Raw genomic sequence first — 44939 nt, 5'->3', positions numbered from 1 at the left:
AGTGATGGGAGAGAATGTTCAAGAGTGGATTCTAAATGTTCAGATAAAGACATAAAAAAATGAGCGTATTTACATACACTCATTTTTACTACATTTTACTAAAATTTGCTTAACTGACTGGCATTACCGTTATAACGGGGATTTTAGAATGCTATATTCTCAATTGATATTATGTATGTGATTTCTTCATCGTCATTTGGCGAATTAAAACGTACATAAATGGAATAAAAATTAGCACCAGTATCGTTCCAAAGATCACTCCACCAAAAACACTGATTCCAATCTCACGACGACTGGCTGCACCAGCACCAAAAGCAAAGACCAGTGGCAGAATCCCAGCACCAAAGGCCAGAGATGTCATCAGGATTGGGCGCAAGCGCAGTGAAGCACCTTCAAGTGCAGCTTCAACTACCGATTTACCTTTTTCCTGAGCCAATGCCGCAAACTCTACGATTAAAATTGCATTCTTACAGGACAGACCAATCGTGGTCAGCAAAGCAATCTGGAAGTAAATATCATTCGGAAAATCTGCCAGAAAACTAAAAATGATATTCCCACCAATCCCTAGAGGAATAGCGGACATGACCGCAGTCGGAATCGTCCAGCTTTCATATAAAGCGGCCAGGCACAGGAAAATGAAACCAATCGACACCAGATATAACCAGATTGCCTGATTACTGGATTGTTTTTCCTCAAAGGATAAACCGCTCCAGACCACGTCAATGCCATCCTGTTCTGCCACCAGATTTTCAACATCTTGCATCGCTTCACCAGAACTGGAACCTTTGACCATATCCGCTTGCATTTGCAGCGAGGTATAGCCCATAAAACGGTTGACCACCTCAGGACCACCACTCCAGTCCACCTGAGCGAAATTACTGAAAGGCACCATCTCGTTCAGGTCATTACGTACATGCCATTGCGCCAGATCTTCAGGTTTGGAACGGAATTCTGCATCGCCCTGCATAATCACCCGTTTAATCCGGCCACGATCAATAAAGTCATTAATATAATTACCCCCCCAGGCCGCTGAAAGCGTACTGTTGATTGCGGATTGACTCAGACCATTGGCCATAGCCTGTTTCTGGTCAATATTGACTTTCAGTTCGGCTTTTTCCGGATTGGAACGCTTATCCAGATTTTCAAAGCTACTATATTGAGCTGCTCCAGCCTGCATATTCTGGAACTGCTCTTCCAGATACTGACGGCCATTACCGTTAATATCACGAATCCAGAAATCCAGGCCGTCGGTTTGACCTAAACCATTCACTGAAGCCGGCATGCTGATATTGACTTGAGCATCGCGGTTACTGCGAAAATGCTTCATAGCACGTTCACGAATCGCCTGCGCGGTATTTTCTTCTCCAGCACGGTCATCCCAATGCTTCAAGGCAACAAAACCGGTCGCCAGGTTCTGACCGGTACCTGAGAAGTTACGGCCATAACGTAGCATGACCAAGTCGATATTGTCCTTTTCTTCTTCCAGAAAATACTGACGAATCTGCTCACCGACCTGAATGGTGTTTTTCATTGGCGCGCCTTCCTGCAGCCGGATTTGCAGATTCAGAATACCCTGGTCTTCACTCGGCAAAAAGCTGGTGGGTAAGGCGCGATAAAATAAAGCAAATACGCAGAGCAATCCGGCAAACAGCACCAGACTAATGGCCTTATGTTGTAGAGTGACATTAGAAACTTTCAGATAACGATGCTTCAAACCATCCAGTTTCTGGTTAAACCAACTCGCCCACTTGGCAGGTTTTGGATTTGGTTTTAGAATCAGCGCACAAAGTGCAGGTGTCAGAATCAGTGCGACCATCAGCGACAGAGACATCGCTGCCACGAGCGTAATCGAGAACTGACGATAGATCACCCCGGTTGAGCCACCAAAGAATGCCATGGGAATAAAGACCGCGGTTAAAACCAGGGTAATCCCGATCAATGCTCCGCTAATTTCCTGCATGGATTCCAGTGCTGCTTCTTTGGCTGTAAGCTGCTGCTCATGCATCAGACGTTCAACGTTCTCTACCACCACAATGGCATCATCGACCAGCAAGCCAATGGCCAGTACTAAGGCAAACAAAGTCAGCGTATTAATACTCAGTCCCAAAACATAAAGTACTGCCATGGTTCCGAGTAAAACTACAGGCACAGTTACAGTCGGAATTAAGGTGGCACGCCAGTTTTGCAGGAAGATAAACATCACGATGACGACCAGAATGACCGCCTCGAATAAAGTTTTAACGACTTCTTTAATCGATTCTTTAACAAACGGTGTATTGTCACGCGGATAGGCAATTTTATAGCCTTCCGGCAACTGCTGGGAGAGTCGCTCGATTTCAGCCTTGATCAGACTCGACGTCGCAATTGCATTGGCACCGGAGGCCAGTGAAATGCCCAGACCGGCAGAAGGATAGCCGTTGGTGGTGCTATATGACTGATAATTTTCCGCACCCAATTCAACCCGTGCAACATCTTTTAAGTAGATAAAGCTACCATCCCGGGCAGACTTCACAATAATATTTTCAAATTCTTCGACTGTTTTTAAACGGCTGCCTGATGTGACTTTGGCATTCAGATACTGATCATCGGCTGTTGGCAAGTCCCCAATTGCGCCGGCTGCCACTTGAGTATTTTGTGATTCAATCGCTGCCCGCACATCACTTGGCATCAGGTTATATTGTTTCAATTTTGCTGGATTCAGCCAGATGCGCATTGCGAACTGTGAACCAAAAACATCCACTTCCCCAATGCCATCAATTCGGGAAATATCCTGTTCCAGATGCGTGGTCAAATAATCAGACAGTTCAATATTGCTGCTACGCCGTGACTCATCATACAAACCGATGACCATATGGGTATCGCCAAGAGATTTGAAGACATTCACGCCCTGTCGCTGGACATCATCTGGCAAACGATTGAGAACCCCGTTAATCGCATTTTGAACCTGTACTTGTGCTGTATCTGGATCGGTACCATTTTCAAAACTGATGCTGATCCGGCTTCGACCTGAGGAATCACTGCTTGAGCTGAAATACAGCAAGCGGTCGATACCTTTAATTTGCTGTTCCAGCACCTGGGTCACGCTTTCTTCTACTGTTTCTGCAGATGCACCGGTATAGGTTGTTGCCACAGTAATACGAGGCGGTGCAATATCCGGATAACGTTCAACAGGTAAATTCATCACCGCAAAAAGTCCAATGGCCATGACTACAATGGCCAGCACACCTGCAAAAATAGGACGATGAATGAAAAACTTAGACAGCATAAGTCTGAATCACTTTGAATTTAATGAATTATGGAAAGCGTTGCATTATTGAGTCAGCTTAAGGATATTCAGGCAGTGGCCTAGAGAATGCAAGGCTTGATCACAGAAAAATATGTATAAAATTGAATCATGAAGAAAATATGAAGATTTTGCCTTTCATCTAGCTATTTCAACAATTTATAAGGTTATTATTTTTATTTTAGGCATAAAAAAACCCTGCTTGCGCAGGGTTTTTTTAGAATCGATTCAGAGCTGATTAAGCAGAGAATTGGTTCATTGTGTTTTTCGCATCGTCACCCGCTTTAAGCGCGTTGTCACCAGCGAAGATTTCTTTGTGGTCGTCACCGATGTCAGAACCAGCCATTGCTTGGTGTTTCACACAAGCGATACCACCGCGGATTTCTTTACGTTGTACGCCAGCAACATAAGCCAACATACCTTCAGAACCGAAGTAACCTTGAGCAAGCTCGTGAGTAGAAAGAGCAGCTGTGTGGTAAGTAGGCAGAGTGATCAAGTGGTGGAACACGCCTGCTTCACGAGAAGCGTCTGCTTGGAATGTACGTACTTTTTCGTCAGCTTCAGCAGCCAATTCAGAATCGTCGTACTCAGCGCTCATCAATTTAGCGCGGTCGTATGCAGATACGTCTTTACCTTCAGCAACCCAACGGTCGTACGCTTGTTGACGGAAGTTCAGTGTCCAGTTGAATGATGGAGAGTTGTTGTAAACAAGTTTCGCATTTGGCACAACTTCACGTACACGGTTAACCATGTGAGCGATTTCAGCTACGTTTGGAGTCGCAGTTTCGATCCAAAGAAGGTCAGCACCGTTTTGTAAGCTAGTGATACAGTCAAGTACAACGCGGTCGATCTGAGTGCCTTCACGGAACTGGTACAAGCCAGAAGCAAGACGTTTAGGACGGTGAAGTTTGCCATCACGTTTGATCAGGATTTCGTCTTCTTGTGCTTCAGAGATGTCAATTTCTTGAGTGTCTAAGTAGCTGATGTATTGAGAAGCGATGTCGCCTGGCTCTTTAACCACTGGGATTTTTTGAGTCAAGTCAGCGCCTTCAGAGTCAGTACGTGCAACGATGATACCGTCGTCAAGACCCATTTCAAGGAATGCATAGCGAAGAGCGTGGATTTTCGCGATGAAGTCTTCGTGTGGAACTGTAACTTTACCAGCTTGGTGACCACATTGTTTCGCGTCAGAAACCTGGTTTTCGATTTGAAGTGCACAAGCACCCGCTTCGATCATTTTCTTAGCTAGTAAGTAAGTCGCTTCTTCGTTACCGAAACCAGCGTCGATGTCCGCAATGATTGGCACAACGTGAGTTTGGAAGTTGTCGATTTGTGAAGTGATTTCAGCAGCTTTAGCTGTATCACCAGCGTCTTGAGCTTTTTTAAGTGCGCGGAACAGGTCGTTCAGTTCTTTCGCATCAGCTTGACGTAAAAATGTGTAGATTTCTTCGATCAATGCAGGAACAGAAGTTTTTTCGTGCATAGATTGGTCAGGAAGAGGACCGAATTCTGAACGAAGTGCAGCAACCATCCAGCCAGAAAGGTAGATATAGCGACGTTCAGTTGTACCGAAGTATTTTTTGTTCGCAATCATTTTTTGCTGAGCGATGAAACCGTGCCAGCAGCCTAGTGATTGAGTGTATTTGCTAGAGTCTGCATCATAAGCAGCCATATCACGACGCATAATCGCCGCTGTATATTTAGCAATGTCTAAACCAGTTTTGAAACGGTTTTGAAGTTGCATACGCGCAGCATCTTCAGGACTGATGTCTGCCCAAGTGTTACCGAATTTCGCTTTTAATTCGCGGATTGCATCAATCGCTGTTTGGTATGTAGTCATGATATATTCCTGTATTAATATTAGGATTTTTCTGCAACGAACCGCTCAAATCACACCCTCAATGACTTGTTCAGATTTTCGACGATCCGTTGGGATAGCTAAAGATTAGTGGGCTTCGAAAAATTAATCCAATATTCTGCAAGAATTATCATTATTTATTTAAAAAATATGTAGATGAAAGTCTAATTATATATTGATCAATTTTTTATAAGTTATTGTATTTTATATTTTATTTTTGAATTTTTGAAATTGGATTTTGTCTAAAACATCAGCAATAAGAGCAAAAAATATTCATTAGACTTAAGTCTTGCAAGACTTTAGCAGCGCCTAATTTCAGCAATTTTTGTTTATTTTATGAGCCTTAAAACCTAGAATACTTATTTCAAAAGAATTATTTTTCATTTATTTGTTGAAATATTTTTTATCAAACCTGGCACATTATTTGCTAATTCCCTCTGTTTCTTAGAAATACTTTTCTTTCGTTTCGAAGGCAGCCAGATTTCCTTTCTGCTCTTAAAAATAGAGAAGGATTCAGACTGGCAAAATCTGCGGTGAAAGAGACTCTAAAAAGGTATTTCAGTACAATCAGCTGGGCTTTTTTTCATCAGTTGCGTACACAAGCTATAGTAGTTATGGCATAATCCATATAATTTCATAATTTTATTTTCGGTATTTTTTTTATGAATCTGGAGCGGGTCGATCTTAATCTCCTCATTTATCTTGACGTACTTTTACGTGAAAAAAATGTCACGCGTGCAGCAGAACAACTTGGGGTAACCCAGCCTGCGATGAGTAACATTTTACGTCGCTTACGAAATTTATTTAATGATCCTCTCCTGATTCGCTCTTCTGAAGGTATGACCCCAACAGAACGTGCGCTAGAACTCCAACCTCGTATCCGTGACGCCTTAGCGGATCTTTCCATGATTCTGGAACCGCGTACCGAGTTCCGCCCTTATACTTCAAACCGTGTTTTCCGCATCATGACTTCAGATTATGCTGAAGCTACACTGGTACCACGCCTGGTGAAAGCATTACGTTCAGAAGCACCGAATGTGGTTCTCGACTTCTTAACCCCAAGTGATGTGTCCTATCGTGACATGGAACAAGGTAAAGTTGATCTGGCGATTAACCGTTTTAATGAAATTCCGCAAAGCTTCCATCAGGTACTGGTTTGGCGTGACAGCTTTTCTTGCCTGTTAAATAACAAGCATCCGGCTGCGGGCAACCTGAATCTGAAAAGCTATCTGGATGCACAGCATATCTGGGTATCGAAAACCGGTATGGGCGTTGGCTTTGGGGTAAACCCTGAGAAACAGGCGGGTCTCGGCTGGATTGATCAGGCTCTTGAACGTATTGGCCAAAAACGTAAGATTTCGGTATTTACCCGTCATTATCAGATGCCTGGTCTTCTGGCTGCCAATGTCGATCTTGTAGCAACATTACCGACCCGTATTGCACGTCTGCAAGCCAAAAACCAGAACTTACTCATTAAAGACCCACCATTCTATATTCCTGAGTTTGAATTGAAGATGGCGTGGTGTCCTTTATTGCATCATCATCCCGCCCATCGCTGGTTACGTCAGCTGATTCTATATGTAGCCCGTCAGATGATCGAAGAAGAAAATCGTGAATTTTTAATGAATAATTCGCAATTTTCGCATTATTGAATTGAATATTAGCTAAATTGCTCATTTTTAAGCTTATACTCTAGAGACTTGAGTTGCTTTATTTGTACCTCAAGTCTTTTTTTGTGTTAAAAATATTTTTAGCTAGATCATATTAATCCACAGGTGGATTCGTGAGCCTCTTTCAAAACATCGTGATTATCTTATTACTCATCGCGGGGGCCGGTTTTTTATCATTAACAGAAATCGCGCTTGCAGGTGCCCGTAAGGTCAAATTAAAAATTTTGGCTGAATCGGGAGATATTCGCGCTCAAAAAGTTTTAGATTTACAAGAAAACTCTGCTGACTTTTTTGCAGCTTCCCAAATCGGCTTAAACGCCGTTGCCATTTTAGGCGGTATTTTAGGTGAAGGCGCCTTCCGCCCTTATATCATCAATTTACTTTCCAGATTTTATCAAGGTCCCTGGACTGAAACGATTGCGTTCAGCCTGTCCTTCACTGCAGTTACTTCATTATTTATTCTGTTTGCGGACTTGATGCCGAAACGTCTGGCCATGATCGCTCCAGAAAAAATTTCTGTCTCGGTGATTAATCCAATTCAGGTATTTATCAAAATCTGTAAACCACTGGCCTGGTTCATCAATGCCATTGCGAACCTGTTGTTCCGCTTATTTAAAGTGAATACCATCCGAGATGATAATATTACCTTTGCGGATATTTCTGCGGTAATGGATGCGGGTGCTCAGGCAGGTGTGTTACAGAAACAGGAACATCACTTTATTGAGAACGTGTTTGAGCTTGAAGAACGTAATGTTCCTTCCAGTATGACGACTCGCGAAAATGTGGTGTTCTTTACCTTGAAAGAATCAGAAGCCAGTATTCGTCAAAAACTGGCTGAATTTCCTTATTCCAAGTTTTTGGTCTGTAATGAAAATATCGACGATGTGATTGGATATGTCGACTCCAAAGATATTCTGGTTCGTATTCTGAATAATCAGTCTTTACTTCAGTTAAATGAAAATACCATCCGTACGGTTCTAACCATTCCAGATACACTGACTCTATCTGAATTACTGGATCGCTTCCGTTCAACCAAGGAAAAGTTCGCCGTCGTTATTAATGAATATGCCTTGGTCGTAGGTGTGATTACCCTTTCCGACATTATGATTACCGTGATGGGCGACTGGGTTACTCCCCTGGAAGAAGACCAGCAGATCATTAAGCGTGACAGCAATTCATGGTTGATTGATGGCAGTACGCCCATTGAAGACATCAAACATGCGCTGGAAATTGATGAAATGCCAGATGAAGAGAACTATGAAACCCTAGCTGGTTTTATGATGTTCAAGCTGCGCAAGATTCCACGTCCTGCAGATATTGTGCTACATGCGGGTTACAAGTTTGAAGTTGTCGATGTTGATCATTTCAAGATTGACCAGTTACTGGTTACACGTATGCTGGAAGTGAAAAAGCCACCGACAGAAGAATCAGAATAATCTGGTTCTTCTTCAATTTTTTTAAAACTCCAAAAACAATAATAATGAGACTTTTATGAATATTGCTGCGTTACTCGCCTGTCTGAGTTTTTATTCGGCCTTATATTTATTCTATTTCTTCTTTATGCAAGATCAACAGCCTATATTTCTGATCCTAGCAATTGTGCTCATTTTACTTTCAATCTGGCTGACTCCCTATCCTTATGAGCGGCGTCGGCAAGGATTTGATTCGACTTTAAGAATAGGCGAATATTTTTATTATCCACTCATCACCTGGTGGCGGCTGTTTATCTTTCCTGTGCGTTGGCTGCTTTCCCTATTTTATTCTCATTAAAAAAGCACCCGAAGGTGCTTCTTTACATTCAATTCAATTTAGATTTTTGATAAAAGTGCTTCAAGGACTGCCTGATAATGGATCTGGATATCTTCCTGCAAAATTTTGTAGGTATTATCAAATTGCACCATTGGCCAGCCTTCTTTCCAGAATGGGAAAATATTATGTAAGTCATGAGTGACGACCGCATCTTCACGTAGAATCGCCTGTGCAATCTGTGCCAGTACAAAGGCAGTTTCCGCACCATCAATTGCAAGGTAATCAATACCACGTGCTTTTAAAATACGGATACGGTCTTTCTTATAGCGGATTTTTTTGATTTGGGCTTCATTCAGATTCAGGGCCAGAGAAACTGCTTCAACAAATTTTTCTTCAAATGACTGATTCAATACAACCAGCGCCTGTTTATGCGCTTCCTGACGACCCGCTTTACCACCCTGACGAATAACTTCTTTTGCTTCCGTATCTAGCTCATCATTCTTCATGGTTTGAAGGATGTCTAAAATTTCGATGTCGCTTAGCGTCGCAGGAGATTGATCAGTCATAAACTGTCCCTAAAAAATAAATATGCAATGGACTATTTTCGCATAAATCCTCACTAAAAAATTAAAATCTTTAGCTTCAACTCTAATAATTGCAAAATCCGGATCATCTCTATCATTCTGGCGTAAATTGGCTATAGTAGGCGGCAAGTTTCTTATTTACTTTTTATCATGCAAACCAAACAGATTGATCTTTTATTGCAGCAACTTAAACTGCTTTATCCCGCTGCCTTCAAAAGAAATTATCTGTTTTATGGCCAGATCAAGACCAAGGGTATTTTAAGTGATCTCAAGGAACTGATTCCCTGGGTGCTGGCTGCCATGATCTTTGTACCGATTAGCCTGGTTCTCAAAGATGTTTATTCCTCTAAGCTATCAACTGCCCCAGACTTTCAGGCGCAAGCTTATGCAATTCTGACTATTCTGTTATTTCTGATGCTGGTGGTTCCACTAGTGATCAAGCAGATCCGGCACTCTTCTCATTCCCTCTATCAGTTTTTAAGACATACACCGATTAAACTCACTGTAGTCATTGTGCTGGAAGCGCTGAATCTGGTTTTTCTACAAAGCAGTATGACCATGTGGATTCTATTCTTTTTCGGGATCAGTTTTGGTTTTGTACGGTTCTATAAAGAAAATATGTTCCGCCCTGCTACCAATAGCACTGAACAATATCAACTGCAGCAGTTACGTCGCATCTGTTTCTGGGCTTATCAACAAACCTGGAAACTACGTCTGAAATTATTTTTTCATTCCAAGCCGACCTCCCCAAATGAAGAATTGAAAAATCAGCTTCAGCACTATGCGGATTTACATACCCGCTTGTTTAAACTGGAACATGAGCAGTGCAAGAAGATTAAATACATCGATATCGATACTTATCTGGACGAGCACCTGTAAATGTTTTATGAATCACGGCCTGAAATAGAAAATTACATGACTTCTCACGCTTATCATCTAGCATTATGGATTTAATTTTTTAATTTAAACTACTGAATTGCTTGAAAATAAAGCAAACGTATTGAAATTTACTTGCCAAGCTTTATTTCGTCCTCTATTATTGCGCACATGCCCGAGTGGTGAAATCGGTAGACACAGGGGATTTAAAATCCCCCGCCCACAAAGCGTGCCAGTTCGAGTCTGGCCTCGGGCACCATTTTAATTCTGATTAGAATGGTGCAATGAAAATCTCCAGCATTCAGCTGGTTTTTTTTATGCGTGATTATCACCAATAGAATGTGCCCTTCCCATGTCTGCATCCCGTTCTTTTGATCTAGCCAGATTGCAATTACGCCATCCTGATGCATTCTTTTGCAGCCTCAGCTATGGCCGTTATAAATATTTGAACCAGACCACTGATCTCTATCTGTATTTACGTATTGGTATTCTGATCATGATCACAGGATTTTGTTGCCTGTGCTTTTCGCTGCCGTTTTACCCTGACTTTGTGACTTCAAAATATCAGGCGCTTAGTGCAGGTACTATTGTAATGATCGGCATGCTCTATCCTTATATCTGGCGCGCCCAGTTTCAGGCGAAATACAGTTCTGTTCGCTATGCCAAGCGTTTGCAACTCTGCCTGTATATGCAAACCCTGATTGCGATTCTGTCATTTATAAATTATCAGTATTTTCACTCAGCATTTATTACCTTGCCTTGTTTGGCCCTGCTTGCTTTCAGTAGCCTCGTACCGGTTTTAGTTGAGCCCTGCTTTAGAGTTTCGACTCGCAGCACCCTATTGGTACGTTTGCAGAAAATCCGTCAGCTGGCTTACTGGTCTTATCAGCAATCGCAAAGCAAAGAGCCGGAACCGGTGCCTTATCAAAAAGATTTAAAACAGTATTATCTGGATTTGCATCATAGCTGCATGCTGGAAGAGCAGAAATTACTGGATGAAATTCATTATAAAAATTTAAAAGACGTATTTTCAGATTATTAAAAAAAAGCCCTGTTTAACAGGGCTTTTTTTACCATTCGCGATTAACGACCAGTTCTTCCATTTCAATATCAAACAGACCCTGCTCTTGCACGACCATCATCATGGCCTCGGCAATATAGTCTGCGGCAGTATCATCCAGAGACGAATCCAGATCTTCAAACTGTGGCTTCATGGCATTGATGTCTGCCACAGTCTCATGGGCCAGCTGATATACATCCTGATCTGATAAACCGGATTTAGATACTTTTGAAGCAAAACGTTCGATGTGTTGCTTGATTTCTGCAACCAGAATATCGGGATAATATTCATCATCGAACATGGGGAGAAGTAAATCTGCAAACATTACAGGCACTCTAAAAGATGACAATCTAACTTAAGCGTGCCTGTATAGCACATTGCTGTTTAAAAGCCAAACAGCTTGTGCTCCTATATGTCTTTCAGCCCAGATTTAGGCATTTTGCATAGCTTTCCAGATTTTGATGGCGTCTGCTGTTACCTTGACATCATGTGCACGAACCATACAGGCACCTTGCTGAATGCTCAGCAAATGTGCCGCAGCCGAGCCTACTGCACGTGCTTGTGGTTCTGCACCATCTAGTGCAGCACCAATAAAACGTTTGCGGGATAAAGCAGACAAAATCGGATAGCCCATTTCTGTCAATTTATAAAACTCTTGCAACAGCTTTAAATTTTGCTGGGCATTTTTTGCAAATCCAAAACCAGGATCAATCATGATATGTTCAGCTTTAACACCCACATCTAGAGCATCTTGAACCCGTTGTGACAGTTCCCGAATCACATCCTGAGTCACATCATCATACTGATCCAGATTATTCATCGTAGTCGGCTCACCACGCATATGCATGATGATCACCGGAATATTCAGTTCTGCTGCCGTCTCTAACGCTTGTGGACGAGTGAGCGCGCGTACATCATTCCAGATATGTGCACCCGCTTTCACGGCTGCTTTAATCACTTCTGGCTGTGAAGTATCAATCGAGATGATCACATCATGCTTGGCCAGTTCTTCAACTACAGGCACAACACGACGGATTTCTTCTTCAACTTCCACGACTGATGCACCTGGACGTGTAGATTCACCACCCACATCAATTACGGTGGCACCATCAGCAATCATTTCCAGGGCTTTTACTACTGCCTGATCTTTCTGATTGTGCAGCCCCCCATCGCTAAAGGAATCCGGAGTCACATTTAAAATTCCCATCACATGCGGCTGAGACAAATCCAGTTTCAAATGACCGAAAGTCCAGATCTGTGGTCGTAGTGGCTTCAGCTGCATGGTTCAATCCTAGTTCACAATAACCCCGGTATTGTCTTATGGAAAGATCAATAAAGCAAAGCTCAATCTATTCAATAGCTAGATTTCAAAATAGTTCTTATTGGAATATTGCATCAGCTTGGATTGCAGTAACGCTTTTACATCAACCCATTCGCTTTTTAAAATACTATAGATATAACTATCTCTGAGTGTCATGCCATCTTTACGCAGCATATGACATCTAATGATGCCATCCTGTTTGGCACCCAGAGCTTCAATAGCTTTTTGACTTTTAAGATTCAGATGATCAGTCCGAAAGCCTACCACTTGAGCATTCAGCTCTTCAAATGCATGCTGCAGCAAAAGATATTTACAGACCCGGTTTACATAGGTTCGTTGATAAGGTTTGGCATACCAGGTAAAGCCAATTTCAACACGTGGAATTTCCGGCTTGATATCATGATAACTGGTAGTACCAATAGCGCGACCCGAATTCAGATCAATCACAGCAAAAGCCATTCTTTCACCTTTGGACTGCTGTTCAAAAGCTTGGGTAAAGTAGTGTTTAAGTTTATGTAGGTAAGGTAACGAATTATATAACACTTCCCCCAAGTCCCCTTCGGCACATGCATTTTCTAAGTCTGCAAAATGTTCCCAGCTCAGTGGCTCCAAACGTAGCTGATAAATACTAGATTCCAGAACAGGTAAAGTCATTCTTATTTTTACTCAGTGATTTTTATGAATTGACTATAGCATTCAACTAGATATGACAAAACAATGGCCATAAAAAAACCACCCGAAGGTGGTTTTAATTTTTAACTTAGTTCGCTGGTAATGGCGGAGGAGTCATTGGACCATCAGTCGGTGTTACATCAATCACTGGATTGTCTGAAACATAAACTTTAGGTGGTTTTGGCTCACGACCTTCCATAATGTCACGAATCTGTTCACGATCAATTGTTTCCCATTCAAGTAGCGCTTTCACCATGGCATGGGCAATATCTTTGTTGTTTTCAAGGATATCGCGCGCAACCTTGTATTGCTCATCAATAATGCGACGAACTTCCGCATCTACCTGTTGTTGGGTGGCCTCAGAAATCGTACGGGTACCAATGCTACCCATGAAAGACTGTTGAGAGTCATCTTCGTAGACCATGACACCTAACTTGTCTGACATACCATATTTGGTCACCATTGCACGTGCCATTTTAGTTGCACGTTCAAAGTCATTCGAAGCACCAGTCGACATCTGGTTAATGAAGACTTCCTCTGCGATACGACCACCGAACAGGATTGAAAGTTCATTCAACATTTTGTCTTTATAATGGCTAGTCTGGTCAAATTCAGGCAACTGCCAGGTGACACCTAATGCCCAGCCACGCGGCATGATGGTGACTTTATGCACAGGGTCTGTACCTGGAAGCATTTCTGCAACAATCGCATGACCTGCTTCATGGTAAGCCGTAGCACGACGTTCTTCTTCACGAAGTACCATCGATTTACGTTCAGGACCCATGTACAGTTTGTCTTTCGCATCTTCAAAGTCATGCATGTCGACTGTGTTCTTGTTACGGCGTGCAGCAAATAATGCCGCTTCGTTTACAAGATTGGCCAACTGTGCACCTGAGAAGCCTGGCGTACCACGAGCAAGAACTTTGACATCTACACCAGTAGTAGAAGGAAGTTTCTTCAAGTGTACATTCAGGATTTGCTCACGACCTTTAATATCTGGTAGACCTACCATGACTTGACGGTCGAAACGACCTGGACGAAGTAAGGCTTTATCCAGTACATCAGCACGGTTAGTTGCAGCGATGACAATAATGCCTTCATTGCCTTCGAAACCATCCATTTCTACCAGCATCTGGTTCAGAGTCTGTTCACGTTCATCATGACCGCCACCTGTACCTGAACCACGATGACGACCGACTGCATCAATCTCATCAATGAAGATGATACATGGCGCATGACGTTTTGCCTGTTCGAACATGTCACGTACACGTGATGCACCGACACCGACAAACATTTCAACGAAGTCAGAACCTGAGATACTAAAGAATGGAACTTTTGCTTCACCTGCAATGGCTTTAGCCAGCAAGGTTTTACCTGTACCTGGAGGACCCACCATCAGGACGCCTTTAGGAATAGTCGCACCCAAGCGTTTGAATTTTGCAGGATCTTTCAGGAAGTCAACAATTTCGACTACTTCCTGTTTTGCTTCATCACAACCCGCCACATCAGTAAATGTTACTTTGATCTGGTCTTCAGATAGCATTTTCGCTTTAGATTTACCAAAGCTCATTGGGCCATTCTTGCCGCCTGCACCACCACCCATGTTGCGCATAAAGAACATGAATAACAAAATGATTAGAAGTACAGGGAAACTTGCAATCAGCAATTGCATGAGCAAGCCTTGACGTTGAGGCGCTTCACCTTCAACGACCACATTATTTTTAATCAGGCTTGGCATCAGTTCTGGGTCTTGAACTGCCGGGCGAATGCTTTCAAACTCTGAACCGTTTGATTTTTCACCGCGAATTCTTTCGCCATCAATTGTAACTTGTTTAATTTGGCCAGCATTGACCGCGGCAACAAACTCCGAATAGTTCATTGTAGTCGGTTGATTGCGGTCACTGACGTTGCTGAAGATTAACACCAGCACACCCAGTATCACGAGCCACAATACGGCATTCTTAAAAAGATCGCTCAAAGCTTTATTTCCCATTCCAATCTAATTTGATCATGCCCTCGAAGGGTGACCTTAATCAATAAGCTGCAAATCAATTTGCAATAATGTAAAAACCTACAAAATGCACAATTTTTAACGTGTTGGCAAGTAAACTTTATTTCAAAGCCTTCTTGCGTCCCTGTCCGACCAGAAACACTTCTTTCGAACGGGCACGTGATGCAGCAGGTTTAATCGTCTTCAATACATCAAAACTGTTGACGACTTCTTTACGAAATTCATCAAAACCTGAACCCTGGAATACTTTCACTACAAACTGTCCTTTGGGACCGAGTACCTTGTTGGCAAAATCCAGAGCAAGTTCACATAAATAAATCTGACGAGGTTGATCTACAGCTCTATTACCTGATGTATTGGGGGCCATATCTGAAATTACAACGTCTACTGTGCGTCCGTTTAAAATATTTAACAATTTATCGAATACTTCTTGTTCACGGAAATCGCCCTGCAAGAAAGTCACATCAGGTAGCGCATCCATTTCTAAGATGTCTGATGCAATCACCAGACCTTTATCACCGACCAGTTTTCCGGCAATCTGGGACCAGCTTCCTGGGGCAGCACCCAAGTCCACTACCGTCATGCCGGGTTTGATAATGCCGTATTTTTCCTGAATTTCTAGCAACTTGTACGCAGCACGGGCACGATAACCTTCTTTTTGTGCTTTTTTCACATAAAAGTCATCAAGATGCTCTCTCATCCACGCACGACTACTTTTAGATAACTTTTGGTTGGTAATGCGTGTTGCCATAACTCTCTAAATAAAAAAAACTTCTAATGATTCATTGTACGGGAAAAACACATTTTTTGCAGTATACATGTGTATCTAAATCTGAGTATTCCGGTGTAATTTGCGATTATTTACAAGTGATTATTTCCTGAGAATTTACAGCGTTTATTTTTCGCTTTTGCTATACTAAGCCGTTTTAAAAATCAGGTTATCTCTCATGGCGTCTTTATCTATTCAGGAACGTAAGCGTTTACGTCAAATTGGACATGCATTAAACCCGGTTGTAATGCTTGGTGACAAAGGCTTAACTGAATCTGTAGTTGAAGAGCTAAATCGTGCCCTTAATGATCACGAACTCATTAAAGTAAAAGTGGTGGCTGAAGACCGTGAAGCACGTGCAGCACTCATTGCTGAACTTTCAGAAACTACAGGTGCTGAAGTGGTACAAACTATTGGTAAAATTGCGCTGCTTTACAAGAAAGCACCAAAGCAAAACCAGAAGTTATCCAATCTTGTCCGTTTTGCCCATCTTTCTAACTAAGTACAGGATTTATGGCCAGTTACGAACTCAGCGCATTTGATCGCCGTTTTCAGGCAATCTCATTGGTCGGTGCCATCGAACAGCAAAATCCATACAGCTTGAATGTCGGATTTTGGTTGCGCGATCCCAACCAGTACGTGCTGTGGCCAGAAATGGTTACTGCACATCCCCGTCGTAATTTTTTGTGGGAACAGACCTGCTTTGAAATCTTTATCGGGGTTCAGGGTGAAGATTATTATCGTGAAATCAATCTCTCTCCTTCTCAGGCTTGGCAAGCCTATCAGTTTGAGGAATATCGCTATCCGGAAGATATGCCGCCACCTGCTGCATACGATATCGAACTGAATCAGCTTAAACGTACCCATTATGGTCTGAATGTCAGTCTGGATCTGACCGAGTTTATGGTTGAGCATAAACTTAAATGGGCAGACCTGTTTATTGGTCTGACAGCAGTATTAAAAACCTCACAAGGTGATCAATACTTTGCGATGCAGCACAGCAGCCCAGAAGCAGACTTCCACAATAAACGGGATTGGCTGCATGTCTTTTAATGCAGATTAAAAGCATTTGCTGGATAACAAAGATATTAAAAAACGTGAGCATTAAAGTCTCACGTTTTTTTATGGGCTTTTCCGGCTCATCCGCTCAAAGTTCGCTGTTATAGCTTGAAGAAAATATTTTTCTGTATTTTCTCTACGTAGATTCAGGTCAATATTAAATTGAAATAATTAGCCTGCTCTCAACACTTAGGGCTGGCTACTTTAATAATAATTTAAACGATATTTAAGCTGATAGACTAAGAGTTCATTTTAATTGTTTTCGACATTTTAGTGATGTAAGCGGTAATTGTCCTGCACTGATTTTACCGCGGCATAAAAAATTACAGTTAACGTGAAGATGATCAGGATAATCGTTCCAAAAGTTAGTCCAAAGAATCCCAGACATAACATCATCACACCGAGATAAAGTGCACGCATCAACCAACTTTCCAGATTAAGCATCATAATCAGCGTCAGTAAACAAAGTACACCTACAAAATAATGCTGCTGCATCGTGACCCCCTTTCATTATTATTGTGAGTCCGTTTTGCCTCAAAAAGACAAAGGAGAACGTATCCAGTTCTCCTTTCATGCAATTTAAGTCAGCGTCTTCCCTTAACTCTTCAGCTCAGGGCTTTTTTCTGAACTTTCAGCTTTTACCATGGGTTTGACCTTTTTTAGAACTTCAATGGTACTATCTTTTGAGCGCTTGAATGTACCAGTCAGATGCTCTTTATGTTTGGTCGAGATCTGGCTGACATCTTCTTTCAGTTCCTTACCCATATTGGATAAGTCTTCAATGACTGCAGTAAATTCGGTTTTGATAAAGCTGGTTAATTCAGTCAGTTCTTTTTGCGAACCAAATAACTGCTCTTTCAAAGTATCGATCCGTTGCAACAGATCCTGTTTCAACTGACGTAACTGCTCCTGCACAGTATCACCCAGCTGTTTCGCTTCGACTTCAAGTTTCTCTTTGCTTTCTTCGATGGTTTCCACCACCTGTTCTTTGGCTTCAGCTGCTACTTTTTCAAGCTGTTCAGTCGTTTCTGAAACCACGGTATTGATCTTTTTCTTGGATTGGGAAGATTTCGCTGCTGTAGTCATGTGTCTTATTCCTATAGTTATATTACGACTCATCCATATTAGTAGTTTTGATAAAAATTAAGATTTGATTTGTTAGACAATTCTTAATTGCTTACATTTTTTTACGTTGTTCGTAAAACAGACTTTCAAGCAAAAAGCAAGCCATTTATCTCATACTTTTGCTGTAAAGCTATTGGACTTGGAGGGTGGTTCTGCGTATAATGCCGTGTTAAGTTCAAGCGAGCAGACATAGGAGGGTAGGTTTAAAAATTAACCTTCCTTTTTTTTCGTCTACTCGCTTTTTTACAGCCTAAATTTCAGGAGCTTTGGTTTGAGCACCCCAGCAATTTTAGCCCTTGCCGACGGAACTATCTTTAAAGGTACTTCAATTGGCGCATCGGGTTGTACGACTGGTGAAGTCGTTTTCAACACTGCCATGACTGGCTATCAAGAAATTTTGACTGATCCTAGTTATGCACAGCAGCTTGTAACGCTAACTTACCCACATATCGGTAACACAGGTTGCAACGAAGAAGACGCTGAATCAGGTCGTATTCATAAAGTATGGGCAAACGGTTTAATTATCCGTGACCTTCCTTTACTACATAGTAACTTCCGTGCGAATCAATCACTCGGTGATTATTTAAAACAGCACAATGTAGTTGCCATTGCTGACATCGACACGCGACGATTAACTCGAATTTTGCGTGATAAAGGTGCACAAAACGGTTGTATCCTTGCGGGTGAAAACATCACTGAAGAAGAAGCAGTCGAAAAAGCACGTGCATTCGGTGGTTTAAGTGGTTTAGACCTTGCGAAAGAATGCTGTGATCCGACCGGTTTCGAATGGACTGAAGGCTCATGGGCACTTGGCAAAGGCTTTACTCAACCTGAACTTAAATTCCATGTGGTTGCATACGACTACGGTGTCAAAACCAACATCTTGCGTATGCTCGCAGACCGCGGCTGTAAATTAACTGTGGTGCCTGCACAAACTCCTGCTGAAAAAGTACTTGCGTTAAATCCAGATGGCGTATTCCTGTCAAATGGTCCTGGCGATCCAGCTGCATGTGACTACGCAATTGAAGCTGTAAAAACAATTGTTGAAACAACTGAAATTCCAGTATTTGGTATCTGCTTAGGTCACCAGATTCTTGCTCTTGCATCGGGTGCTAAAACGGTAAAAATGCCGCACGGTCACCATGGCGCTAACCATCCTGTACAGAACATCGAAACTGGTACAGTGATGATTACTTCTCAAAACCACGGCTTCGCAGTGGATGAAAGCACCCTGCCTGCGGTATTGCGTGTGACTCATCGCTCACTGTTTGATGGTACAAACCAAGGTATCCATCGTACAGACAAACCTGCGTTCAGCTTCCAGGGTCACCCTGAAGCAAGCCCTGGTCCACATGACTGCGCACCATTGTTCGATCATTTCATCGAACTTATCGAAGCATCTAAGAAGTAATTAAGGAAGCATCATGGCTAAACGTACTGACATTAAAAGCATCTTGATCATTGGTGCTGGTCCGATCGTCATCGGTCAAGCATGTGAGTTTGACTACTCAGGTGCTCAAGCATGTAAAGCGCTTCGTGAAGAAGGCTACCGCGTTATTCTGGTGAACTCTAACCCAGCGACCATTATGACCGACCCTGCAATGGCAGATGCAACGTATATCGAACCGATTACCTGGCAGACTGTTGCAGCAATCATTGAAAAAGAACGTCCAGATGCTGTGCTTCCGACGATGGGTGGCCAGACTGCACTGAACTGTGCCCTTGCACTGGATGCCAACGGTATTCTTGAAAAATACAACGTTGAACTGATCGGCGCGACCAAAGAAGCTATCGAAAAAGCAGAAGACCGTAAACTGTTTGACGAAGCAATGCGTAAAATTGGTCTGGAATGTCCAAAAGCGGCTATTGCTGAATCAATGGAAGAAGCACTTGAGATTCAAGCGCGCTTCGGTTTCCCTGTGATTATCCGTCCATCATTTACGATGGGTGGTTCAGGCGGTGGTATTGCTTACAACCGTGAAGAATTCCTGGAAATCTGTGAACGCGGTTTCGACCTCTCTCCTACTCACCAATTATTGATCGATGAATCATTGATTGGCTGGAAAGAGTACGAGATGGAAGTTGTTCGTGACAAAAACGACAACTGTATCATTGTATGTGCGATCGAAAACTTTGACCCAATGGGCGTACACACCGGTGACTCGATCACTGTTGCGCCTGCACAAACACTGACTGATAAAGAATACCAGTTGATGCGTAATGCATCTTTAGCAGTTCTTCGTGAAATCGGTGTTGAAACGGGTGGTTCTAACGTTCAGTTCGGTATTAACCCGAAAGATGGTCGTATGGTAATCATCGAGATGAACCCACGTGTATCGCGTTCATCTGCACTGGCATCTAAAGCGACTGGTTTCCCGATTGCGAAAATCGCAGCGAAACTGGCTGTTGGTTATACCCTTGATGAGCTGAAAAACGACATCACTGGCGGTACAACTCCAGCATCGTTCGAACCAGCAATTGACTACGTTGTTACCAAGATTCCACGTTTCAACTTCGAAAAATTCCCGCAAGCTGATGCGACACTAACTACACAGATGAAATCTGTAGGTGAAGTGATGGCGATCGGCCGTAACTTCCAGGAGTCTGTGAACAAAGCACTTCGCGGTCTTGAAGTTGGCGCAACTGGTTTTGATGAAAAAATCGAAGTGGGTACTGAAGGTGCGCGCGAGAAGATTCTTCAAGAACTTAAAGTTCCAGGTCCAGAACGTATCTGGTATGTGGCTGATGCATTCCGTCACGGTTTCACGCTTGATGAAGTATTTGCGGCAACCAATATTGACCGCTGGTTCCTGATCCAGATCGAAGACATCGTTAAAACTGAAGAACAAATCAAATCTTTAGGTTTTGGTGATCTTAACGCTGACAATATCCGTTCATTTAAACGTAAAGGTTTATCTGACCACCGTATTGCCAACCTGATGGGTATTTCACAAAAACAATTCCGTAAGCACCGTTGGAATCTGGGCGTAACTCCAGTCTACAAACGTGTGGATACATGTGCAGCAGAGTTTGAATCTGATACAGCGTACATGTACTCAACTTACGATGAAGAGTGTGAATCTAATCCGTCTAACCGTGACAAGATCATGGTGATTGGTGGCGGTCCTAACCGTATTGGTCAAGGTATCGAATTCGATTACTGCTGTGTACATGCTGCCCTGGCAATGCGTGATGACGGTTATGAAACCATCATGGTGAACTGTAACCCTGAAACGGTTTCAACTGACTATGACACGTCTGATCGTCTGTACTTCGAACCGATTACACTTGAAGACGTTCTTGAAATCGTACGTACTGAAAAGCCGAAAGGTATTATCGTTCAGTACGGCGGTCAGACTCCACTGAAACTGGCTCGTGCTTTGGAAGAAGCTGGTGCGCCAATTATCGGTACATCTCCAGATGCGATTGACCGTGCAGAAGACCGTGAACGTTTCCAACAAATGATTCAACGTCTGCAACTTCGTCAACCTAATAACAGCATCGTAAAATCTGCTGAAGAAGGTATGGCAGAAGCAGCTAAAGTGGGTTATCCACTGGTTGTACGTCCTTCTTACGTCCTTGGTGGTCGTGCGATGGAAATCGTGTATAACGACGAAGAATTAAAACGCTACTTACGTGATGCTGTACAAGCATCGAATGAAGCGCCTGTTCTTCTGGATCACTTCCTTGATGATGCGATTGAAGTTGACGTGGACTGCGTATCTGACGGTAAAGACGTGGTGATCGGCGGTATTATGCAGCACATTGAACAAGCCGGTATTCACTCTGGTGACTCTGCATGTTCGATTCCTCCATATTCATTGTCTGAAGACGTGCAAAACGAAATGCGTCGTCAAACCATCGCTATGGCTAAAGAGCTTGGCGTTGTAGGCTTGATGAACGTTCAGTTTGCGGTGAAAGGCGATGACGTTTACATTTTGGAAGTGAACCCTCGTGCTTCTCGTACGGTTCCGTTCGTTTCTAAATGTATCGGTGAATCTTTAGCAAAAGTAGCTGCACGTTGTATGGCTGGCCAATCTCTTGAGTCTCAAGGCTTTACCAAAGAGATTATCCCTGCTCACTTCTCTGTGAAAGAAGCAGTATTCCCATTCAACAAATTCCCTGGTGTTGACCCGATCCTTGGCCCTGAAATGAAATCAACAGGCGAAGTAATGGGCGTTGGTAAAACATTTGGTGAAGCGTTCTACAAAGCTGTTCTAGGCTCTAACGATCGTTTACCAGGTCTGCCAACTGAAGGCGAAGTGAAACATGCATTCATCTCTGTACGTGATTCTGATAAACCACGTGCGGTAGGTATTGCGAAGCAGCTTGCTGACTTTGGCTTCAAGATTCTTGCGACTGGCGGCACATACGATGTAATTAAAGCTGCAGGTATTGAATGTGAACGTGTAAATAAAGTAACCGAAGGCCGTCCAAACATTGTAGACCGCTTGAAAAATGGTGAAATTCACCTCATTATCAATACCACTGAGGGTAAACAAGCTCAGCAGGATTCATTCTCGATCCGTCGCTCTGCGCTTCAAGGTAAGGTATACCATACCACTACCCTGAATGGTGCTGATGCTGTATGCCAAGCTTTAGCAATTAAATTGCCAATGGATGTATATCGTTTGCAAGATTTAACAGTAGGTTAATTCGTTACTGAGAAGTCCCGTCACCTTCTCGGTGGCGGGCTTTTTTTCATTTATAGACTTTCATTTTTATTACTGAGGGACAACTATGCAACGTTATCCTATGACTCCCGAAGGCAAACTTGCCTTAGAGAAAGAATTACACCAACTGAAAACTGTGGATCGTCCACGTATTACTGCAGCGATTGCAGAGGCACGTGAGCATGGGGATTTAAAAGAAAACGCGGAATATCATGCTGCGCGTGAGCAGCAAGGTTTCTGTGAAGGCCGTATTCAGGACATCGAAGGTAAACTGGGCGCTTGCCAGGTGATTGATGTTAAAGAACTGGAGCAAAACGGTCGTGTAGTTTTTGGTGTCACTGTGACTATTGAGAATCTAGACACTGAAGAACGCAAAACTTACAAAATCGTGGGTGATGATGAAGCAGACTTTAAGATCAACAAGATCTCTGTGAACTCTCCGATCGCGCGTGGCCTGCTGGGTAAAAACGAAGGCGACGATGTGAAAATCGTGACACCACAAGGTGAAGTCGAATACGAAATTGTAAGCGTTGAATATATCTAATTTTTAACTAGATATTTTAGGCTGTAAGACCCCTCAGATGAGGGGTTTTTTATTGAGCCTAGAAATTCCCATCGATTTTATTTTAAGAAGCCAGATGCCAAGGCTTCAAATGCCTGTAAAGCCTGAGGTAAGACCTGTGCAGGATCCTCACTAGAAGCGACCCATAGTGCTGCATTCATTGCTGCACCATTGAGCAAGACTGCCGCAGCAAGTGCATCAACTGGTTTTAATCTACCTTCAACCATTAACTGTTCTACGCATTCACGTGTCGACTGCAGGCATTTATTTTGACTTGGCCAATGTGCGGGGTCCCCTAATACTGCCGGACCATCACGTAGCACAATCCGTTGGAACTCAGCATTTAAAGCATGTTCGATATAGGTACGCCCTTCAAGCATCAATCCCTCCCATAGATCATCAGGCTGCTCCAGATGTTGCCCGGCATATTCAGCCATTTCTGAATCAATCTGATCGACCACGGCAGCAAATAAGCCCTTTTTATCACCAAAATGATGGTATAGCGCACCCCGGGTTAGCCCTGCTTCTGCCGTGAGCTTATCCATGGAAGTGTCCGCATAACCGTATTCAGCAAATGCACGACGTGCGACTTCTATGAGTTTTTTGCGGGTTTCCGCCATTTTTTGTTCACGTACAGACATATATTGTTTCCATCAGTATTGTGAAAATTTTAATTGACATACGCATCGTATGTCAATTATGTTTACATACGTTACGTATGTGAAAATTTAAACAGCTTTCTAAAATACGTATAAATTAAAATTGAGCGAGAATTATCATGACTAGAACTGCAATATTTCCCCAAAATCGCCATGCTTTGTATGAACAGCATGATTATTCTGCCGCAATCAAATCAGAAGATTTATTATTTGTTTCTGGTCAGGTTGGTAGCCGTGAAGATGGCAGTCCTGAACCTGACTTTGAGAAACAGGTAGAACGAGCTTTTGAAAACTTGGCTGCTACATTGGCAGCGGCTGGTTGTACTTTCGATGATATTGTCGACGTCACGACCTTTCACACCAATCCTGAACAGCAATTTGAAAGCATTATGAAAGTTAAAAACCAGATTTTTACGCAAAAGCCCTATCCGAACTGGACAGCTGTGGGCGTGACCTGGCTGGCAGGTTTTGACTTCGAAATCAAAGTCATTACGCGTATCCCTCAATCCGCTAAGACCATGTAAAACTTAACCCTGCAATCAGGTCTGTTATTGAATGGGATTGTTCTCCAGCTTGAAGATCAATTCGCTATAATGACGCATTAATTGTTATTGAATCCTAGTTATGGCTGAAAAGTTGATTAATTCCCCTGTGAACCATTGGTGTGAGTTCGAATTCCTCTCCAAAACGGTGAAGAATCCAAATATTCATATTAAGGGCAATTACAGTTATTACTCAGCCTATTGGGATCAAGGTTTTGAGCGTTGTGTGGTGCGTTATCTGCATGATAAGCCAGCTACACCAGAGAAGCCGATTGACCAGCTTTATATCGGGAATTTCGTCTGTTTTGGCGCAGAATGCGTAATTATGATGGGTGGTAACCAGTTACACCGAACAGACTGGATTTCTGCGTTTCCATTCGATACACGTAGTTTTGTGCCTGCAGGTGATACAGTCATTGGAGATGGCTGTTGGATTGGCTCACGTGCCATGATTATGCAAGGTGTAAAGCTCGGTGAAGGTGCTGTGGTGGCAACAGGTGCTGTCGTCACAAAAGACGTTCCACCTTATGCGATTGTAGGTGGCGTGCCTGCGAAAATTATTAAATATCGCTTCCCTGAAGAAGATATTAAGAAACTACTTTCTCTAAAGCTCTATGACTTAGATGAAAAGCAGTTTTTAAAAATGCGTGAGCAGTTGCAAACGGATGATGTTAGATCACTGCTACATGCCTTTACTGCGCTTGAATAAAAGGGATTAACGCCAAACTCCGCTGTTTATATTCGTCGATTTTATTATTCTTAAGCCAGTTTATATTCAAATAACTTAAACGCCATTCATAATAAGCCAATCCTACATCTCTATAGCTGATCTTAAGTACGGTCTCCTTCTGATCATCACAATAATTATTCTTTTTATCTTTCATATCTTTGTAGCAGGAAAGTCGATTCTGGTATTCGTAAAAAGGTAAATGCTCGAAGACCAGTTTTGTCTTTCCTTTTGGAAGTAATTGAATAAACTGTGCATTCTGTTCACCTGCATCATTTGAAACCCAGCCATGAATTAAGGCAATAGCATAACTATGCCGATAGAGTGGGTATAAGGCAGGATATATAAATTCTATACCACTCTTATCCTCTTCAAGCGCATAAACCTGTTGATACCTGGTTAGATCCCAATAATCAACGATTTGATACTTTCCAAGATGTTTTGAAAGCTGAATCATTTGTAAATTTTCATTAATTAAATAATATTTTTCAGCTTCAGCAATTTTAACTACCCAAAGTTTTGCACCACTCTCATCACAACTAAGTTTTATTTTCTGACAAATTGATCGTATTTCTGCTTTGGAAATACTTTTTTCTTTAAAAGGAAGTGACTTAATTGAATCTGCAGCAAAAACAGGTAAAGCAATAAAGAAAATCAGAGTTGATAGCATTAAATTTTTAATCATCATACATATTCTTGTTATTTGTTTTATTTTAACTATTGTAAGGCTTTTTAGATTTTTAACCAATGAAGCCACAAAACATTAGCTATAAAAAAAACCCACTCAATCGGAGTGGGTTTTTCAGAATATGGTGGCTATGACGAGACTTGAACTTGTGACCCCCGCATTATGAGTGCGGTGCTCTAACCAACTGAGCTACATAGCCTTAAACTGTGCGCGCATTATGGGTTTTTCTGTTTAGAACGTCAAGCCCATATTGTGCTGATTGATCAAAATTTGGTGAAGTGAGCCGATAAGCCGGGTTCTGTCGAGAACGATCATTCCTCTAGGCGTACAATCACTCATACGCTCAAGCGACCTACCCGGATCCAGCATGGGCCATGCCTAAAGGATCCCTATTTGGTCTTGCTTCCGGTGGGGTTTACCATGCCATGAACTGTTACCAGCCATGCGGTGCGCTCTTACCGCACCCTTTCACCCTTACCTCCGATTCCGATTGCTCAGAACCATAATGAAGGCGGTCTACTCTCTGCTGCACTTTCCGTCGGCTCACGCCGCCCAGGCGTTACCTGGCACCTTGCCCTATGAAGCCCGGACTTTCCTCCCCTGCTTCAATCACGGAGATCTCCACAGCAGCGATCGTCTGGCTCACTTCGAGCCGCATAGTACCAAATCTGGCGACTAATTGCTTGATGTTTTTTGAGCAGTCAGTTTTTCATACTTGGCCTGAAGCTCCTCACGGGTCTCGGCATGGTTCGGATCAAGCGGGATACAGTCCACAGGACAAAATAACTGGCACTGTGGTTTGTCGTGATGTCCGACGCATTCTGTACATAAGTCCGGGTTAATTTCATAGATGACGTCACCCATAAAAATTGCCTCATTCGGACAGACAGGTTCACAGACATCACAATTGATACATTCATCGGTGATATATAAAGACACTCTACCAACCTTGCTGAAGTTTACGCTCGAAGGCTTCAACCACGTTTGGCGGAACAAACTTGGTCACATCACCTCTTAAACGAGCAATTTCACGCACCAATGTGGATGAAATAAAAGAATATTGCTCTGAAGGGGTTAAAAATACCGCTTCAAAATGAGAATCCAGTTGACGGTTCATGTTGGCCAGCTGGAATTCATACTCAAAATCGGACACTGCACGTAAACCACGTAATACCGCTGTAGCATTCTGCTCGCGGAAGAAGTTCACCAGCAGGCCATCAAATCCTACAAATTCAACATTGTTCAAATGGCTTAATGACGTTTGGGCCAGTTCAACTCGTTCTTCCAGACTAAATACCGGGTTTTTGTGATGTCCGATTGCAATTGCAACTACAACTTCATCAAACATCTTTGCTGCGCGGGTCACCAAATCAATATGGCCATTGGTGATCGGATCAAAAGTTCCCGGATAAATTACACGAGTTTTAGTCATCCATTTGTACTCTGTTTATTGTGTAAGTTTCCATTTTAACAAAATCTTCATTTTTTAGTGAAGAAACTCCATCAATTTAAACACTTCAACTCAATAAAAGTTACGGTACAATAGCTACAACTTTGGAAGTGTCTGATTATGGCGAAAGCAACTGTAGTTAAAAAAAATAACGGCGGAACGATTGCTCTGAACAAACGTGCCCGTCACGATTATTTTATTGAAGAAAAATTTGAAGCTGGGCTTTCCTTGCAAGGCTGGGAAGTAAAATCCCTGCGTGCCGGTCGTATGAGTATTGTGGAGAGCTATATCACCTTTAAAAATGGTGAGGCGTTCCTGTTCGGCGCACAGATTCAGCCTTTACTGAGTGCATCTACCCATGTTGTCCCTGAAGCAACGCGTACCCGTAAACTGCTGCTGAAACGCCGTGAAATTGAAAAACTCATGGGCGCGATCAACCAGAAAGGTTATTCCTGTGTACCACTGGCCTGTTACTGGAAAGGCCCGCATGCCAAGCTGGAAATTGCGTTGGTAAAAGGTAAACAGTTACACGACAAACGTGCATCTGAAAAAGACCGTGACTGGCAACGTGATAAAGCGCGTATTTTCCATAAATAATGCCAGCAATAAAAAAACCTCCAATTGATGGAGGTTTTTTTTATGGATCGAATTAGGCTTTCAGATTCAGACGGGCCAGTGTCAAGGCAATATATTCACCAAACCAGATCGCGGTTTGTAAATCCCCTTCCGGTGGTGTCACTTCAACAGGCGCATTATCAGATTGGGTCATGAGACCCAGAAAGCTCGACATCCGATTCAGATCGGTCACTGCACGTCCTGTCGGCATTAATGGTAAGCCACTCCACAACATGCCATGCTGCATGGCAAATAAGTTGATTTGCTGCAGGACCGCCAACTTGTCGCCACTGAGTCCACCACCATTGGTAAAGGCTGCAGCCAGTTTACCCTGCCAGCTACGTGCCAGCCAGCGCTTGGACGACTGCTCCATAAATAACTTCATGGCAGAAGTCAGACTACCCATATAGGTCGGACAGCCAAATACAATTGCATCGGCAGCGTCCAACACCTCCCAATCCACCTGTTCCACATTCATCATATGCACCTGGACACCAGTTTTTTGTGCGCCTTCGGCAATGAAGTTTGCCACTTTAGCCGTGTGTCCATAAGGACTGTGATAAACAATCGCAGCAGATTGGGAAGATAGGGACATAACAATCAAAAACCAAGAATTTCAATCAAGTTTAACATTTTCATGCCATAAACACGAATGTTGCCATGCGTCCGGTTTTGGCTTCACGGCGATAGGAAAAATATTCATCCGCCTGACGATATGAACACTGATCGCCACCTAGAACAGTCTCAACACCCTGCTGCTGTAAGATGTAACGCGCAATCGCATACAGATCCGCATAGTATTTTCCGGCCTGTTCCCCTGCCTGAAATGCACTGTCCAGTTCAGGATATTTGGAACAGAAAGCTTCTTTTACTTCTGAGCCAATTTCAAAACAAGGCTGGCTGATCGCTACACCGAGCCACGCCCAGGTAGGCTTGGATTGCATCGCGGCAATGGTATTTTCAACGATACCGCCTGCCAGCCCACGCCAACCCGCATGCAGATTGGCTACTTCAGTGCCTTCAGCATTACCCAGTACCACAGGTAAGCAGTCTGCCGTCATCATCATCAAGGCATGGGCCTTGCGCTGTGTGACCAGGCCATCGCCGACCAATGCCTCGAAAGGCATCTGCTCATTGATGGTATGACAAATGGTGCTATGCGTCTGTGTCATCCAGGTAATTTTGTCCACACCAAAAGGCTGGAAGTCTTTCAACAGCTGGATGCGATGCTTCTGTACACGTGCAGCATCATCATTGACATGCAAAGCCAGGTTAAAGCCGGCCAGTTCTGGCTGGGCTGAAGGCTGTACCTGTTCATGATGAACACGGGTCTGACCCACATAAACGCCTTGAGGCAAACCTTGTACAAATTGCATGTCGCTTCCCTTTTTTTAATGACTGCTAATAGAATGAAAAATTAATAGGCCTTGTTTTCGCTACGCAGCACTTCAACCAGATTGGCGAAGTCTTCTGGCCACGGCGCATTAAAGGTCATTTCTTCTTTGGTACGTGGATGTTTCAGGCCTAGAGTCGCTGCATGCAGTGCCTGACGTTTAAAACCACGCAAGGTGTCATCCAGCAATTGCGAAGCACCGGCTGGCATACGCACACGTGGCATATAGACCTGATCACCCACCAGACCATAGCCCAGGTAGCTAAAGTGCACACGAATCTGGTGCGTACGACCGGTTTCCAGACGTGCCTGAATACGGGTGAAATGCTGGAAGCGTTCTTTCACATTGTAGTGCGTCACCGCTTCCTTACCGCCTGGCAGGACTGCCATTTTCACACGATCCACTGGATGACGTTTAATCGGTTCATCAATGGTACCGCCGGCAATGATGTTGCCATATACGATCAGGTCATACACACGGTAGACGGTCTTTTTCTCAAGCTGCTTGCTAAGCGCAAACTGCGCTTCCAGATTTTTAGCGACAACCAATAGACCACTAGTATCTTTATCGATCCGGTGCACTAAACCTGCACGCGCCAGTTCAGAAGATTTCGGATAATGATGCAGCAAGGCATTGACCAGTGTACCAGTCATATTGCCTGCACCCGGATGTACCACCATGCCCACTGGTTTGTTAATGACAATGATGTCATCATCTTCATAGACGATATCCAGTGGAATATCTTCAGGCAAGCTACGGGTTTGTGCCTCCAGTTCAACGTTTAAAGTCAGGGTTTCAAAGCCGTCACTTTTAAATTTCGGCTTAACTGGTTGACCATTCACTAATAAATTGCCGTCTTTGATCCATTGCTTGAGCTTTTCTCGAGAAAAATCGCTCCAGACCATGGCCGCAATCTGGTCGATACGTTGCCCGATATAACTTTCATCCAATTGAAATTGCAACGATAAACGTGTTGCAGTTGCGTCTGAAGTATGGTTATCTGCATCCTCAGAATCTTCAAGTAAATTGAAATCAGTATCAGGGATATTAGAATTGGAAGATTGTGCTTGACTCATTTGCTCATTCAGACAAAAGTGGTTTAATAGTGCAATTGTAGCTCATTGCCCGTATTAACAGAGGAATTTTTATGTCGCTACCACATTATAAAATGACAATGCTTGCTATGACGTTAGGCATTGCATCGGCAATGGTAGGCTGTAGCAGTAATCCAAAAAAAGAAGTCGTGGACAAAGGTCCAGAATCTAGCGAACAGGTTTATATCCAGAAAGCACAGAACGCGCTAGATCGCAAACAATATACTGATGCAGCAAAACAGCTCGAAGCACTGGAAACCTATTACCCAACCAGCCAGTATGCACCGCAGGCGCAACTGGAACTGCTGTATGTCAAATTCCAGCAAAAAGATTATGAAGGTGCTGTTGCACTGGCAGAACGCTTTATCCGTCTGAATCCGCAACATCCAAATGTCGACTATGCTTACTATGTCCGTGGCGTAGCGAATATGGAGCAGAACTATAATGGCCTGCTACGTTATACCTCACTAAAACAGTCACACCGTGATGTGAGCTACCTGAAAGTAGCTTACCAGAATTTTGTCGATTTCATTCGCCGCTATCCATCAAGCACCTATGCAGTAGACGCTGCACAACGTATGAAGTTTATCGGTCAGGAACTGGCAGAAAGCGAAATGAATGCGGCCCGTTTCAATATCAAGCGTAAAGCATATCTGGCTGCTGTTGAACGTGGTTTATGGGTAATTGAACACTATCCACAAACGCCACAGATTCCAGAAGCGCTGGCAACCGTTGCTTACGGCTATGACAAACTAGGTGATAAAGCCACAGCACAGCAATATATCGAAGTACTGAAACTGAACTATCCAGGTCTGGTGAATGCTGATGGTACTGTGAACCTGCGTGCAGCACGTAGTGAAGGCAGTTTCTTCAACCGTGCGACTTTGGGTATTTTCGGTAAAGAAGCCAAAACCGTGACCGATACGTCTAGCCAATCATCTGAAGACCAGTCAGAAAAACGCAGTCTGACCAATCGCATGACTTTCGGTTTACTCGATCGTCCTAAAACTAATGAAACTGAGCTACCTGAACCGATTGCTGAATAAGCCGACTCTCGAAGGTGCAATTTCCTCAAGGGCAAGTTATCATACTTGCCCTTTTGCATTTTCTGAGCAATGCTTGAACAAATTGTGCAAACAGGTTATACCAATTAATTCATTTATAGCGTTGGATGAATCATCCTACTCTTAATTTTCAATGATTTAACACCTAAATAACGCAGCACGAGAAGCTTAGCAAACCATGGCCATTCCTCAGCATACGATTGATCAGATTCTCGATCGCACCGATATTGTCGATGTGATTGGTCAATACGTGAAACTAAAAAAAACTGGCCGTACTTATTCGGGCTGTTGCCCTTTCCATCAGGAAAAATCGCCTTCTTTCCACGTCTACCGTGACAAGCAGTATTTCCACTGCTTTGGCTGTCAGGCCAATGGTAATGCCATTCGCTTTTTAATGGATATTGGCAGCCGCAATTTCATTGAAGTGATGAAAGATCTGTCCAGCCAGACCGGAATTGAACTGCCTAAAGACAATAAAGATTCCAACCGCTTAAAATACAAACGCGAAGCTAAACCAAAACCGGTTGCAGCATCACCAGCAAAAACTGCGGATACATCTACAAATCCGACGCCTGAACAGTCTGCTTATTTTGATCCATTTGCTGAAATTCAGACACCTGAAGCTGAATTTTATACAGATGATCCTTTTGCTGCTTTTGAGCAAATGCCTACAGCAGAAGCACAAGCAGATGGCAACTTATATGACTTGCTGGAAAATATTGCGCAGTTTTATGAGCGTCAGCTACCCAACAGTCCAAGTGCCCAGCAATATTTTAAACAGCGTGGTCTGACCGCAGAAACGATTGCCTACTGGCGACTCGGTTATGCACCGGAAGACTGGCAGCATCTGGAAAAAGCCTTCCCGCAGGATATTGAAGGTCTCAAACTTTTAGGTCTGATTCGTACCAGCGACAGTGGCCGGGATTTTAACCTACTCCGTGACCGTGTCATTTTTCCGATTCGGGATAGTAAAGGCCGTGTGGTCGGTTTTGGTGGTCGTGCACTAAATGACGAAATTAAACCAAAATACATCAACTCACCCGATTCAGAAGTTTTCCATAAAAACCAGTTATTGTATGGGCTGTATGAAGGTCGCAAGCAGAAAGCTCAAGACTGGCTGATGGTGGAAGGCTATATGGATGTCATTGCCTTGCAGCAATATGGCATTCATGGTGCAGTGGCTACTTTGGGAACAGCAAGTAATACTGATCACCTAAATATTCTGTTCAAGCAGAATAACCGGATTACCATTGCTTTTGATGGTGATGCGGCTGGACAAAAAGCGGCACGCCGTACTCTGGAAATTGCTCTACCCTTACTGAACGATGGGCGTGAGCTAAAATTCTTTGTTCTGCCGAATGACCATGACCCCGACTCCCTGATTCGTCGTGAAGGTATTGAAAATTTCCGCCGTCTGCTGGATCAGGCACCGTTGCTCTCTGACTTTGTCTTTGCCCATCTCACCCAGAACCACAACATTGCAACGCCTGAAGGTAAAAGTCAGGTGATGGGAGAGCTACGTCAGCTAACCGAATTATTGCCAAAAGCTGGCTCATTCCGTTATCTACTACAGCAGTTCTTTCGGGAAAAACTCGGTTTTAGCCGCAAATGGCAACCCAAAGTCAATAATGACGCCTCTCTAAGCTTTAGCACCAAAATTGATGCCGAAGAGTATGTCATTGCGATTCTGTTGAATCATCCATATCTGTATATTCATTTTGAACCATTACGCGCACTGGTCAGTGAAGATCAGCTGTTGTTCAAGATTCTGAATATATTGAATGTGATTTTTGATGAATTGCCGGATGATCCGGAATTGTCGACCTATTATGTACTCGGTGCCTGTGCTGCACATCATCATGAGTTACAGCATATCCTGCAACATGCCAATGTCAGTGATTACACCTCTTCTCCTGAGCAGGCAGACAAACTGGCGGCAGACTTCTCGATCAAGCTGCAATATCAGTGTCTACAACACAAATTAAAATCGAAAAAGTTTAGTAGCATCGCGGAGATGAAAAATCTCAAGATGCGGATTTATGAAATTGATAAAAAACGTTCCATGACCTTACTCGAAGATTAAAAATCATGAAAATAAAAAAGGCGTTTATTTTAAACGCCTTTTAAATATCGGAAAGTTATCCCGACATCATCTTAATGTTTAACCTTACGGCGATGCTGAACCACGTCCTGCAAACTGTTCTGTAGCATTTCAAAATAGCTTGGATCTTCAGCTTTGGCAGCTTCACGCAGCATGATTGAGGTCGGATGCAGAAGTTTTTGGGTCAAACGATGCGAAAATTCGGCCAATACTGTTTCAGCACTTTCACCTTTAGCGATGCGTTGCATAGCGGTTGCCAGTTCTTCCTGACGTAAGCTTTCCCCATAATCCCGGTAAGCATGAATCGTACTACCCGCCTCACTCACCTTCTGCTGGGTGATCAACTCAGTCGCCAGTTGATTGACCATCACTTCCGCTTCGACCGCTGCCTGACGACGCTGCGCCAGGTTTTCATCAATCACGCTTTGCAGATCGTCCACGCCATAGAGATAAACTCCATCCAGCTTTTCAACTTTTGGATCAATATCACGCGGTACAGCCAGATCGACCAACAGCATCTGCTGGTAACGGCGCTTCTTTAAGGCAGCTTTGACATCCGGATAGTGAATGACTTGATGCAAACTACCGGTACAACTAGAAATCACATCTGCACGATGCAGGTTTGCTGCCAGTTGATCAAAGTCAATAATTTCTACATCTGCACGGTGGGCAATTTCCTGCGCCAGATTCTCTGCACGAGCACGAGTCCGGTTACAGATAATGATTTTTCCGACGCCCATTTCTGCCAGATGTTTGGCCACCAGACTGTTCATTTCCCCGGCGGCTACCACCATCACAGTCAACTGCTCAGGTCGGCTAAACACTTGCAATGCTAATTGCGCGACTGCATAACCCATTGAGACTGCATGACTGCCGACTGCTGTTTCCGAGCGCACACGCTTAGCTGCATAAAAGGCATATTCAAAGATACGATTCAGGTTTTGCGAAACGGTTTTAGATTCTTTGGCAAGAGAGAGTGCGGTTTTGACCTGTCCCAGAATCTGCGGTTCACCAAGCATCAGGGAGTCGAGACCACTGGCGACACGCATCAGATGAGTGACGGCTTGCGCATTCTGATAGCAATAAACATGATTCTGTAATTGCTTGGGATCAATACCATTGGTCTGGGCGAGCCAGTTTAGCACCATGTCGACATTGTCCGACATCGCGTAAACTTCGGTCCGGTTACATGTAGACACCACCACCATATCATTCAGTACAGGGTGCTGGCTTTGCTCGGCAAGTAAAATGCTTAACTTTTCAGGGTTAAAAGCAATCTTTTCGCGCAGCTCTACAGAGGCAGTTTGATGGTTGACACCCAATGCAAAGAAAGACATATCAGGTCATCATTTCACTAAATTTATGCTATTGTGCAACATCGGTGTCATAAAAAGCATTACTTGGATAAAGAAAAATTGCGTCTAACAACTAGCCGTATAAACGGCCCTACCATTAAGCAATATTCTACCACATTCTTGCTGGTGGTTAGCATGGCTTCAACTGCTCATCTTTATGCAGCAGAAGCAGTTTACCATGCAAATCAAAATTATGATGCGATAAAACAAAGTATGATAGCCGAGTTCGCACTCGCCTATCGCGATATTCCAAACGCTTTACACAACTATACTGTGCTGGCCATTAAAAGCAATTCCACCGCGGTTAAACAGCGCGCACTCAATATCGCCCTCGAACATGAAGACCTGAATGCAGCGCTGGATATTTCTACCCACTGGGTCGTTCAAGAACCACAGGATGTGCCGGCATTATTCTATCTGGCGCATATTGCCTTAAAAGCGCATGAGTACGAACTGGCGGCAGAAACGCTGGAAAAGATCCTGAAAATTGATGATAACGCCGATCTGGAAGAAATTCTGGCCGGGATTGCCCCGGATGAGCCGGATGACCGTGAATATTTAATTCAGGCTCTAAGTACTAGCAAAGCCAAAGACAATCCTTCGATTCTGGTGCTGGTCGCCGGTCTGGAAGCACAAAAAGGTCAGCTAGAACAGGCTCTCAATACCATCAACCGCGCCTTAAAAAAACGTCCAAAGTCGACTGGTTATATCCTGATGAAAGCCAATCTGTTGGCGGCATTGGGTGATGATGCGGAAACGCTGAAATGGTACGAGAAAGCCAGTCGTAAACATCGCAACAACATGGATATACGTCTGGCTGAGGTCAAATACCTGATCAAGCTAAATGAAGCTGAAAAGGCCTTACAGAAACTAGAAACGATCCTGAAAAAATCACCACAACACGAAGAAGCACTGTTTATTGCCGGTCTGACCAGTATTGACCTGCAGCAATATGAACGAGCTGAAAAATACCTGGTTGAGCTCCGTTATTCGGCTCAGTACCAGAATGAAGCCTATTACTATCTGGCGGTCAATGCAGAACGCAAACAGCATTATGAAACCGCCAAGGCGTATTACCGCCTGGTGGATGGCAGCCTGTATACGGTCTCACGACGCAATATCATTGCGATCTTTGCCGAGCAGGATAAACTGCATGATGCACTGCGCTTTCTGACTCAGGAACGGGTCAATTATCCGCAACATGCCAGTTTCCTGTATCTGGCTCAAGCGGATATTCTGAAACGCATGAATAATAAGAACGCAGCGATCCGAATTCTGGAAGAAGCCAGCAAAAACCTGCCGGATGATCCGGAACTGGTCTATGCTCAAGTCTTGTTGTTAGATCCGCATGAAGATCGTGATCAACTGGATCAGTTGTTAAAAACCCTGCTTAAAATCGAACCGAATAGTCCAACCTATCTGAATGCTTATGCCTATACGCTGGCCCGTCAAAATCGCCATCTGGATGAAGCACGGCGCTATGCTGAACAGGCACTGGAATACGCACCAGAACAGGCTTCTATTCTGGATACCTATGGCTATATCTGTTATTTGCAGAATGACTTTGCTACGGCTGCCCAAGTGCTGCTTAAAGCCTATGAACTGAATCCAAGTGCGAAAATTGGCGTCCGTTATGCACGTTCGCTTTATATGAAAGGTGATCTACAACAATTCCATCAAGTGTTACAACAATTACAACAAAACCATCCAAATGACCCAGAATTAAACCAACTTAATTCGCTATTGTTAGCACCACAATCCTGAACGAGTCCATTCTTTTATGCGCAACATAAGTACTTTAGGCTGCTGTTTCCTTGCTTCTACTGCCCTATTCATGAGTGGTTGTCAGCAGATGGTGCAGCAAAAAGCGCCTGTCACGCCATCGGTACAGGCTGAAAACCAGTTCCAGCTGCAAGGTAAAATCGGGGTACGTACACCTCAGCAAAGCGGTAGCGCCTTTTTTACCTGGGTTCAGCAGCAAGAAGAATTTGATATTGAACTAACTGGTATCTTAGGTGCCGGAAAAACCCAGATTTCAGGTACTCCTGGCCAAGTGACTTTGAATAGTGCCAAAACCGGCCTGATCAAGGCAGCAACGGCAGAAGAACTATTGCAACGTGCAACCGGCTGGCAAGCCCCGATTAGTCATTTAGTTGATTGGGTACAGGCACGTCCCGCGACTCAATCTGCCCAGATCCAGAAAGACAGCTCACAGCGTATCAGCCAGATTATTGAACAAGGCTGGACGGTAGATCTGAGTTATAACCAGCAGGCAACTGTTCCAAACCGCTTGATTTTAAAGCAGTCACTTGAGAATGGGGGTGAAAACCGTATTACAATGGTGATTCAAAACCGTTAACTGGTCTGACGCAAGCTTATGATGATTCGTGTTCCCGCACCTGCAAAACTGAATTTGTTTCTCCATATCACCGGTCGCCGTCCGGATGGTTATCACGAGCTGCAAAGTATCTTTCAGTTGATAGATTTGTGTGACTGGCTAGAGTTTGAGCAAACAGATGATCAGCAGATTCAGATTGAAGGTTTGTCCTCAGTCGATCTGGAACAGAATCTCATCTATCGTGCAGCGCAGATTTTGCAGCCTTATACCAAAACGCCTTCTGGTCTGATCATTCGACTAGAGAAGAATATTCCCATGGGTGCAGGTCTTGGTGGTGGCTCATCCAATGCAGCAACGACCCTGATTGTGCTGAACCAGTTATGGCATTGTGGCTTAAATTCTGAGCAACTGGCAGAGCTCGGCGTCAAGCTGGGCGCGGATGTGCCTATTTTTGTTCATGGTCGCAATGCCTGGGCTGAAGGTATTGGTGAACACTTAACATTCATAGACTTAGATCAAAAACAGTTCATTGTGTTAAAACCTGACTGTTTTATCAGCACTCAACAGCTTTTTTCACAAAAAACGTTGACAAGAGACACGAAGCCCTCTAAATTTTGCGCCTATCAGATAAAGCCATCTGATTTCGGAAATAACTTTGAGCCAGTGGCAAGAAGCCTATATCCAGAAGTCGATGAGGCAATGCAATATCTCGATCAATTCGGTGTTGCAAAGCTTACAGGTACAGGTGCTTGTGTTTTTATCGAAGCAACTGATGATATGAATGTGACCGACATTCTTGAGAATGCACCATGTAAATCTTACTTGGTGAACAGTCTACAAGAATCGCCATTACATCATTTCAAGGTTCAATAGGGGTATCGCCAAGTGGTAAGGCACCGGGTTTTGATCTCGGCATCCGTTGGTTCGAATCCAGCTACCCCTGCCATTATTCACCTGTAGATGTACTGTATTAGGGGTATCGCCAAGTGGTAAGGCACCGGGTTTTGATCCCGGCATCCGTTGGTTCGAATCCAGCTACCCCTGCCATCTTACAGTTCATCAAATCTAGGGGCGTCGCCAAGTGGTAAGGCACCGGGTTTTGATCTCGGCATCCGTTGGTTCGAATCCAGCCGCCCCTGCCATTTTCTCGAAAAAAGACAGAACATCATTTGCTGTAAGACTGTTAATTTACCTTGACACAATACCGCAAAAATATTAAAGTTCTGCCGCATTAGGGGTATCGCCAAGTGGTAAGGCACCGGGTTTTGATCCCGGCATTCGTTGGTTCGAATCCAGCTACCCCTGCCATCTACTTCCATACATACCAACCGCCAAGGGTGCTTCATGCCCAATCTTGTCGTTTTTAGTGGAACCGCGCATCCACAATTCGCTCAAAAAGTCGTAAGTCACTTACATATTCCTCTAGGCGCTGCCTCTGTAGGCCAGTTCTCTGATGGCGAAATCGCTGTTGAGATCACTGAAAATGTTCGTGGTAAAGACGTATTCATCGTACAACCTACTTGTGCACCGACCAACGATAACCTGATGGAAATCCTGGTTATGGCTGACGCGTTACGCCGTGCAAGTGCTGGTCGTATTACTGCCGTGATTCCTTACTTCGGTTATGCCCGTCAAGACCGTCGTCCCCGTTCAAGCCGTGTGCCGATTACTGCAAAAGTTGTTGCAGATATGCTGACCACTGTAGGTATTGACCGTGTGGTGATGATTGACCTTCACGCTGACCAGATCCAAGGTTTCTTCGATATTCCTGTAGACAACATCTACGGTACGCCAGCCCTGCTTGCTGATTTACGCCAACAACAGCATCATAACCTGATGGTTGTTTCTCCTGACGTAGGTGGTGTAGTTCGTGCTCGTGCTGTTGCGAAACAGATGGGTGATATCGACCTGGCGATCATCGATAAACGTCGTCAAAAAGCGAATGAATCACAAGTGATGCATTTGATTGGTGATGTGAAAGATCGTGACTGTGTGATCGTTGATGACATGGTGGATACTGCTGGTACGCTTTGTAAAGCTGCTGATGCGTTGAAAACTTTCGGTGCCCGCAAAGTAGTTGCTTACGCGACTCACCCAGTATTATCTGGTAAAGCACTTGAAAATCTGAAAAATTCTGTGATCGATGAGTTGGTAGTTACTGACACCATCCCTCTTTCAGAAGAAGCTTTAGCTCTTGGCAAGATTCGCCAGGTTTCAGTTGCAAGCATGGTTGCTGAAACAATTCGTCGTATCAACAACGAAGAATCTATTAGCGCAATGTTCGATTCTTATCTATAATAGTGCGCTGAATTTCCAAAGCCCTGCCATTTGGCGGGGCTTTCTATCACCGGATCGGTCGCAGGTCCGGTTCATTTAAAACTTAAATAGGATGTCTATCATGGCAAACTTCGTATTAAACGCAGAAGCACGTGAAGTAGCACAACAAGGGAAAGGTTCGAGCCGCCGCCTTCGTCATGCTGCTAAAGTTCCAGCGATCATCTATGGTGGCGAAGCTGCTCCTGTAGCTGTTTCTCTTGAACTTCGTCAGCTTGTTAAATTCTTAGAAAGCAACTCATTCTTCGAAGAAGTAATCGAAATTGATGTAAACGGTAAAGTTGAAAGCGTTAAAATCCAAGCGTTACAACGTCACCCAGCTAAAAACACTCCAATGCACGCTGACTTCAAACGCGCATAAGTGTTAATGGTGTAGATTAGTGTCAAATATTTCACTGATTGTAGGTTTGGGCAACCCAGGTTCTGAGTATGCTCAAACCCGCCATAATGCAGGCTTCTGGTTTGTAGAACGCCTTGCAGATCAATATGGCATTAACCTTAAAAAAGACCCTAAATTCAATGGATTCAGCGGTCGTGGCAATATCGAAGGTCAAGACGTCCGTCTCCTTCTACCTACAACATTCATGAACCTTTCCGGTAAAAGTGTTGTTCCTTTCGCCAAATTCTACAATATCGCACCCGAATCAATCCTGATTGCCCATGATGAACTGGATATGAATCCAGGCATTATTCGCCTGAAAACTGGCGGTGGTCATGGTGGACATAACGGTTTACGCGATATCGTGCCGCATATCGGTCCGAACTTTCATCGTCTACGCATTGGTATTGGTCACCCAGGTTCTAAACACCGTGTTTCTGGTCATGTCCTGAGTAAAGCACCAAGCAGTGAACAAGAGTTAATGGACGATGCAATTGCCCATGCACTTGCTCGCGCCAAAATGCTGGTGAACGGTGAAGTACAACAGGCAATGAATCAAATCAATGCTTATAAACCGAACTAAACATTCATAAATTGCTGGACAATTCCGCTTGCCTTGCTGGCCATTTAGGCGCAAAATGCGCAAGCCTACCCACTTATCCAGTGTCGTAGAAATTGATTCAACCATAAGATCAAAGTCTTAGGTCAACTAAGGGGACGCTAGCCATGCTATCTCGTTTATTAAAATGCAAAATTCATCGCGCTTTTGTTACACATGCAGAATTACACTATGAAGGTTCATGTGCAATTGATGGCGTTTTGATGGATCTAGCTGGCATTCGTGAATACGAAGAAATTCATGTCTGGAACGTGACCAATGGTAAGCGTTTTACTACTTATGCCATTCGTGGTGAAGATAATTCAGGGATTATTTCTGTGAATGGTGGTGCTGCGCACCAGGCTGATGTTGGTGATATCGTGATTATCGCAACATTTGGTGATTTCACTGAAGCCGAAGCCAATGCTCATAAACCACGTCTGGTTTATGCCAACCCGGATAACACTGTGAATCACACTGCAAATTGCATTCCGGTACAGGTTGCCTAAGCTGGTTCAACAAGATTCTCAAAAGCTCGCTTCTCGCGGGCTTTTTTATGGGCTGATTAAAATAAAACTAACGCCCCTGCCACCAGCTTTTTCGGTTCTCACAGTTTAAGGACTTAAGATTTTGATCTACCAGGTCAGCCAACAAAGTTTCTCCATTTTCTTTTAGCTTTAATTCGGCGAATTTAGCATTACGATAACAAGGCTCAAGTCCCTCAGCGAACATAAAACTGTTGGCAGCCGGATATAAGCCTTCAAAGGTATTCCGTGGATTTTTCAGGATTAGTCGCGCTGAGCGTGGCTGATCCAGCGCACTTCGATTAAAACTGGTTTTGACAACTCTTCTTTGCTCATCAAGCTGTACATAGCTTAGTACACGGGACTGGTTTTCAAAATCTTGAATACTGATTTTAGGTTCTGATTGTTCTGATCTATTCTCCGCTGCTAGTGCACTAAAATGCAGATCATAATTCAGCGCCATATAATCGCCTTGCAGAATTGATCGCGGATCTACTGGTGCCAGCTCCACATAAATACTTTGGCTATCTCGAAGATGCCATTCATGTTGCGCAATCAATCCACAAAATAAGGCAATACTGAAAATAGCCAGATGCAAAGGAAGAAACTTTTTCATCTTGCCTCTCCTTGCTCATGTTGTAGTTTTGACCCCTTTAAAATATAGGCCAGCAACAAGACCAGTATCCCTGAAGCAAAGATACTGATGCTTTTTAATAGGAAGCTTAAGCCCAGATTGTAATACAGCATCCATAGCCAGAAGATCAGCAATAAAATGGTAAGTGCCTGTATAAGTCGTTGCTGATAGACCACTGCCCACGCCATAAGCAGCATAATAATAAAAATCTCAAAATAGCCCAACAGAATGAGTAAGATGCCAAATATAGGAATCAGCCAGAGCCATTTTTCATAAAATTGCTGCCAGTTTTGCCAGATAAAACCAAGCAACAATAAGCTCGGAAGAACATAAAACAGCAGAACGTGGTCAAGGCTGATCTGCCCGATGCCCTGCCAGTGCTCTAATCCAGTCACAGATTGAACCACGGCTGAACCTGTCAGCATAGCAATGATCCAGAGCAGAATACTTTTCTGATAAATTGAGGACTGCCAATATCTAGCGGTTAGAATTAGCCCGATAAAAATGACATAGTTCAAGCTTAGGGCAAGCGTGATTACAATATCATCATGCTTAAAGGAATTCTCTAATGCCAAAACCACAATTGCTAAAGCATGAGCTATCAAGAGCTGTAAGGTTAGAATGAACCAGTGCATCCGTTTGATCACAGTCAGAGCCAGCATCATTAATTGCAACAGCCACACTATAAACAGACTATCGGTGAGCAGTTCCGTATGAATTAATACCGCAGCTTGCCCGCAAACCCAAAGACAATAGGCAAACTGACGTAGAAATATGGAATTCTTTTGACTTAATAATTTCCAAGCGATGCCAATAAAAATGAGACCTAAAACAATTGAAACTGCTTTCCAATAGGTCAGTAATAAGACTGCCAGAATAATTCCAGCTATCCATGCACCAAGTGCCAAAGGAATGACGGAGAATTTGGTTTGTGGAAAAATTTTCTTTAGGGCAAAACTGATCAGCGCAAACCAGCCAAAGATCAGCATTGCCAAGATAAATAAGCCCGCTGCTGAATTGGTAAGCTGATCGTCCACCAGTTCAAACAGCCATAGGCTCAAACTGGCAGCCAAGCCTGCAATCAGTAAAATGGTTTCTAGTGCCTGATGCTTACGATAAAAATAAAATGCAGCCCCTGCTGGTAGAACAACTGAAGAAGCCAGATAGATCAGCTGAAAATGATGGGTAAACTGCATCATACTGCTGATCGAAATCATGATAATGAATGCAATAAACAGATATCGCAGTAACGAATAATAACGTATGGCAAAGGCAAAGCTGATGGCCGTCAGTAGATTCAAAGTCAGTAGATATAATCCTTCTGCCCGTATCATCCAGAAACTTTGCTTAAAGTAAAAATACAATGCCAGCTGACTGACCACACAAAGCATGGCAAAAACCCCGATATTTGGTCGATATAGCCACGGCAACAGCAATACGGCCCAGAGCAGAAATAACTGATAACTATCCGCACCAGTCTGATAGATCTGCCCAATCACCACCAGACTTAAGCCCAGCATCAGGCCAGATACAGTATCCAGACTCTGTCTGATCCATTCCCGCTGATTAAAGTAAATGCTGGCTATTGCACTACAGAGTAAAACCAGCATTGGAATTGCTAACTGTACCTGATTCGGTAGCATCCACCAGTTCGCAGCCATTAAATACAGCAAACTGACTGCAATCAGCGCAACGCCCAAAATATTGAGATAACGCAAAACCTTTGCATCACAAAACAGCAAGGGAGAAAATGGATTATTATGGATCAGCTCGGTTTTCTTCATTGTCAGAATGATTGATCAATTTCTATTGTTAATAGCAACATAACATGTTTCCAGTTTTTTGCTAAAGGACTGTAGTAATTCAGATAATCTGTTTTGCTTATCTGAAATTCTGCAAATTCGTGACTGGCCAAACTATCCCATCTTTTAAAAATCAGGACTATAATGGCCCTACATCGCTTCAGGGCGGGGTGAGATTCCCCACCGGTGGTAATTTCAGGGTAGTAAATCTCTATTCCTAAATCAGCCCACGAGCGGTCAATTTCGATTGATCTGCAGATCTGGTGCAAATCCAGAGCCGACGGTATAGTCCGGATGAAAGAAGACGAAAGCAGTACACCCTGTTTTATGCCTGGCATGAAACTGTTTTGCTATAAGCCTATTTTCACTATGTCCTGAAATGTTCAATCGTACTTTTACTTTACGTGAGCGTTTCAATGTCAAGTTTGATTCAACCCGAAATTTTCTTTTCCGCTTTAGCTCCCGCTGAACAGCGCATCCAACAAGCACTCGAGGACATCCGCCAAGGCAGACCTGTTCTGGTGATGGATGACTTTGACCGCGAGAATGAAGCCGACCTCATCATTGCAGCAGAGACTTTGACTGTAGAAACCATGGCTCGTATGATTCGTGATGGTTCCGGTATTGTGTGCCTATGTCTGACTGATGAACTGGCCAATCATTTAGAACTGCCACCTATGGTGCAGGATAACTCTAGCCAGTTTAAAACTGCATTTACTGTCACCATTGAAGCTGCGGAAGGTGTGACGACTGGTGTATCTGCCAAAGACCGTACCACCACGATTAAAGCAGCCATTAAAGACGGTGCTGTCGCCAGTGACCTGAACCGTCCAGGGCATGTCTTCCCTTTACGTGCACGTGAAGGTGGTGTGTTGACCCGTCGCGGCCATACCGAAGGTACGATTGATCTTGCGCGTTTAGCTGGCTTGAAACCTGCCGGTGTTCTGTGTGAACTGACTAACCCCGATGGCACCATGGCTTCTGGCATTCAGGTATTGTCTTATGCACAGACGCATCAGCTGACCGTGATTACCATTGATGAACTGGTGCGTTACCGCCAGCAGCACAATGTATAAGTATAAGATTTAAAGATAAAAAATCCCGGCTTAAGACCGGGATTTTTTATCTTATATAAATATTTTTAGATGAGTACAGATAATATTCCATAGACTGCGACTACCAATAAAATCAAACCGCACAAACCAAGCAAATACGGATACAACCTGGATTTAGCAAAGCCTTGAAAGCCTAAATAAACTAATGACAGGGTCAAAAAATCCAGGACAATCCAGCTGATCGTCAGAATAACCAAACTTAAATCCAGATTTGGCGTGATGCCAATAAACTGCGGGAAAAACGCAGCAAAGAA

The 44939-nt window shown here is 43.5% G+C and carries 44 protein-coding genes, 6 tRNA genes, 1 other RNA gene and 1 riboswitch (1 of these 52 only partly in view); of the genes, 28 read left to right on the top strand and 23 right to left on the bottom strand.

The features are described from left to right. Window positions 1–169: 169 nt before the first annotated feature. Window positions 170–3265: a multidrug efflux RND transporter permease subunit gene (locus tag FTV18_RS04155; RefSeq protein WP_166137801.1), complete on the bottom strand. Its 3096-nt coding sequence runs from the start codon at window positions 3263–3265 to the stop codon at window positions 170–172. Between the two features lie 256 nt (window positions 3266–3521). Continuing rightward, window positions 3522–5123: an isocitrate lyase gene (locus FTV18_RS04150; protein WP_159123482.1), complete on the bottom strand. Its 1602-nt coding sequence runs from the start codon at window positions 5121–5123 to the stop codon at window positions 3522–3524. 680 nt (window positions 5124–5803) lie between these two features. On the opposite strand from FTV18_RS04150, the gene FTV18_RS04145 reads away from it, so the two are divergent. The 3 genes from FTV18_RS04145 to FTV18_RS04135 all read left to right on the top strand — a co-directional run bounded on the left by FTV18_RS04145 (window position 5804) and on the right by FTV18_RS04135 (window position 8581). Beyond that, window positions 5804–6793 (top strand): LysR family transcriptional regulator, encoded by a 990-nt coding sequence (locus FTV18_RS04145; protein WP_004784775.1) that lies wholly within the window; start codon window positions 5804–5806, stop codon window positions 6791–6793. Window positions 6794–6924: 131 nt separating this feature from the next. Further along, entirely contained in the window at window positions 6925–8247 is a 1323-nt protein-coding gene (locus tag FTV18_RS04140) for a hemolysin family protein (RefSeq protein ID WP_004784777.1), read from the top strand. 55 nt (window positions 8248–8302) lie between these two features. Then, window positions 8303–8581, top strand: a complete 279-nt coding sequence (locus FTV18_RS04135) for a hypothetical protein (RefSeq protein WP_159123481.1) — start codon at window positions 8303–8305, stop codon at window positions 8579–8581. Window positions 8582–8619: 38 nt separating this feature from the next. On the opposite strand, the gene FTV18_RS04130 is transcribed toward FTV18_RS04135, so the two are convergent. Beyond that, entirely contained in the window at window positions 8620–9126 is a 507-nt protein-coding gene (locus tag FTV18_RS04130; protein ID WP_180010610.1) for a hypothetical protein, read from the bottom strand. 168 nt (window positions 9127–9294) lie between these two features. On the opposite strand from FTV18_RS04130, the gene FTV18_RS04125 reads away from it, so the two are divergent. The 3 genes from FTV18_RS04125 to FTV18_RS04115 all read left to right on the top strand — a co-directional run bounded on the left by FTV18_RS04125 (window position 9295) and on the right by FTV18_RS04115 (window position 11062). After that, entirely contained in the window at window positions 9295–10023 is a 729-nt protein-coding gene (locus FTV18_RS04125; protein WP_159123479.1) for a hypothetical protein, read from the top strand. A 170-nt stretch (window positions 10024–10193) separates the two neighbouring features. Then, window positions 10194–10279 (top strand) — tRNA-Leu (locus tag FTV18_RS04120). Between the two features lie 93 nt (window positions 10280–10372). After that, complete coding sequence (locus tag FTV18_RS04115; RefSeq protein ID WP_005236809.1) at window positions 10373–11062, top strand: hypothetical protein; 690 nt, start codon at window positions 10373–10375, stop codon at window positions 11060–11062. Between the two features lie 28 nt (window positions 11063–11090). On the opposite strand, the gene FTV18_RS04110 is transcribed toward FTV18_RS04115, so the two are convergent. The 5 genes from FTV18_RS04110 to rlmE all read right to left on the bottom strand — a co-directional run bounded on the left by FTV18_RS04110 (window position 11091) and on the right by rlmE (window position 15835). After that, a complete protein-coding gene (locus tag FTV18_RS04110; RefSeq protein ID WP_125278212.1) occupies window positions 11091–11405 on the bottom strand; it encodes a DUF5713 family protein in 315 nt (104 codons plus the stop codon). 105 nt (window positions 11406–11510) lie between these two features. Continuing rightward, window positions 11511–12362 (bottom strand): dihydropteroate synthase, encoded by an 852-nt coding sequence (folP, locus tag FTV18_RS04105; protein WP_180010608.1) that lies wholly within the window; start codon window positions 12360–12362, stop codon window positions 11511–11513. 78 nt (window positions 12363–12440) lie between these two features. Then, window positions 12441–13055, bottom strand: a complete 615-nt coding sequence (locus FTV18_RS04100) for a GNAT family N-acetyltransferase (RefSeq protein WP_180016908.1) — start codon at window positions 13053–13055, stop codon at window positions 12441–12443. 106 nt (window positions 13056–13161) lie between these two features. Next, the gene (gene ftsH, locus FTV18_RS04095; RefSeq protein WP_034170205.1) at window positions 13162–15051 is read right to left on the bottom strand and encodes an ATP-dependent zinc metalloprotease FtsH; all 1890 of its coding nucleotides are present in this window, start codon (window positions 15049–15051) and stop codon (window positions 13162–13164) included. Between the two features lie 133 nt (window positions 15052–15184). Beyond that, window positions 15185–15835: a 23S rRNA (uridine(2552)-2'-O)-methyltransferase RlmE gene (gene rlmE / locus FTV18_RS04090; RefSeq protein ID WP_004784794.1), complete on the bottom strand. Its 651-nt coding sequence runs from the start codon at window positions 15833–15835 to the stop codon at window positions 15185–15187. 196 nt (window positions 15836–16031) lie between these two features. Between rlmE and yhbY the strand changes: the two genes are divergently transcribed. Beyond that, complete coding sequence (gene yhbY / locus FTV18_RS04085) at window positions 16032–16355, top strand: ribosome assembly RNA-binding protein YhbY (RefSeq protein WP_004784797.1); 324 nt, start codon at window positions 16032–16034, stop codon at window positions 16353–16355. Window positions 16356–16366: 11 nt separating this feature from the next. Continuing rightward, entirely contained in the window at window positions 16367–16906 is a 540-nt protein-coding gene (locus FTV18_RS04080; RefSeq protein ID WP_180010604.1) for a DOMON-like domain-containing protein, read from the top strand. 276 nt (window positions 16907–17182) lie between these two features. On the opposite strand, the gene FTV18_RS04075 is transcribed toward FTV18_RS04080, so the two are convergent. Continuing rightward, a complete protein-coding gene (locus FTV18_RS04075) occupies window positions 17183–17407 on the bottom strand; it encodes a hypothetical protein (RefSeq protein ID WP_159123475.1) in 225 nt (74 codons plus the stop codon). A gap of 102 nt (window positions 17408–17509) precedes the next feature. Then, the gene (locus FTV18_RS04070) at window positions 17510–17998 is read right to left on the bottom strand and encodes a hypothetical protein (protein WP_004784804.1); all 489 of its coding nucleotides are present in this window, start codon (window positions 17996–17998) and stop codon (window positions 17510–17512) included. A 310-nt stretch (window positions 17999–18308) separates the two neighbouring features. Here FTV18_RS04070 and carA point away from each other — a divergent pair, with 310 nt between their 5' ends. The 3 genes from carA to greA all read left to right on the top strand — a co-directional run bounded on the left by carA (window position 18309) and on the right by greA (window position 23254). Next, complete coding sequence (gene carA, locus FTV18_RS04065) at window positions 18309–19448, top strand: glutamine-hydrolyzing carbamoyl-phosphate synthase small subunit (protein WP_005236823.1); 1140 nt, start codon at window positions 18309–18311, stop codon at window positions 19446–19448. A gap of 13 nt (window positions 19449–19461) precedes the next feature. Beyond that, window positions 19462–22692, top strand: coding sequence for a carbamoyl-phosphate synthase large subunit (carB, locus tag FTV18_RS04060; RefSeq protein WP_159123473.1), 3231 nt, complete (start codon window positions 19462–19464; stop codon window positions 22690–22692). A gap of 85 nt (window positions 22693–22777) precedes the next feature. Continuing rightward, the gene (gene greA / locus FTV18_RS04055) at window positions 22778–23254 is read left to right on the top strand and encodes a transcription elongation factor GreA (protein WP_005236827.1); all 477 of its coding nucleotides are present in this window, start codon (window positions 22778–22780) and stop codon (window positions 23252–23254) included. 77 nt (window positions 23255–23331) lie between these two features. Here greA and FTV18_RS04050 read toward each other — a convergent pair whose 3' ends face one another. Next, complete coding sequence (locus FTV18_RS04050; RefSeq protein ID WP_180010602.1) at window positions 23332–23913, bottom strand: TetR/AcrR family transcriptional regulator; 582 nt, start codon at window positions 23911–23913, stop codon at window positions 23332–23334. A gap of 137 nt (window positions 23914–24050) precedes the next feature. Between FTV18_RS04050 and FTV18_RS04045 the strand changes: the two genes are divergently transcribed. Together FTV18_RS04045 and FTV18_RS04040 are read left to right on the top strand one after the other, a co-directional pair. Continuing rightward, window positions 24051–24455: a RidA family protein gene (locus FTV18_RS04045; protein ID WP_166137828.1), complete on the top strand. Its 405-nt coding sequence runs from the start codon at window positions 24051–24053 to the stop codon at window positions 24453–24455. A gap of 100 nt (window positions 24456–24555) precedes the next feature. Then, on the top strand, window positions 24556–25182 hold the full coding sequence (locus FTV18_RS04040) for a CatB-related O-acetyltransferase (protein ID WP_166137831.1): 627 nt from the start codon (window positions 24556–24558) through the stop codon (window positions 25180–25182). On the opposite strand, the gene FTV18_RS04035 is transcribed toward FTV18_RS04040, so the two are convergent. The 5 genes from FTV18_RS04035 to coaD form a co-directional block, all read right to left on the bottom strand. Further along, window positions 25166–25888, bottom strand: a complete 723-nt coding sequence (locus FTV18_RS04035) for a hypothetical protein (RefSeq protein WP_166137866.1) — start codon at window positions 25886–25888, stop codon at window positions 25166–25168. The genes FTV18_RS04040 and FTV18_RS04035 overlap by 17 nt on opposite strands. A 122-nt stretch (window positions 25889–26010) precedes the next feature. Beyond that, window positions 26011–26087 (bottom strand) — tRNA-Met (locus FTV18_RS04030). Window positions 26088–26159: 72 nt separating this feature from the next. Continuing rightward, an RNA gene (gene rnpB, locus FTV18_RS04025) (RNase P RNA component class A) lies at window positions 26160–26537 on the bottom strand. Between the two features lie 26 nt (window positions 26538–26563). Continuing rightward, window positions 26564–26827 (bottom strand): YfhL family 4Fe-4S dicluster ferredoxin, encoded by a 264-nt coding sequence (locus FTV18_RS04020; RefSeq protein ID WP_034581081.1) that lies wholly within the window; start codon window positions 26825–26827, stop codon window positions 26564–26566. A 1-nt stretch (window position 26828) separates the two neighbouring features. Next, window positions 26829–27320, bottom strand: coding sequence for a pantetheine-phosphate adenylyltransferase (coaD, locus tag FTV18_RS04015; protein WP_004784820.1), 492 nt, complete (start codon window positions 27318–27320; stop codon window positions 26829–26831). A 138-nt stretch (window positions 27321–27458) separates the two neighbouring features. Here coaD and smpB point away from each other — a divergent pair, with 138 nt between their 5' ends. Beyond that, the gene (smpB, locus tag FTV18_RS04010) at window positions 27459–27935 is read left to right on the top strand and encodes an SsrA-binding protein SmpB (protein ID WP_004784822.1); all 477 of its coding nucleotides are present in this window, start codon (window positions 27459–27461) and stop codon (window positions 27933–27935) included. A 52-nt stretch (window positions 27936–27987) separates the two neighbouring features. On the opposite strand, the gene FTV18_RS04005 is transcribed toward smpB, so the two are convergent. Genes FTV18_RS04005 through rluD form a run of 3 tightly spaced genes read right to left on the bottom strand, consistent with a single transcriptional unit; the run spans window position 27988 to window position 30423 of the window. Further along, window positions 27988–28548 (bottom strand): flavodoxin family protein, encoded by a 561-nt coding sequence (locus FTV18_RS04005; RefSeq protein ID WP_180010600.1) that lies wholly within the window; start codon window positions 28546–28548, stop codon window positions 27988–27990. Window positions 28549–28588: 40 nt separating this feature from the next. Continuing rightward, on the bottom strand, window positions 28589–29329 hold the full coding sequence (pgeF, locus tag FTV18_RS04000; RefSeq protein WP_180010598.1) for a peptidoglycan editing factor PgeF: 741 nt from the start codon (window positions 29327–29329) through the stop codon (window positions 28589–28591). A 41-nt stretch (window positions 29330–29370) separates the two neighbouring features. Then, window positions 29371–30423: a 23S rRNA pseudouridine(1911/1915/1917) synthase RluD gene (gene rluD, locus FTV18_RS03995; RefSeq protein WP_004784827.1), complete on the bottom strand. Its 1053-nt coding sequence runs from the start codon at window positions 30421–30423 to the stop codon at window positions 29371–29373. Window positions 30424–30494: 71 nt separating this feature from the next. On the opposite strand from rluD, the gene FTV18_RS03990 reads away from it, so the two are divergent. Both FTV18_RS03990 and FTV18_RS03985 read left to right on the top strand, forming a co-directional pair. After that, entirely contained in the window at window positions 30495–31487 is a 993-nt protein-coding gene (locus FTV18_RS03990) for an outer membrane protein assembly factor BamD (RefSeq protein ID WP_180016906.1), read from the top strand. A gap of 196 nt (window positions 31488–31683) precedes the next feature. Then, window positions 31684–33588, top strand: coding sequence for a DNA primase (locus FTV18_RS03985; protein WP_180016904.1), 1905 nt, complete (start codon window positions 31684–31686; stop codon window positions 33586–33588). A gap of 71 nt (window positions 33589–33659) precedes the next feature. Here FTV18_RS03985 and hemA read toward each other — a convergent pair whose 3' ends face one another. Then, window positions 33660–34943 (bottom strand): glutamyl-tRNA reductase, encoded by a 1284-nt coding sequence (gene hemA / locus FTV18_RS03980; RefSeq protein ID WP_180016902.1) that lies wholly within the window; start codon window positions 34941–34943, stop codon window positions 33660–33662. Window positions 34944–35021: 78 nt separating this feature from the next. On the opposite strand from hemA, the gene FTV18_RS03975 reads away from it, so the two are divergent. The 11 genes from FTV18_RS03975 (at window position 35022) to panD (ending at window position 41119) form a co-directional block, all read left to right on the top strand. Beyond that, the gene (locus FTV18_RS03975; protein WP_180016900.1) at window positions 35022–36725 is read left to right on the top strand and encodes a tetratricopeptide repeat protein; all 1704 of its coding nucleotides are present in this window, start codon (window positions 35022–35024) and stop codon (window positions 36723–36725) included. Between the two features lie 16 nt (window positions 36726–36741). Continuing rightward, the gene (gene lolB, locus FTV18_RS03970) at window positions 36742–37320 is read left to right on the top strand and encodes a lipoprotein insertase outer membrane protein LolB (RefSeq protein WP_159123461.1); all 579 of its coding nucleotides are present in this window, start codon (window positions 36742–36744) and stop codon (window positions 37318–37320) included. A 21-nt stretch (window positions 37321–37341) separates the two neighbouring features. Then, on the top strand, window positions 37342–38172 hold the full coding sequence (ispE, locus tag FTV18_RS03965) for a 4-(cytidine 5'-diphospho)-2-C-methyl-D-erythritol kinase (RefSeq protein WP_180016911.1): 831 nt from the start codon (window positions 37342–37344) through the stop codon (window positions 38170–38172). Continuing rightward, a tRNA-Gln gene (locus FTV18_RS03960) sits at window positions 38171–38245 on the top strand. The genes ispE and FTV18_RS03960 overlap by 2 nt, the downstream gene beginning before the upstream one ends. A 26-nt stretch (window positions 38246–38271) precedes the next feature. After that, window positions 38272–38346, top strand: a tRNA-Gln gene (locus FTV18_RS03955). A 20-nt stretch (window positions 38347–38366) separates the two neighbouring features. Continuing rightward, a tRNA-Gln gene (locus FTV18_RS03950) sits at window positions 38367–38441 on the top strand. A 91-nt stretch (window positions 38442–38532) separates the two neighbouring features. Next, window positions 38533–38607: transfer RNA gene (locus FTV18_RS03945), tRNA-Gln, on the top strand. A gap of 36 nt (window positions 38608–38643) precedes the next feature. Then, on the top strand, window positions 38644–39597 hold the full coding sequence (locus FTV18_RS03940) for a ribose-phosphate pyrophosphokinase (protein WP_004784839.1): 954 nt from the start codon (window positions 38644–38646) through the stop codon (window positions 39595–39597). 100 nt (window positions 39598–39697) lie between these two features. Further along, the gene (rplY, locus tag FTV18_RS03935; RefSeq protein ID WP_004784841.1) at window positions 39698–39994 is read left to right on the top strand and encodes a 50S ribosomal protein L25; all 297 of its coding nucleotides are present in this window, start codon (window positions 39698–39700) and stop codon (window positions 39992–39994) included. 19 nt (window positions 39995–40013) lie between these two features. Beyond that, window positions 40014–40595, top strand: coding sequence for an aminoacyl-tRNA hydrolase (gene pth, locus FTV18_RS03930; protein WP_180010592.1), 582 nt, complete (start codon window positions 40014–40016; stop codon window positions 40593–40595). A gap of 143 nt (window positions 40596–40738) precedes the next feature. After that, complete coding sequence (panD, locus tag FTV18_RS03925) at window positions 40739–41119, top strand: aspartate 1-decarboxylase (protein WP_004784844.1); 381 nt, start codon at window positions 40739–40741, stop codon at window positions 41117–41119. Between the two features lie 67 nt (window positions 41120–41186). On the opposite strand, the gene FTV18_RS03920 is transcribed toward panD, so the two are convergent. Together FTV18_RS03920 and FTV18_RS03915 are read right to left on the bottom strand one after the other, a co-directional pair. Next, window positions 41187–41750: a GDYXXLXY domain-containing protein gene (locus FTV18_RS03920; RefSeq protein WP_159123458.1), complete on the bottom strand. Its 564-nt coding sequence runs from the start codon at window positions 41748–41750 to the stop codon at window positions 41187–41189. After that, entirely contained in the window at window positions 41747–43552 is a 1806-nt protein-coding gene (locus tag FTV18_RS03915; protein WP_180016897.1) for a DUF2157 domain-containing protein, read from the bottom strand. The genes FTV18_RS03920 and FTV18_RS03915 overlap by 4 nt, the downstream gene beginning before the upstream one ends. Window positions 43553–43723: 171 nt before the next feature. Further along, a riboswitch (FMN riboswitch) is annotated at window positions 43724–43880 on the top strand. A 106-nt stretch (window positions 43881–43986) separates the two neighbouring features. On the opposite strand from FTV18_RS03915, the gene ribB reads away from it, so the two are divergent. Continuing rightward, entirely contained in the window at window positions 43987–44646 is a 660-nt protein-coding gene (ribB, locus tag FTV18_RS03910; RefSeq protein ID WP_180010586.1) for a 3,4-dihydroxy-2-butanone-4-phosphate synthase, read from the top strand. Window positions 44647–44711: 65 nt separating this feature from the next. On the opposite strand, the gene FTV18_RS03905 is transcribed toward ribB, so the two are convergent. Further along, window positions 44712–44939, bottom strand: partial view of a LysE family translocator gene (locus FTV18_RS03905; protein WP_180010584.1) — the final stretch only. Its footprint extends 384 nt past the window's final position; 228 of the gene's 612 nt are visible here — the last part of the coding sequence; the start codon falls outside the window, past its right edge; the stop codon is at window positions 44712–44714.

The sequence above is a fragment of the Acinetobacter sp. YH12241 genome (assembly GCF_013417535.1).
Classification (GTDB): domain Bacteria; phylum Pseudomonadota; class Gammaproteobacteria; order Pseudomonadales; family Moraxellaceae; genus Acinetobacter.
This window is presented reverse-complemented; position numbering and strand designations above follow the sequence as displayed.

What these genes read in the sequence shown, in the direction of transcription:
- FTV18_RS04155 (WP_166137801.1), bottom strand. Translation starts at nt 3,265, where the DNA reads ATGCTGTCTAAGTTTTTCATTCATCGTCCTATTTTTGCAGGTGTGCTG.
- FTV18_RS04150 (WP_159123482.1), bottom strand. Translation starts at nt 5,123, where the DNA reads ATGACTACATACCAAACAGCGATTGATGCAATCCGCGAATTAAAAGCG.
- FTV18_RS04145 (WP_004784775.1), top strand. Translation starts at nt 5,804, where the DNA reads ATGAATCTGGAGCGGGTCGATCTTAATCTCCTCATTTATCTTGACGTA.
- FTV18_RS04135 (WP_159123481.1), top strand. Translation starts at nt 8,303, where the DNA reads ATGAATATTGCTGCGTTACTCGCCTGTCTGAGTTTTTATTCGGCCTTA.
- FTV18_RS04130 (WP_180010610.1), bottom strand. Translation starts at nt 9,126, where the DNA reads ATGACTGATCAATCTCCTGCGACGCTAAGCGACATCGAAATTTTAGAC.
- FTV18_RS04125 (WP_159123479.1), top strand. Translation starts at nt 9,295, where the DNA reads ATGCAAACCAAACAGATTGATCTTTTATTGCAGCAACTTAAACTGCTT.
- FTV18_RS04115 (WP_005236809.1), top strand. Translation starts at nt 10,373, where the DNA reads ATGTCTGCATCCCGTTCTTTTGATCTAGCCAGATTGCAATTACGCCAT.
- FTV18_RS04110 (WP_125278212.1), bottom strand. Translation starts at nt 11,405, where the DNA reads ATGTTTGCAGATTTACTTCTCCCCATGTTCGATGATGAATATTATCCC.
- folP (WP_180010608.1), bottom strand. Translation starts at nt 12,362, where the DNA reads ATGCAGCTGAAGCCACTACGACCACAGATCTGGACTTTCGGTCATTTG.
- FTV18_RS04100 (WP_180016908.1), bottom strand. Translation starts at nt 13,055, where the DNA reads ATGACTTTACCTGTTCTGGAATCTAGTATTTATCAGCTACGTTTGGAG.
- rlmE (WP_004784794.1), bottom strand. Translation starts at nt 15,835, where the DNA reads ATGGCAACACGCATTACCAACCAAAAGTTATCTAAAAGTAGTCGTGCG.
- yhbY (WP_004784797.1), top strand. Translation starts at nt 16,032, where the DNA reads ATGGCGTCTTTATCTATTCAGGAACGTAAGCGTTTACGTCAAATTGGA.
- FTV18_RS04080 (WP_180010604.1), top strand. Translation starts at nt 16,367, where the DNA reads ATGGCCAGTTACGAACTCAGCGCATTTGATCGCCGTTTTCAGGCAATC.
- FTV18_RS04075 (WP_159123475.1), bottom strand. Translation starts at nt 17,407, where the DNA reads ATGCAGCAGCATTATTTTGTAGGTGTACTTTGTTTACTGACGCTGATT.
- FTV18_RS04070 (WP_004784804.1), bottom strand. Translation starts at nt 17,998, where the DNA reads ATGACTACAGCAGCGAAATCTTCCCAATCCAAGAAAAAGATCAATACC.
- carB (WP_159123473.1), top strand. Translation starts at nt 19,462, where the DNA reads ATGGCTAAACGTACTGACATTAAAAGCATCTTGATCATTGGTGCTGGT.
- greA (WP_005236827.1), top strand. Translation starts at nt 22,778, where the DNA reads ATGCAACGTTATCCTATGACTCCCGAAGGCAAACTTGCCTTAGAGAAA.
- FTV18_RS04050 (WP_180010602.1), bottom strand. Translation starts at nt 23,913, where the DNA reads ATGTCTGTACGTGAACAAAAAATGGCGGAAACCCGCAAAAAACTCATA.
- FTV18_RS04045 (WP_166137828.1), top strand. Translation starts at nt 24,051, where the DNA reads ATGACTAGAACTGCAATATTTCCCCAAAATCGCCATGCTTTGTATGAA.
- FTV18_RS04040 (WP_166137831.1), top strand. Translation starts at nt 24,556, where the DNA reads ATGGCTGAAAAGTTGATTAATTCCCCTGTGAACCATTGGTGTGAGTTC.
- FTV18_RS04035 (WP_166137866.1), bottom strand. Translation starts at nt 25,888, where the DNA reads ATGATGATTAAAAATTTAATGCTATCAACTCTGATTTTCTTTATTGCT.
- coaD (WP_004784820.1), bottom strand. Translation starts at nt 27,320, where the DNA reads ATGACTAAAACTCGTGTAATTTATCCGGGAACTTTTGATCCGATCACC.
- smpB (WP_004784822.1), top strand. Translation starts at nt 27,459, where the DNA reads ATGGCGAAAGCAACTGTAGTTAAAAAAAATAACGGCGGAACGATTGCT.
- FTV18_RS04005 (WP_180010600.1), bottom strand. Translation starts at nt 28,548, where the DNA reads ATGTCCCTATCTTCCCAATCTGCTGCGATTGTTTATCACAGTCCTTAT.
- pgeF (WP_180010598.1), bottom strand. Translation starts at nt 29,329, where the DNA reads ATGCAATTTGTACAAGGTTTGCCTCAAGGCGTTTATGTGGGTCAGACC.
- rluD (WP_004784827.1), bottom strand. Translation starts at nt 30,423, where the DNA reads ATGAGTCAAGCACAATCTTCCAATTCTAATATCCCTGATACTGATTTC.
- FTV18_RS03990 (WP_180016906.1), top strand. Translation starts at nt 30,495, where the DNA reads ATGTCGCTACCACATTATAAAATGACAATGCTTGCTATGACGTTAGGC.
- FTV18_RS03985 (WP_180016904.1), top strand. Translation starts at nt 31,684, where the DNA reads ATGGCCATTCCTCAGCATACGATTGATCAGATTCTCGATCGCACCGAT.
- hemA (WP_180016902.1), bottom strand. Translation starts at nt 34,943, where the DNA reads ATGTCTTTCTTTGCATTGGGTGTCAACCATCAAACTGCCTCTGTAGAG.
- lolB (WP_159123461.1), top strand. Translation starts at nt 36,742, where the DNA reads ATGCGCAACATAAGTACTTTAGGCTGCTGTTTCCTTGCTTCTACTGCC.
- ispE (WP_180016911.1), top strand. Translation starts at nt 37,342, where the DNA reads ATGATTCGTGTTCCCGCACCTGCAAAACTGAATTTGTTTCTCCATATC.
- FTV18_RS03940 (WP_004784839.1), top strand. Translation starts at nt 38,644, where the DNA reads ATGCCCAATCTTGTCGTTTTTAGTGGAACCGCGCATCCACAATTCGCT.
- rplY (WP_004784841.1), top strand. Translation starts at nt 39,698, where the DNA reads ATGGCAAACTTCGTATTAAACGCAGAAGCACGTGAAGTAGCACAACAA.
- panD (WP_004784844.1), top strand. Translation starts at nt 40,739, where the DNA reads ATGCTATCTCGTTTATTAAAATGCAAAATTCATCGCGCTTTTGTTACA.
- FTV18_RS03920 (WP_159123458.1), bottom strand. Translation starts at nt 41,750, where the DNA reads ATGAAAAAGTTTCTTCCTTTGCATCTGGCTATTTTCAGTATTGCCTTA.
- FTV18_RS03915 (WP_180016897.1), bottom strand. Translation starts at nt 43,552, where the DNA reads ATGAAGAAAACCGAGCTGATCCATAATAATCCATTTTCTCCCTTGCTG.
- ribB (WP_180010586.1), top strand. Translation starts at nt 43,987, where the DNA reads ATGTCAAGTTTGATTCAACCCGAAATTTTCTTTTCCGCTTTAGCTCCC.